The 56980-nt window shown below is 50.7% G+C and carries 55 protein-coding genes, 4 tRNA genes and 2 pseudogenes (2 of these 61 only partly in view); 52 read left to right on the plus strand and 9 right to left on the minus strand.

All coding sequences use genetic code 11. From position 1 onward, the window contains the following. From cysG to truD, 9 genes are all read left to right on the plus strand, one after another. A protein-coding gene (cysG, locus tag COO59_RS14145; protein WP_103060431.1) for a siroheme synthase CysG crosses the window boundary here: on the plus strand, positions 1-1076 show its 3' portion. Its footprint begins 340 nt before the window's first position; the window shows 1076 of its 1416 coding nt (coding positions 341-1416); its start codon lies off the left edge, out of view; it ends in the stop codon at positions 1074-1076. A gap of 9 nt (positions 1077-1085) precedes the next feature. After that, a complete protein-coding gene (gene cysD, locus COO59_RS14150; RefSeq protein WP_103060432.1) occupies positions 1086-1994 on the plus strand; it encodes a sulfate adenylyltransferase subunit CysD in 909 nt (302 codons plus the stop codon). 11 nt (positions 1995-2005) lie between these two features. Next, the gene (cysN, locus tag COO59_RS14155) at positions 2006-3439 is read left to right on the plus strand and encodes a sulfate adenylyltransferase subunit CysN (protein WP_103060433.1); all 1434 of its coding nucleotides are present in this window, start codon (positions 2006-2008) and stop codon (positions 3437-3439) included. 1 nt (position 3440) lies between these two features. Next, positions 3441-4046 carry an adenylyl-sulfate kinase gene (gene cysC / locus COO59_RS14160; protein ID WP_103060434.1) on the plus strand — a complete coding sequence of 202 codons (606 nt, stop codon included), beginning with the start codon at positions 3441-3443 and terminating at the stop codon, positions 4044-4046. Between the two features lie 56 nt (positions 4047-4102). Next, the gene (locus COO59_RS14165; RefSeq protein WP_103060435.1) at positions 4103-4423 is read left to right on the plus strand and encodes a DUF3561 family protein; all 321 of its coding nucleotides are present in this window, start codon (positions 4103-4105) and stop codon (positions 4421-4423) included. 221 nt (positions 4424-4644) lie between these two features. Further along, the gene (gene ftsB, locus COO59_RS14170; protein ID WP_103060436.1) at positions 4645-4962 is read left to right on the plus strand and encodes a cell division protein FtsB; all 318 of its coding nucleotides are present in this window, start codon (positions 4645-4647) and stop codon (positions 4960-4962) included. A 2-nt stretch (positions 4963-4964) separates the two neighbouring features. Then, the gene (gene ispD, locus COO59_RS14175; RefSeq protein ID WP_205960870.1) at positions 4965-5684 is read left to right on the plus strand and encodes a 2-C-methyl-D-erythritol 4-phosphate cytidylyltransferase; all 720 of its coding nucleotides are present in this window, start codon (positions 4965-4967) and stop codon (positions 5682-5684) included. Beyond that, the gene (ispF, locus tag COO59_RS14180) at positions 5684-6163 is read left to right on the plus strand and encodes a 2-C-methyl-D-erythritol 2,4-cyclodiphosphate synthase (RefSeq protein WP_103060437.1); all 480 of its coding nucleotides are present in this window, start codon (positions 5684-5686) and stop codon (positions 6161-6163) included. Before ispD ends, ispF begins: the two co-directional genes overlap by 1 nt. Next, entirely contained in the window at positions 6163-7212 is a 1050-nt protein-coding gene (truD, locus tag COO59_RS14185; RefSeq protein WP_103060438.1) for a tRNA pseudouridine(13) synthase TruD, read from the plus strand. Before ispF ends, truD begins: the two co-directional genes overlap by 1 nt. 221 nt (positions 7213-7433) lie before the next feature. Here the strand turns inward: truD and phnX are convergent, their stop codons facing one another. Together phnX and phnW are read right to left on the minus strand one after the other, a co-directional pair. Next, on the minus strand, positions 7434-8243 hold the full coding sequence (gene phnX / locus COO59_RS14190; RefSeq protein WP_103060439.1) for a phosphonoacetaldehyde hydrolase: 810 nt from the start codon (positions 8241-8243) through the stop codon (positions 7434-7436). 9 nt (positions 8244-8252) lie between these two features. Continuing rightward, positions 8253-9356 carry a 2-aminoethylphosphonate--pyruvate transaminase gene (gene phnW / locus COO59_RS14195; protein ID WP_103060440.1) on the minus strand — a complete coding sequence of 368 codons (1104 nt, stop codon included), beginning with the start codon at positions 9354-9356 and terminating at the stop codon, positions 8253-8255. Positions 9357-9492: 136 nt separating this feature from the next. On the opposite strand from phnW, the pseudogene phnR reads away from it, so the two are divergent. The 9 genes and pseudogenes from phnR (at position 9493) to rpoS (ending at position 18156) form a co-directional block, all read left to right on the plus strand. After that, positions 9493-10211: pseudogene (gene phnR, locus COO59_RS14200) on the plus strand (phosphonate utilization transcriptional regulator PhnR). Between the two features lie 143 nt (positions 10212-10354). Next, positions 10355-11368 (plus strand): 2-aminoethylphosphonate ABC transporter substrate-binding protein, encoded by a 1014-nt coding sequence (gene phnS, locus COO59_RS14205; RefSeq protein WP_103060441.1) that lies wholly within the window; start codon positions 10355-10357, stop codon positions 11366-11368. 5 nt (positions 11369-11373) lie between these two features. Further along, positions 11374-12492, plus strand: coding sequence for a 2-aminoethylphosphonate ABC transport system ATP-binding subunit PhnT (gene phnT / locus COO59_RS14210; RefSeq protein ID WP_103060442.1), 1119 nt, complete (start codon positions 11374-11376; stop codon positions 12490-12492). Beyond that, positions 12485-13372 carry a 2-aminoethylphosphonate ABC transporter permease subunit gene (locus COO59_RS14215; RefSeq protein ID WP_103060443.1) on the plus strand — a complete coding sequence of 296 codons (888 nt, stop codon included), beginning with the start codon at positions 12485-12487 and terminating at the stop codon, positions 13370-13372. Before phnT ends, COO59_RS14215 begins: the two co-directional genes overlap by 8 nt. After that, positions 13366-14163 carry a 2-aminoethylphosphonate ABC transport system, membrane component PhnV gene (gene phnV, locus COO59_RS14220; protein ID WP_103060444.1) on the plus strand — a complete coding sequence of 266 codons (798 nt, stop codon included), beginning with the start codon at positions 13366-13368 and terminating at the stop codon, positions 14161-14163. The genes COO59_RS14215 and phnV overlap by 7 nt, the downstream gene beginning before the upstream one ends. Before the next feature lie 330 nt (positions 14164-14493). Next, on the plus strand, positions 14494-15255 hold the full coding sequence (gene surE, locus COO59_RS14225) for a 5'/3'-nucleotidase SurE (RefSeq protein ID WP_103060445.1): 762 nt from the start codon (positions 14494-14496) through the stop codon (positions 15253-15255). Continuing rightward, the gene (locus tag COO59_RS14230; RefSeq protein WP_103060446.1) at positions 15249-15875 is read left to right on the plus strand and encodes a protein-L-isoaspartate(D-aspartate) O-methyltransferase; all 627 of its coding nucleotides are present in this window, start codon (positions 15249-15251) and stop codon (positions 15873-15875) included. Before surE ends, COO59_RS14230 begins: the two co-directional genes overlap by 7 nt. Before the next feature lie 164 nt (positions 15876-16039). Next, the gene (gene nlpD, locus COO59_RS14235) at positions 16040-17113 is read left to right on the plus strand and encodes a murein hydrolase activator NlpD (RefSeq protein WP_103060447.1); all 1074 of its coding nucleotides are present in this window, start codon (positions 16040-16042) and stop codon (positions 17111-17113) included. Positions 17114-17163: 50 nt separating this feature from the next. Next, positions 17164-18156, plus strand: a complete 993-nt coding sequence (gene rpoS / locus COO59_RS14240; RefSeq protein WP_085070446.1) for an RNA polymerase sigma factor RpoS — start codon at positions 17164-17166, stop codon at positions 18154-18156. Positions 18157-18244: 88 nt separating this feature from the next. On the opposite strand, the gene mutS is transcribed toward rpoS, so the two are convergent. Beyond that, a complete protein-coding gene (gene mutS, locus COO59_RS14245) occupies positions 18245-20764 on the minus strand; it encodes a DNA mismatch repair protein MutS (protein ID WP_103060448.1) in 2520 nt (839 codons plus the stop codon). Positions 20765-21850: 1086 nt separating this feature from the next. Next, complete coding sequence (locus COO59_RS14250) at positions 21851-22423, minus strand: acyl-homoserine-lactone synthase (protein ID WP_103060449.1); 573 nt, start codon at positions 22421-22423, stop codon at positions 21851-21853. A 410-nt stretch (positions 22424-22833) separates the two neighbouring features. Here COO59_RS14250 and COO59_RS14255 point away from each other — a divergent pair, with 410 nt between their 5' ends. The 15 genes and pseudogenes from COO59_RS14255 (at position 22834) to COO59_RS21655 (ending at position 37093) form a co-directional block, all read left to right on the plus strand. Beyond that, complete coding sequence (locus tag COO59_RS14255) at positions 22834-23634, plus strand: SDR family NAD(P)-dependent oxidoreductase (protein ID WP_103060450.1); 801 nt, start codon at positions 22834-22836, stop codon at positions 23632-23634. Positions 23635-23652: 18 nt separating this feature from the next. Beyond that, positions 23653-24309 carry a 4'-phosphopantetheinyl transferase family protein gene (locus COO59_RS14260; protein WP_103060451.1) on the plus strand — a complete coding sequence of 219 codons (657 nt, stop codon included), beginning with the start codon at positions 23653-23655 and terminating at the stop codon, positions 24307-24309. After that, positions 24302-25132: a cyclase family protein gene (locus tag COO59_RS14265; protein WP_205960871.1), complete on the plus strand. Its 831-nt coding sequence runs from the start codon at positions 24302-24304 to the stop codon at positions 25130-25132. Before COO59_RS14260 ends, COO59_RS14265 begins: the two co-directional genes overlap by 8 nt. Positions 25133-25194: 62 nt before the next feature. Next, positions 25195-26655 (plus strand): coproporphyrinogen-III oxidase family protein, encoded by a 1461-nt coding sequence (locus COO59_RS14270; RefSeq protein ID WP_133158609.1) that lies wholly within the window; start codon positions 25195-25197, stop codon positions 26653-26655. Further along, the gene (locus tag COO59_RS14275) at positions 26645-27082 is read left to right on the plus strand and encodes an SRPBCC family protein (RefSeq protein ID WP_103060454.1); all 438 of its coding nucleotides are present in this window, start codon (positions 26645-26647) and stop codon (positions 27080-27082) included. Before COO59_RS14270 ends, COO59_RS14275 begins: the two co-directional genes overlap by 11 nt. 64 nt (positions 27083-27146) lie before the next feature. Next, complete coding sequence (locus COO59_RS14280; protein ID WP_205960872.1) at positions 27147-27641, plus strand: EVE domain-containing protein; 495 nt, start codon at positions 27147-27149, stop codon at positions 27639-27641. 70 nt (positions 27642-27711) lie between these two features. Beyond that, positions 27712-28971 (plus strand): beta-ketoacyl-[acyl-carrier-protein] synthase family protein, encoded by a 1260-nt coding sequence (locus COO59_RS14285; protein ID WP_165786519.1) that lies wholly within the window; start codon positions 27712-27714, stop codon positions 28969-28971. A 3-nt stretch (positions 28972-28974) separates the two neighbouring features. Continuing rightward, the gene (locus tag COO59_RS14290) at positions 28975-29790 is read left to right on the plus strand and encodes a beta-ketoacyl synthase N-terminal-like domain-containing protein (protein WP_103060457.1); all 816 of its coding nucleotides are present in this window, start codon (positions 28975-28977) and stop codon (positions 29788-29790) included. 408 nt (positions 29791-30198) lie between these two features. Further along, complete coding sequence (locus COO59_RS14295) at positions 30199-30456, plus strand: acyl carrier protein (RefSeq protein WP_103060458.1); 258 nt, start codon at positions 30199-30201, stop codon at positions 30454-30456. Positions 30457-30486: 30 nt separating this feature from the next. Further along, positions 30487-32046: a long-chain fatty acid--CoA ligase gene (locus COO59_RS14300; RefSeq protein WP_103060459.1), complete on the plus strand. Its 1560-nt coding sequence runs from the start codon at positions 30487-30489 to the stop codon at positions 32044-32046. Further along, entirely contained in the window at positions 32046-33497 is a 1452-nt protein-coding gene (locus COO59_RS14305; protein WP_103060460.1) for an SRPBCC family protein, read from the plus strand. The genes COO59_RS14300 and COO59_RS14305 overlap by 1 nt, the downstream gene beginning before the upstream one ends. Then, complete coding sequence (locus COO59_RS14310; RefSeq protein ID WP_103060461.1) at positions 33494-34639, plus strand: alpha/beta hydrolase family protein; 1146 nt, start codon at positions 33494-33496, stop codon at positions 34637-34639. Before COO59_RS14305 ends, COO59_RS14310 begins: the two co-directional genes overlap by 4 nt. 110 nt (positions 34640-34749) lie before the next feature. Further along, a complete protein-coding gene (locus COO59_RS14315) occupies positions 34750-35934 on the plus strand; it encodes a 3-phenylpropionate MFS transporter (RefSeq protein WP_165786520.1) in 1185 nt (394 codons plus the stop codon). A gap of 33 nt (positions 35935-35967) precedes the next feature. Next, positions 35968-36711, plus strand: coding sequence for an SDR family oxidoreductase (locus tag COO59_RS14320; protein WP_205960873.1), 744 nt, complete (start codon positions 35968-35970; stop codon positions 36709-36711). Positions 36712-36787: 76 nt separating this feature from the next. Further along, positions 36788-37093: pseudogene (locus COO59_RS21655) on the plus strand (methionine adenosyltransferase domain-containing protein). A gap of 95 nt (positions 37094-37188) precedes the next feature. Here the strand turns inward: COO59_RS21655 and COO59_RS14330 are convergent. Further along, the gene (locus COO59_RS14330; protein ID WP_103060463.1) at positions 37189-37917 is read right to left on the minus strand and encodes a helix-turn-helix transcriptional regulator; all 729 of its coding nucleotides are present in this window, start codon (positions 37915-37917) and stop codon (positions 37189-37191) included. 1233 nt (positions 37918-39150) lie between these two features. Here COO59_RS14330 and COO59_RS14335 point away from each other — a divergent pair. Next, positions 39151-39492, plus strand: a complete 342-nt coding sequence (locus COO59_RS14335) for a zinc ribbon domain-containing protein YjdM (protein WP_103060464.1) — start codon at positions 39151-39153, stop codon at positions 39490-39492. Positions 39493-39549: 57 nt separating this feature from the next. Here COO59_RS14335 and COO59_RS14340 read toward each other — a convergent pair whose 3' ends face one another. Further along, the gene (locus tag COO59_RS14340) at positions 39550-40437 is read right to left on the minus strand and encodes a dihydrodipicolinate synthase family protein (protein ID WP_103060465.1); all 888 of its coding nucleotides are present in this window, start codon (positions 40435-40437) and stop codon (positions 39550-39552) included. A 393-nt stretch (positions 40438-40830) separates the two neighbouring features. Here COO59_RS14340 and pncC point away from each other — a divergent pair, with 393 nt between their 5' ends. From pncC to luxS, 13 genes are all read left to right on the plus strand, one after another. Beyond that, on the plus strand, positions 40831-41331 hold the full coding sequence (gene pncC, locus COO59_RS14345; RefSeq protein WP_103060494.1) for a nicotinamide-nucleotide amidase: 501 nt from the start codon (positions 40831-40833) through the stop codon (positions 41329-41331). A gap of 94 nt (positions 41332-41425) precedes the next feature. Then, entirely contained in the window at positions 41426-42496 is a 1071-nt protein-coding gene (recA, locus tag COO59_RS14350; protein ID WP_103060466.1) for a recombinase RecA, read from the plus strand. A 122-nt stretch (positions 42497-42618) separates the two neighbouring features. After that, on the plus strand, positions 42619-43128 hold the full coding sequence (locus tag COO59_RS14355) for a regulatory protein RecX (protein ID WP_103060467.1): 510 nt from the start codon (positions 42619-42621) through the stop codon (positions 43126-43128). A gap of 137 nt (positions 43129-43265) precedes the next feature. Then, positions 43266-45893 carry an alanine--tRNA ligase gene (alaS, locus tag COO59_RS14360; protein WP_103060468.1) on the plus strand — a complete coding sequence of 876 codons (2628 nt, stop codon included), beginning with the start codon at positions 43266-43268 and terminating at the stop codon, positions 45891-45893. 247 nt (positions 45894-46140) lie between these two features. After that, positions 46141-46320 carry a carbon storage regulator CsrA gene (gene csrA / locus COO59_RS14365; protein WP_038624529.1) on the plus strand — a complete coding sequence of 60 codons (180 nt, stop codon included), beginning with the start codon at positions 46141-46143 and terminating at the stop codon, positions 46318-46320. Positions 46321-46606: 286 nt separating this feature from the next. Further along, positions 46607-46699: transfer RNA gene (locus COO59_RS14375), tRNA-Ser, on the plus strand. 9 nt (positions 46700-46708) lie between these two features. Then, positions 46709-46785 (plus strand) — tRNA-Arg (locus tag COO59_RS14380). Between the two features lie 84 nt (positions 46786-46869). After that, positions 46870-46946: transfer RNA gene (locus tag COO59_RS14385), tRNA-Arg, on the plus strand. A gap of 72 nt (positions 46947-47018) precedes the next feature. After that, positions 47019-47095, plus strand: a tRNA-Arg gene (locus COO59_RS14390). 245 nt (positions 47096-47340) lie between these two features. Next, positions 47341-47907 carry a fructose-1-phosphate/6-phosphogluconate phosphatase gene (yqaB, locus tag COO59_RS14395; protein WP_103060470.1) on the plus strand — a complete coding sequence of 189 codons (567 nt, stop codon included), beginning with the start codon at positions 47341-47343 and terminating at the stop codon, positions 47905-47907. Next, the gene (locus COO59_RS14400; RefSeq protein ID WP_103060471.1) at positions 47904-48329 is read left to right on the plus strand and encodes a YqaA family protein; all 426 of its coding nucleotides are present in this window, start codon (positions 47904-47906) and stop codon (positions 48327-48329) included. Before yqaB ends, COO59_RS14400 begins: the two co-directional genes overlap by 4 nt. Positions 48330-48360: 31 nt before the next feature. Further along, positions 48361-49965: a glutamate--cysteine ligase gene (gshA, locus tag COO59_RS14405; RefSeq protein WP_103060472.1), complete on the plus strand. Its 1605-nt coding sequence runs from the start codon at positions 48361-48363 to the stop codon at positions 49963-49965. A 150-nt stretch (positions 49966-50115) separates the two neighbouring features. Further along, positions 50116-50634, plus strand: coding sequence for an S-ribosylhomocysteine lyase (gene luxS / locus COO59_RS14410; RefSeq protein WP_103060473.1), 519 nt, complete (start codon positions 50116-50118; stop codon positions 50632-50634). 48 nt (positions 50635-50682) lie between these two features. On the opposite strand, the gene COO59_RS14415 is transcribed toward luxS, so the two are convergent. Next, entirely contained in the window at positions 50683-51969 is a 1287-nt protein-coding gene (locus COO59_RS14415) for an HlyC/CorC family transporter (RefSeq protein WP_103060474.1), read from the minus strand. Between the two features lie 19 nt (positions 51970-51988). Further along, positions 51989-52777 carry a cytochrome C assembly family protein gene (locus COO59_RS14420; protein WP_103060475.1) on the minus strand — a complete coding sequence of 263 codons (789 nt, stop codon included), beginning with the start codon at positions 52775-52777 and terminating at the stop codon, positions 51989-51991. Positions 52778-52941: 164 nt separating this feature from the next. On the opposite strand from COO59_RS14420, the gene ffh reads away from it, so the two are divergent. The 5 genes from ffh (at position 52942) to rplS (ending at position 56454) form a co-directional block, all read left to right on the plus strand. Beyond that, positions 52942-54303, plus strand: coding sequence for a signal recognition particle protein (gene ffh, locus COO59_RS14425; RefSeq protein WP_103060476.1), 1362 nt, complete (start codon positions 52942-52944; stop codon positions 54301-54303). A gap of 145 nt (positions 54304-54448) precedes the next feature. Further along, complete coding sequence (gene rpsP / locus COO59_RS14430; protein WP_033739514.1) at positions 54449-54697, plus strand: 30S ribosomal protein S16; 249 nt, start codon at positions 54449-54451, stop codon at positions 54695-54697. Positions 54698-54715: 18 nt separating this feature from the next. Then, positions 54716-55264: a ribosome maturation factor RimM gene (gene rimM / locus COO59_RS14435; RefSeq protein WP_103060477.1), complete on the plus strand. Its 549-nt coding sequence runs from the start codon at positions 54716-54718 to the stop codon at positions 55262-55264. Between the two features lie 35 nt (positions 55265-55299). Next, positions 55300-56064, plus strand: a complete 765-nt coding sequence (gene trmD / locus COO59_RS14440; RefSeq protein ID WP_205960876.1) for a tRNA (guanosine(37)-N1)-methyltransferase TrmD — start codon at positions 55300-55302, stop codon at positions 56062-56064. 42 nt (positions 56065-56106) lie between these two features. Next, a complete protein-coding gene (rplS, locus tag COO59_RS14445) occupies positions 56107-56454 on the plus strand; it encodes a 50S ribosomal protein L19 (RefSeq protein ID WP_085070477.1) in 348 nt (115 codons plus the stop codon). A gap of 198 nt (positions 56455-56652) precedes the next feature. On the opposite strand, the gene COO59_RS14450 is transcribed toward rplS, so the two are convergent. Then, positions 56653-56980, minus strand: partial view of a type II toxin-antitoxin system HicB family antitoxin gene (locus COO59_RS14450; protein WP_103060479.1) — the 3' portion only. Its footprint extends 14 nt past the window's final position; the window shows 328 of its 342 coding nt (coding positions 15-342); the start codon falls outside the window, past its right edge; the stop codon is at positions 56653-56655.

Below are 56980 nucleotides of genomic sequence, written 5' to 3' on the forward strand. Positions count from 1 at the left end.
CCTCGATTGTTGACCGATCGCCGTTGGTGGTCGCTATCTCTTCCAGCGGCACCGCGCCGGTTCTGGCGCGTATGCTGCGTGAAAAACTCGAAGCCTTGCTGCCTGCCAACCTCGGTGCGATGGCGCAGGTAGCGGGCGAATGGCGCGATAAGGTCAAACAGCGCTTCAGCAAAATGTCCGATCGCCGTCGCTTTTGGGAGTGCGCCTTTAATGGCCTGTTTGCCAGCCAGATGGCGGCCGGCAACGTGCAGGGCGCGAAGCAAACGCTGGATGCGCAGCTAACGGACGAACCCTCCCATCAGGGCGAAATTATTTTAGTGGGCGCAGGACCGGGCGATGCCGGGCTGCTGACGCTGCGGGCGTTGCAGGTCATGCAGCAGGCGGACGTGGTGCTGTATGACCACCTGGTAAGCGATGAGATTCTGGATCTGGTGCGACGTGACGCCGATCGCCTGTGCGTGGGTAAACGCGCCGGGGCGCATTCAGTGGCGCAGGAAGAGACCAATCGCTTGCTGGTATCGCTGGCCAGTCAGGGAAAGCGCGTGGTGCGCCTGAAAGGCGGCGATCCCTTTATCTTCGGGCGCGGCGGCGAAGAGCTGCAGGCGGCGGCGGCGGCGGGTATCCCTTTTCAGGTCGTTCCTGGCGTCACCGCGGCCTCCGGCGCCACCGCCTATGCCGGGATCCCATTGACCCACCGGGATTATGCCCAGAGCGTGCTGTTTATTACCGGCCACTGCCGTGCCGATGGCCAGACGATCGACTGGTCGTCGCTGGCGCGTGCGCAACAGACGCTGGCGATTTATATGGGCACGGTAAAGGCGGCGGAAATAGCCGGACAGCTCATCGCTCATGGTCGCGCGGCGTCAACGCCGGTGGCCGTTATTGGCCGCGGCACGCGGCAGGATCAGCAGGTGCTGACCGGGACGTTGGCCGAGCTGGAGCAGCTGGCGCAGCAGGCTCCGACGCCTGCGCTGCTGGTCATTGGCGAAGTGGTTAATCTCCACGCGCAGCTGGCCTGGTTTCAACATTCAGCACAGCAGGCAGAACGCGATTCCGCCGTTGTGAATTTGGCTTGAGGAAAAATCATGGATCAAAAACGACTGACTCATCTGCGTCAACTGGAGGCGGAAAGTATCCATATTATCCGCGAAGTGGCGGCTGAATTTGGTAATCCGGTAATGCTTTACTCCATTGGTAAAGATTCATCGGTCATGCTGCATCTGGCGCGCAAAGCCTTTTATCCCGGCACGCTGCCGTTTCCGCTGCTGCACGTTGATACCGGCTGGAAATTCCGCGAAATGTATGAGTTCCGCGATCGCACGGTAAAAGAGATTGGCGCGGAGCTGATTGTCCATCGCAATCCGGAAGGCGTGGCGATGGGCATCAATCCCTTTGTTCACGGCAGCGCCAAACACACCGATATTATGAAAACCGAAGGGCTGAAGCAGGCGCTGAACAAATATGGTTTTGATGCCGCTTTTGGCGGTGCGCGTCGTGATGAAGAAAAATCGCGTGCTAAAGAGCGTATTTACTCTTTCCGCGACCGCTTTCACCGCTGGGACCCGAAAAACCAGCGCCCTGAACTGTGGCACAACTACAACGGGCAGATTAACAAAGGCGAAAGCATCCGCGTCTTCCCGCTCTCTAACTGGACCGAGCTGGATATTTGGCAGTATATCTTCCTGGAAAATATCGAAATCGTGCCGCTCTACCTGGCCGCAGAACGTCCGGTGCTGGAGCGTGACGGTATGTTGATGATGATTGATGACGACCGTATCGACCTGCAGCCGGGCGAAGAGGTAACGCCGCGCATGGTGCGTTTCCGTACCCTGGGCTGCTGGCCGCTGACCGGCGCGGTGGAATCGTCAGCGCAAACGCTGCCGGAAATTATCGAAGAGATGCTGGTTTCCACCACCAGCGAGCGACAGGGCCGCGTTATCGATCGCGACCAGGCTGGCTCAATGGAGCTGAAGAAACGTCAGGGTTATTTCTAAGGGGACGCCAGATGAATACCGTTATTGCACAACAGATCGCCGATAAGGGCGGGGTGGAAGCCTGGCTGCATGCGCAGCAGCATAAAAGCCTGCTGCGTTTTCTCACCTGCGGCAGCGTGGACGATGGTAAAAGTACGCTGATTGGCCGCCTGCTACACGATACGCGGCAAATTTATGAAGATCAGCTTACATCGCTGCATAACGACAGCAAGCGCCACGGCACCCAGGGCGAGAAACTCGATCTGGCGCTGCTGGTGGATGGCCTGCAGGCGGAGCGCGAGCAGGGCATTACCATTGATGTCGCTTACCGCTATTTCTCCACCGAAAAGCGTAAGTTTATTATTGCCGACACGCCGGGACATGAGCAGTACACGCGTAATATGGCTACCGGCGCATCGACCTGTGATTTGGCGATCCTGCTGATTGACGCGCGTAAAGGCGTCCTGGATCAGACGCGTCGTCACAGCTTTATCTCTACGCTGCTGGGAATTAAACATCTGGTGGTGGCGATCAATAAAATGGATCTGGTGGAGTACAGCCAGGATCGCTTTGAGCAGATCAAACAGGAGTATTTTGATTTCGCGGCGCAGCTGCCGGGCGATGTGGACATTCGCTTTGTTCCGATGTCGGCGCTGGAAGGCGATAACGTCGCGACGCAAAGCACCACTATGAACTGGTACAGCGGCCCAACGCTGCTGGACGTGCTGGAAACGGTGGAAGTTAATCGCGTGGTAGAAAGCCAGCCGATGCGTTTCCCGGTGCAGTACGTCAGTCGCCCCAACCTCGATTTCCGTGGCTATGCCGGTACGCTGGCATCCGGTATTCTGCGCGTGGGCCAGCGTGTGAAGGTGCTACCTTCCGGCGTTGAATCTACCGTAGCGCGCATTGTGACCTTTGATGGCGATTTGCCGGAGGCGGGTCCGGGCGAAGCGGTAACCATCGTATTAAACGATGAAATCGATATTAGCCGTGGCGATCTGCTGGTGGCGGCGGATGAGACGCTGAAAGCGGTGCAGGGCGCTTCCGTCGATGTCGTCTGGATGGCGGAGCAGGCATTGATGCCGGGTCAGAGCTTTGATGTAAAAATTGCCGGTAAGAAAACGCGCGCCCGCATCGAAAGCATCGAGTATCAGGTTAATATCAATAACCTGACCCATAACAATCAGGTGGATACGCTGCCGTTGAATGGCATCGGGCTGGTGAACGTGACCTTTGATGAGCCGATGGTACTGGATGCCTATCAGCAGAATCCGGTAACCGGCGGTATGATCTTTATCGATCGCCTCTCTAACGTCACCGTCGGTGCCGGAATGATCCGTCAGCCGCAGCAGCAGGCGACCGCCAGCCACGGTGAGTTCTCCGCCTTTGAGCTGGAGCTGAATGCGCTGATCCGTCGTCACTTCCCGCACTGGGAAGCGCGCGATCTGCAGGCGGGCAAGCAATAAGATGGCGACGCATAATGAAAATGTGGTCTGGCACGCGCACGCGGTAACGCGTGCCGATCGCCAGCGCCAGCATGGTCATCAGGGCGTGGTGCTCTGGTTTACCGGCCTGTCCGGATCCGGTAAGTCAACGGTAGCCGGGGCGCTGGAGCAGGCGCTGCATCAGCTGGGCGTCAGTACCTATCTGCTGGATGGTGATAATGTCCGCCACGGCCTGTGCCGTGATTTAGGCTTCAGCGACGCCGACCGCAAGGAAAACATCCGCCGCGTGGGCGAAGTGGCAAGGCTGATGGTAGATGCCGGGCTGGTGGTGCTGACCGCCTTTATTTCGCCTCACCGCGCAGAGCGGCAGATGGTGCGTGAAATGCTGGGCGCAGGGGAGTTTATCGAAGTGTTTGTCGATACGCCGCTGGCGATTTGCGAAGCGCGCGACCCCAAAGGGCTGTATAAAAAAGCGCGGGCGGGCGAGCTGCGTAACTTTACCGGCATCGACTCGGTTTATGAGGCGCCGGAACAGCCGGAAATCCACCTTGATGGCGAACAATTGGTAACAAAATTAACCGCGCAACTATTAGATCTGCTGCGCCGGCGCGATATTATCAATTCCTGAGATTGCAGCGGCAAACTGCCAGAGAGCGGGCCGCTATGCGCAACAACAGGATACCTATGCATAATGTTACACCCCTGCTGGCCCGTAAAAATAGCAGTGACCAGGACGACCGCGCCTGGTCCTTCCCCGGTGGCGTGATCGGTTTTGTTTCTTACTGGTGCGCGCTGGCGATCCCTTTTCTGCTGTATGGCTCCAATACGCTGTTTTTCCTGCTCTATACCTGGCCATTCTTCCTCGCTCTGCTGCCGGTCGCCGTCCTGATCGGTATCGCCTTTGGCCTGCTGCTGCGCGGCCAGCTTATCTGGACGCTGCTGCTGACGCTGGTCACCGTAACCTGTCTTTTCTGGCTGCTCTTTTCCTGGCTAACCGGCTGGTAAGGCGCGCGATGGCTTTTTGCGGCCACGGCAGAGAACGGTTATGGCCCGCTATCGCCTTTTTTAACTGCGTCAGCCGATGATCAAACGCGACGACGCGTTACAAAACTTTACCTGCTGCGCTATTTCCAGGCACACCGTGCAGAAAGCGGCGCAATTTCGCCGGTAGAGTGGAGTCCGGTGAAAAGTTATGGGATGATTGAGCCGTTTTTCAGGGGGCGGGGATGGGAAAACTGACGCTGCTGTTACTTGCATTGCTGGTTTGGCTGCAGTATTCGCTGTGGCTGGGCAAGAATGGTATTCATGATTACACCCGCGTCAGCGATGACGTAGTGGTACAACAGGCGAGTAATGCCAAATTAAAAGCGCGTAACGATCAGCTGTTTGCCGAAATCGACGACCTAAACGGCGGTTCGGAAGCAATTGAGGAGCGCGCGCGCAATGAGCTGGGGATGATTAGACCCGGAGAGACCTTCTATCGCCTGGTGCCGGATCAAAATAAACGTAACGGGCAGCAGGCTTTGCCAAATCAACAACGATAGCAATGACCACTATAACTGACGCCTGGCCAGATATTATCGCCGTGGTGCCCGCTGCCGGTATCGGTAGCCGTATGCAATCGGGGCGCCCTAAGCAGTACCTGACCATCGGTCAGTCCACCATTCTGGAGCACAGTATCGCCAGCCTGCTGGCTCATCCGGCCATTAACCGGGTGATTGTTGCGCTTAGTCCGGACGATAACTATTTTCAGCAGCTGCCGCTGGCCGGTGACAGCCGTATCCTGACGGTAACCGGCGGGAAACAGCGTGCCGATTCGGTGCTGGCGGGCCTGCAGGCGGCTGAACCGACTGAATGGGCGCTGGTGCATGATGCGGCGCGTCCCTGTCTGGCCGCTGAAGATTTAAGCCGCTTGTTAGCTGTTAGTCGCCACAGCCGCATCGGCGGCATTCTTGCCGCGCCGGTGCGCGATACCATGAAGCGCAGCGAGCCGGGCAAAGACGCAATCGCGCATACGGTTGAACGTGAAGCCTTATGGCATGCCCTGACGCCGCAGCTGTTTCCTCTGACGCTGCTGCGACAGTGCCTGGAGCGGGCGTTGAACGAAGGCGCTACCATTACCGATGAGGCCTCGGCGCTGGAATATTGTGGCTATCATCCTGAACTGATCGCTGGCCGCAGCGATAATATTAAAGTCACCCGCCCGGAAGATCTGGCGCTGGCGGCATTTTATCTTACTCAACGACATAACAAGGAGTGCGCATAATGCGTATTGGTCACGGTTTTGACGTCCATGCTTTCGGTGGCGAAGGCCCGTTGATTATCGGCGGCGTGCGGATTCCGTTTGAAAAAGGCTTTATTGCCCATTCCGATGGCGATGTGGCGCTGCATGCCCTGACCGATGCACTGCTGGGGGCCGCCGCAATGGGTGATATTGGCAAGCTTTTTCCCGATACCGATCCCGCTTTTAAAGGCGCGGACAGCCGTGGCCTGCTGCGTGAAGCCTGGCAACGCATTCAGGCTAAAGGCTACCGGCTGGTCAATGTCGATGTCACACTCATCGCTCAGGCACCGAAAATGCTGCCGCATGTACCGCAAATGCGCATCAATATCGCCGAGGATCTCGGCTGTCATATGGATGATGTCAATGTGAAAGCGACCACCACCGAGAAGCTTGGCTTTACCGGACGGGGCGAAGGCATCGCCTGTGAAGCCGTGGCGCTTATCGTGCGGGCGGAGGCATAATGGCGTTACCTGAATGGCAGTGGCTTTACGGTAAACCTGCAATCCGCGGGCAATTAAAGGCCAGCCCGGAAGATTTCGTGGTGATTGAAGATTTGGGCTACGAGGCTGACGGCGAGGGCGAGCATCTGCTGGTGCGCATCCGTAAGACCGGCTGTAATACCCGCTTCGTTGCCGATGCGCTGGCAAAGTTTGCCGGTATCCATCCGCGCGACGTCAGCTTTGCCGGCATGAAAGATCGCCATGCGGTGACTGAGCAAACGCTTTGTCTGCGTCTGCCGGGCAAAGAGACGCCGGATTTTTCCTCGTTTACGCTGGAAGGCTGCGAAATCCTGCATCTGGCGCGCCATAAACGTAAATTACGTACCGGCGCGCTGGCGGGTAATGCTTTCCGGCTGGTGCTGCGCCATATTAGCGATCGCGCGGCGCTGGAGGAAAGGCTGCTGCGCGTGCAAACCGGCGGCGCGCCTAACTATTTCGGTCAACAGCGTTTTGGTTTCCAGGGCAACAATCTGGAGCAGGCGAAACGCTGGGCCAACGATGAAATTCGCGTGCGTGAACGGAATAAGCGCAGCTTTCTGCTTTCAGCCGCGCGCAGCTGGATGTTTAATCAGGTGGTCAGCGATCGTCTGACGCAGCAGGGGAGCCTGACGCAGGCGATTCCCGGCGATGCGCTGCAGCTGACCGGGCGCGGCAGCTGGTTTGTCGCCGCGGCAGAAGAGCTGCCGCAGCTGCAGACGCGTATTGATAATAATGAGCTGCGCATCACCGCGCCGTTACCCGGCAGCGGGGAATGGGGAAGCCGTGACGCCGCGCTGGCTTTTGAACAGCAAAGCCTGGCCGACAGCCCGGCGTTTATCCAGCTGCTTGAGCGTGAGCGGGTAGAAGCCGCCCGACGGGCGATGTTGGTTATTCCCCGCGACCTGCGCTGGAACTGGGCCGATGATGCCACGCTGGAACTCAGTTTTTGGCTGCCGGCCGGCAGCTTCGCCACCAGCATCGTCAGGGAACTTTTCGAACTGGAAGGTAACGAGGCGGATATTACTGAATAATCAGCAACGTAGTTTTCTTCTGTAGCCGGTTGTTATGACACTCTCGTAATATTTCAGGGTCGCACGTTGTCGTAGGGTGTTTTTTAACCGCGCACCATAAACCGGACAATATGATCCCTGATAAATGTTATGGGTGGGCCAGAATTAGACAACCACTACAGAAGATGCCTGGTTTTATCATATTAATGTGTGGCGGAATCCGGCTCCGCCACGGTTAAAGATTACGGGCGCTCGCCCTGGTGTAAGCGCATGTTGATCTGCTCAATCACCGCCGGCAGATCCGCCAGCGTATCGATAACATAGTGTGCCCCGGCGGCGCTCAGCTTCTCCTCTGCGATCCTACGATGATGCGCAATTTCCGCCACATCCATCTGCTGAAATTGTTCCCATGTGGCGCCAAATTCATTACCGGATACAGAAAGGCCGACGCTCCACATGCCCGCACGCAAACCCTCTTCGATACCGGGAACCGCATCGTCTACTTTCACGCAGTTGAAAACCGCATCGACACCCAGCTCAATCACATTCTGCAACGCCATCCAGGGGCCTGGGCGCGCGCCTGCCGCGAGGTCGTCTGCTGCTACCCAGTAATCTGGCGCATAGCCCGCCGCAGCTGCCGCAGGAACTAATCGCTCCATCACCGGACGCGGGTAGCCGGAACAGGACCCAATTTTAATGCCTTGCGAGCGCAGACTGGCGATGACCTCCACCACACCCGCAATCGGCTGAGAAAAATCGACGACTTTCGCGATCTGCAGCGGCATGAAAGTTTTATAGATAGAGTCGATGTCTTCTTTGCTCATCGCACGGCCGAATCTGCTTTGCCAGCGCGCATCCACCGAAGGCAATTTACCCAGCGCTTCGATATGCTGCCATTTGCCCAATCCCATCGGTACACGGGCTTCTTCAAGGGTGATTTCTACGTCAAAAGCCAGGCGGAAGGCTTCGACAAAAATTTGCGTCGGCGCGAAAGAGCCAAAATCGACGGTGGTTCCGGCCCAGTCCAGAATCACGGCGCTAATACCTTGCATGAGTTTTCCTTATTTTTTCCAGTACATGGCGGATTCGACGGCAGCGAGCAGACCGGTGATGTCGGAGGGGTAGACCTCACCGATATTGCCGATACGGAAGCAGTCGCTTTTCGATACTTTGCCAGGATAAATTACGAAGCCCTGTGCTTTCAGCCGCTGATAAAAGTCGGCGAAGCGCCAGGTTGGATCTTGCGGTGAATAAAACGCGGTAATGATGGGCGAGTGCAGCGTATCGTCCAGCAGCGTTTCAAAGCCCAGCATACGCATGCCCGTTACCAGCGCGCGCTGATTGCTGCGGTAACGCGCGTAACGCGCCTCGACGCCGCCTTCTTCCGCCAGCTCTCTCAGCGCCTGAGCGAAGGCCAGCACGGTGTGCGTCGGCGAGGTGAATCGCCATTTGCCCTGGTGATCCTCCATGCAGCGCCACTGTGCATAAAGATCAAGCGACAGCGAACGCGAACGGCCTTTGCATTTTTCCAGCTCGTGTTGACGGGCAATCACAAAAGCAAAACCCGGCACCCCCTGAAGGCATTTGTTGGCGGAGCTGATGAGAAAATCAATCTTTAAAGCCGCGACATCCAGCGGAATGCCACCGAAGCTGCTCATCGCATCGACGATGTAAATTTTGCCATAGCGCTGCGCCAGCTCCGCGACTTCGGCTATGGGATTCAACATGCCGGTCGTGGTTTCGCAATGCACCATCGCGATATGGGTGATACTGCGATCTTCATCCAGAATACGGTCAATTTCACTGGCATCCGGGCGATTAATTTCGCCGCAGTCGTAGGCGCGATGCGCAATGCCCATCAGCGACGCCATCTCAATCATGCGCGCGCCGTAAGCGCCGTTGCTGACGATCAGTACCTTGTCCGTTTCGCCGATCGCACTGCCAAGTACCGCTTCCACCGCGTAGCTGCCGCTGCCCTGCAGCAGAACTGACGTATAGTCTTCCGCCTGCGTCGCCAGGGAAACCAGCTGCTGCCGAATGGCCTGTACCGTATCCAGGTTATAATCCTCATCCCAGGTACAACTGTCGAACAGCATCGCTTCTTTGACGGTGCGGGACGTGGTAAGCGGGCCCGGCGTCAGCAAAAGGTAATTACGAGAACTCATTTTTCCACCATTGGTCTGTACCAGATGCGTTTTATTATTAGGGGATCGGTTTTGGCGGAACAAGGGAAAATCGTCGCTGCAACAAAAAATTCATCTCGGTATGTATAATGACGCCTAAAAACAGCAGCGAGCCAGCATGAGATCCTTAACCAGTGATATTCCGCAGTATCTGCTTATCAAGGCTGAACTTCAGGCACGTATTCAGAGCGGCGCCTTGAAAACTGGCGATAAATTGCCGTCGGAGCGCGAGCTTTGCTCCATTTTCTCGACCACGCGCACCACCATTCGGGAGAGCCTGGCGCAGCTGGAAGCCAGCGGCGTGATATACCGTTCCGATCGCCGCGGCTGGTTTGTCACCCCCGCGCGCTCTGGCTCGACCCCACGCAAAACACCAATTTCCACAAGCTTTGTCTTGAACAGGGGCGCGAACCAAAAACGGTGTTGCTGAGCGGATGCCTGACCACGGTGCCGATTGAGTTAATGAAGCCGCTTGAACTGCAGCCCTTTGACCAGATTTATTTGCTGGCGCGTCTGCGCTACGCCGACGGCCGCGCCATTTGCTACTGCGAAAATCATTGTTTGCCGGCGCGCGTACCGGAGCTGCTGAGCCACGATCTTAACGGCAGCCTCACCGAGGTTTATCAAACGCAATACAACCTGATTTACACCAGTATGCATCTGACCTTTTTCCCGACCTCAGTGCCGGCGCACGCCGCAGCGGCGCTGGGAATTATGGAAGGTTTGCCCGCGCTTCAGCTAAGCCGCCTCAACTACGATCAACATGGCCGCGTGCTTGATTACGACATCGAATTCTGGCGCCACGACAGCCTGCGTATCGAAGTTGATACGCACTGAATCCGGCTTCCTGGCATGTCCCGTTCAGCAATGAGCAGGGCCTTTTTTTGTCTGTTTCATTTTTCTGTCACAAAAGCCCCTTAGCGTGAACCGTAAATCTGGTGTAGTCCAGATACTGTTTTCCCACCTGATGAGGCTTATGAATGAAACTTTCCCGACTTGCCCTGCTCTCTGCTGTTGTCCTTGCTTCAAGCCCGGTCTGGGCGAGTTCCGTCGTCACCGTCTACTCCGCCGACGGGCTGCACAGCGGAGATAACAGCTGGTATAAGGCGGAGTTCGATGCCTTCACCAAAGCCACCGGCATTAAAGTGCAGTATGTGGAAGGCGGCTCCGGCGCGATTGTCGAACGTCTGGCAAAAGAGCGCAGCAACCCGCAGGCCGATGTGCTGGTCACCGTACCACCATTTATCCAGCGCGCCGCGAGCGATAACCTGCTGGCGGAGTTCAGGCCAGACGCCGCCGCGCAGATCCCCGGCGTCACCGAGCGGTATTCGCCGCTGGTGAACAATTACATCAGCTTTATTTACAACGCTAAGCTGCTGAAAACCGCACCGGCCCGCTGGAGCGATCTGCTCGACAGCCGCTACAAAAACAAACTGCAGTATTCCACGCCAGGTCAGGCCGGCGACGGCACCGCGGTGATGCTGCAAACCTTCCACAGCTTCGGCAGCAAGGAGGCCGGTTTCGATTACCTCGGCAAGCTGCAGGCCAACAACGTCGGCCCTTCGGCTTCCACCGGTAAGCTGACCGCACTGGTGAATAAAGGCGAACTGTTCGTAGCGAACGGCGATCTGCAAATGAACCTGGCGCAGATGGCGCAGAACCCGAACGTGAAAGTGTTCTGGCCCGCCGATGAGAAGGGCGAACGCAGCGCGCTGGCGTTGCCGTACGTTATTGGCCTGGTACAGAACGCGCCGCAGAACGAGAACGGCAAAAAGCTGATCAACTTCCTGCTGGATAAAGCGGCGCAGACGCAGGTCAGCTCTCTGGCATGGGGCATGCCGGTACGCAACGATGTCACGCCGTCCGACAGCCACTATCAGCAGGCGAAATCGGCAATGGAAGGCGTAAACGTCTGGCAGCCGGAGTGGAACGAGGTGGCGAAAACCCTTTCGGCGGATATTGCCCGCTGGCATCAGGTCACCGACAGCGAGTAAGCGTCATGCTGATGAAAACCTATACAGCCGCGCCCGGAACCGCGACGAACACCTCGGGGATTGTGCTGGATAATCTGCGGGTCGCCTACCACGATCGGGTGGTGCTGAAACCGCTGTCGCTAACCATCGAACCGGGCGAAGTACTGGCGCTGATCGGCCCGTCCGGTTCGGGAAAAACCACCGTGCTGCGCGCCATCGCCGGATTTGTCCCGCCGGCCAGCGGGCGCATTTTTATGGGGGATCGCGATATTACCCGCCTTCCGCCTTACAAACGCGGCCTTGGCATGGTGGTGCAAAACTATGCCCTGTTCCCGCACCTTAAGGTGGAGGACAATGTCGCCTTTGGCCTGCGCGCGCGGAAACTGCCAAAAGCGCTGACGAACGAGCGCGTGCAGCAGGCGCTGAAAAGCGTCGGCATGGTGGATTTCGCCACCCGCTATCCGCATCAGCTCTCCGGCGGTCAGCAGCAGCGCGTGGCGATTGCCCGCGCTCTGGCCACCAAACCTCAGGTATTGCTGCTCGATGAACCGCTCTCTGCGCTCGACGCGCAGATTCGGCACAATATGGTGGAAGAGATTGCACGCCTGCATCGCGAGTTGCCGGAGATGACCATCCTTTACGTCACGCACGATCAGACCGAAGCGCTGACGCTGGCGGACAAAATCGGCATCATGAAGGATGGTTCAATGGTGGCGTACGGCGAAACGCATGCGCTCTACAGGCAGCCGCCTAACCGCTTTGCCGCTGAGTTTCTTGGGCGCGCCAATATTCTGGGCGCAACGGTGCTGGAGCTGAAGTCGCAGGCAGGTGAAACCCTGGTCAGCTGCGGCGGCACGCTGGTAAACGTTGTGACGCCGGGTATTCTGCACAGCCGCAATAAGCTGCTGTGCGTGCGTCCGCAACATATTACGCTGCATAAACGCTCTGAACGCAGCAACCGCCTCGACGCCACGCTGAAATCGCTGCACTGGCAAGGCGATTTGACCCATCTGCTATGCGATGTGGCGGGCGAAACGGTGCGTGTCGTGTTAACCCAGCTTAATCCGTTGCCGCAGGCGGGCGATCGTCTGGCGCTGTGGTTTGAGCCGGATGATGCCGTGCTGCTTGAGGTGGGCCATGTCTGAAAACATCGCTCTTACGCGCCCGGCGTCGTCGGGCATGGCGCTCAAACGCCTCAGAAGTTACGGCTGGCTGCTGTTGCCGTTGCTGGTGTTGACGACGCTGTTCTTTTATCCGCTGCTGCTGATCGTGCAGCAGGCGCTGCACGACGAAAGCGGGCAGATCGGCTTTAGCTCTTTCTGGCAGGTGCTGGAGTCCCGACGCTTTGTCAGCGCGCTGCTCGATACCGTGCAAATTGCCCTTTTTACCACGCTCGGCTGCCTGACGCTGGGCAGCGTGATGTCGCTGATTCTGGTGTTTATTCCCTTCACCGGCAGCCGCCTTATCGGCCTGGTAATCGACACTTTTATCGCCCTGCCGACCTTTCTCATTACGCTGGCGTTCACCTTTATTTATGGCTCAGCGGGCCTAATCAACGGCGGCCTGATGACCTTTTTCGATTTTGATTTGCCGCCGGTGAATTTTCTTTATTCGATGTGGGGCGTGATTCTGGCGGAAATTACCGTTTTCACGCCGCTGGTAATGCGTCCGCTGATGGCAGCGCTGCGCCAGATCGACCGCAGCCAGCTGGAAGCCGCCAGCGTGCTGGGCGCTCGTCCGCTGCGGGTTATCGCGCAGGTGATCTTTCCGGCAGCGCTGCCTGCACTATTAGCGGGCGGTAGTTTGTGTCTGCTGCTGTCAACGAATGAGTTTGGCATCGTGCTGTTTATTGGCGCTAAGGGCGTGAATACGCTACCGATGATGGTTTACAGCAAGGCGATCCTTGAATCGGATTACATCGCCGCCTGCGCCATCGCGGTGGTCAACATTCTGCTGTCCATCGGCCTGTTCATGCTGTATCGCCTCGTCGTCTCTCGCGCCGGGGTAAGGAGCTCATCATGTTAGTCTGGTCGCCGGTCGCTCGCAGGATGACCAGCATTGTCGCGGTCACGCTGTTTACGGTTTTCTTCCTGTTGCCGTTGCTGGTGATTTTATTCTCCAGCCTGAGCCAGCAGTGGAACGACTTTTTGCCGTCAGGCTTCACCTTCGATCATTTCATCAACGCCTTTCGCGGCGCAGCCTGGGATTCGCTGCTTGCCAGCCTGATCGTGGGCTTTGTCGCCAGCATATTCGCCTTGTTCTGCGGAAGCTGGGCGGCGCTGGCGCTGCGTCAGTACGGCCCCCGACTGCAAAAAAGCCTCTCTATCCTCTTCTTTCTGCCGAGCGCGGTGCCCTCGGTGTCGGTGGGCTTAGGGTTGCTGGTGGCGTTCAGCCAGGGGCCGCTGCAGATGAACGGCACCTTGTGGATGGTGCTGACGGCGCACTTCGTGTTGATTTCCGCGTTCAGCTTCAGCAACATCTCAACCGGCCTGGTGCGTATTTCAGCCGATATCGAAAACATGGCGTCGAGCCTTGGCGCGTCGCCCTGGTATCGCCTGCGCCGCGTTACGCTGCCGCTGCTGATGCCGTGGATGCTCTCCGCACTGGCGCTCAGTTTGTCGCTGTCGATGGGGGAGTTGGGCGCAACCGTGATGATCTACCCGCCAGGCTGGATAACCTTGCCGGTCACTATCTTCAGCCTGACCGATCGCGGCAGTATTGCGGATGGTTCCGCACTGACCATTTTGCTGGTGGCGGTGATTTTGTGGCTGACGGTGAAGCTGGAAAGGCTGGCAAAACGGCTGGCTTCGCCCTGAATAAAAGCGCTCGCCTTGCGGTGAGCGCTTTACGCTGAACAGGGTATTCAACAAGCCTGAGCGGGGCGGCGGTAATAATTCAGGTTCATCGCTGGCGCATTTATTGACGACCTTTGTCAGAGCGTTGCGTGCATCATGTTCGCCAGATCATTCGCAGGCGTCTCAAAAATTCCTTCTACCTTCCTTTATATAGTCGCGATAGAATGCTGCCGTCTAAAAACCGTTTTGCTGTATAAAAAGAGACCAGCAAAATTAAAACAGGATAAGCAGCAGGATAATAAATCCGGTGATAATGGTAATGGTCTTTATAAAACAGAAGGTTAAGGATTAATGCGGATATTACTGAGTAACGATGATGGGATCCATGCGCCAGGTATTCAGACGTTGGCAAAAGCCCTGCGTGAAATTGCCGAGGTGCAGGTGGTCGCGCCCGATCGTAACCGCAGCGGCGCCTCCAACTCGCTGACGCTGGAAACCCCGTTACGTACTTTTACTTATCCCAATGGCGATATTGCCGTGCAGATGGGCACGCCTACCGACTGCGTATTCCTTGGCGTCAATGCGCTGATGCGCCCAAAGCCGGATATTGTGGTTTCCGGGATTAATGCCGGGCCTAATTTAGGCGATGACGTGATCTATTCCGGAACGGTAGCGGCAGCGATGGAAGGGCGGCATTTAGGATTGCCTGCGCTGGCGGTATCGCTGGACGGACAGCATCACTATGAAACCGCCGCCGCGGTAACCTGCGCTATCTTGCAAGGGTTGCTGCGTGAGCCGCTGCGCACCGGACGTATTCTGAATATTAACGTTCCCGATCTGCCGTTGGATCAAATCAAAGGTATTCGTGTCACTCGCTGCGGCAGCCGTCATCCCGCCGATAAAGTCATTCCTCAGCAAGATCCGCGCGGCAATACGCTTTACTGGATCGGCCCGCCGGGCGATAAACATGATGCCGGCCCGGATACCGATTTTGCCGCCGTTGATGAAGGCTATGTTTCCGTTACGGCGTTGCATGTCGATCTGACCGCTCATCAGGCGCAGGAGGTGGTGGCGAGTTGGCTAACGAAAGCCGGGGTCGAGGCGTTATGGTAAGCAGACGCATCGAGGCTTTGCTGGATCAGTTACGTCAGCAGGGCATTGAAGATGAGCTTTTGCTGAAAGCGATTGGCGACGTGCCGCGCGAGCGCTTTGTTGATGAAGCGCTGGAACATCAGGCATGGGAAAACATGTCGCTGCCTATTGGCTCCGGGCAAACCATTTCGCAACCTTATATGGTGGCGAAAATGACCTCTCTGCTGGAGCTGAAGCCGGATTCACGCGTGCTGGAGATCGGCACCGGTTCGGGTTATCAAACGGCCATTCTGGCCCATCTGGTCGATCATGTTTGTTCCGTTGAGCGTATTAAAGGGCTGCAATGGCAGGCGAAGCGCCGGTTGAAACAGTTGGATCTGCATAATGTCTCGACGCGCCACGGCGATGGCTGGCAGGGTTGGGCGGCGCGCGCGCCGTTTGATGCCATCATTGTCACCGCCGCGCCGCCGGAAATTCCTGAAGCTCTGCTGGCTCAGCTTGATGAAGGCGGCATTATGGTTTTGCCGGTTGGAGAAGAGATACAGCTGCTGAAACGCATTCGGCGTAAGGGCGGCGAGTTTATTGTCGATATTATTGAACCGGTACGCTTTGTGCCGCTCGTACAGGGCGATCTCGCCTGATATATCCAGCGCCGGACTACGCATTTCTTCACAACTGTTTAATGGCACAGAAATTGGGTTGTTGCTAGTATCAGCCATTCCATTCATCAGCAATGGATAGCGGACGTGACCTATTACGTTCGTCGTTTCAAGGCTCGTCACAGGTTTGTTATCACGGGGGATAAATGAGCACAGGAAGCCCACTTTTTACTTTGAGCCGTCTTGCGGCTGTTTCATTAATTGGATTTTGGCTGACGGGTTGTACTTCTAATGATAACGCTCAGGCTCCTATTAGTACGGTTGGTAGTCGGTCACAGCCGATGGGCGATAATGCCACCTCTGGCGGCATGCTAAACGGCGCGCCATCCTCCAGACCCGTATTTGCGTCCGGTTCGAATAGTAGCAATGCTAATGTAATAACGCAGAATGGTCGTATCGTTTATAACCGCAGTTATGAGAATATTCCGAAAGGTAGCTATAGCGGTGAGACATATACCGTTAAACGAGGCGATACATTGTTCTATATTGCCTGGATTACCGGCAATGATTTTCGCGATTTAGCCCAGCGCAATAATATCGCTGCGCCTTACAACCTCAACGTGGGTCAGGCTTTGCAGGTTGGTAACGGCTCAGGTTCGCCGATTACCGGTGGAAATGCGATTACGGTAGCGGATGCTACGCAGGGAGGTGTACCGACTCCTCCAGGCTCGACACAAATCAAATCTCCTACGGTTGCGCAGCAACCGGTTATTACGTATTCTGATGATTCAGGAAAATCAGGTGGGGGCAAAATGTTGCCTTCAGCGGGGAATACAACTGTTGCAACGACAACAGCCCCGGTTACCGCACCGCCGACGGTGAGCAGTACAACGTCCAGTTCAACCCCTGTGGCTGGTTGGCGTTGGCCTACCGACGGTAAGATTATCGATAACTTCTCTGCTGCAGAAGGTGGCAATAAAGGTATCGATATCGCAGGATCGCGAGGACAGCCAGTGGTTGCCACCGCATCCGGTCGTGTAGTGTATGCAGGTAATGCGCTGCGCGGTTACGGTAATCTGATTATCATCAAACATAATGATGATTACTTGAGTGCCTACGCCCATAACGACACTATGCTGGTCCGGGAACAACAAGAAGTTAAGGCGGGGCAGAAAATAGCTACTATGGGTAGCACCGGAACCAGTTCAGTTAGATTACATTTTGAAATTCGTTACAAGGGGAAATCCGTCAACCCGTTGCGTTATTTACCGCAGCGATAAACGGGCAGAGCCTTGAAGTTCTGCCCAGAGATCACGGGTAGGAGCCGCTTATGAGCCAGAATACGCTGAAAGTTAACGAGTTACATGAAGATGCGGAATTCGACGAGAACGGAGCTGAGATTTTCGACGAGAAGGCTCTTGTTGAAAATGAACCTGGTGATAATGAACTAGCTGAAGAAGAGTTGTTGTCACAGGGTGCGACGCAACGTGTTTTAGATGCGACGCAGCTTTACCTCGGTGAGATTGGTTATTCGCCACTTTTAACGGCAGAGGAAGAGGTTTTCTTCGCTCGCCGCGCATTGAAAGGCGACATACCTTCTCGTCGTCGCATGATTGAAAGTAACTTACGACTGGTGGTAAAGATTGCTCGTCGTTACAGCAATCGTGGTCTGGCGCTGTTGGACCTGATTGAAGAGGGCAACCTTGGCTTGATTCGTGCTGTTGAGAAGTTTGACCCGGAGCGTGGGTTCCGTTTCTCAACATACGCCACCTGGTGGATTCGTCAAACGATTGAACGGGCAATTATGAACCAAACCCGTACCATTCGTCTGCCGATTCACATCGTCAAGGAGTTGAACGTTTATCTGCGCACCGCGCGTGAACTGTCGCACAAGCTGGATCATGAGCCGAGTGCGGAAGAGATCGCCGAGCAGCTGGATAAACCGGTTGATGACGTAAGCCGTATGTTGCGTCTCAACGAACGCATTACCTCAGTTGATACGCCGTTAGGCGGTGATTCTGAGAAAGCGCTGCTGGACATTCTGGCCGATGAGAAAGATAACGGCCCGGAAGACACCACGCAGGACGATGACATGAAACAGAGCATCGTTAAGTGGCTGTTTGAATTGAATGCTAAGCAGCGTGAAGTACTGGCGCGTCGTTTCGGCCTGTTAGGCTACGAAGCGGCAACGCTTGAGGATGTGGGCCGTGAAATCGGTCTGACCCGCGAGCGTGTACGTCAGATTCAGGTTGAAGGTCTGCGTCGTCTGCGTGAAATTCTGCAGGCGCAGGGCCTGAGCATTGAAGCTCTGTTCCGCGAGTAACAATGTTCCTGCAATAAGGTAATGCGAAAGCGGTGGTCTCAGACCACCGCTTTTTTATTGCCTGTATGCAGCGTGAAGGCCGGGCTGTTTACAGCAGCGATTTGAGCCGATAAATCCATTCCAGCGCCTGACGCGGCGAAAGCGTATCGGGATCTAACGCTGCCAGCGCCTCAACCGCGGGCGAAGTCTCTTCGACCAGCAGCGGCAGCTGTGGGCCATCAGCGTTCGTTGCCGCAGCCGTGCCCGATAACGCCTCCAGCTCTTTCAGTTTTTGCCGTGCGCGCTTAATTACCTCTTTCGGTACGCCCGCCAGCGCGGCAACCGCCAGGCCATAGCTTTTACTGGCCGCGCCTTCCTGTACGCTGTGCATAAAAGCGATGGTATCCCCATGCTCCACGGCATCCAGATGGACGTTGGCTACGCCTTCCATTTTTTCAGCCAGGGTTGTCAGCTCAAAATAGTGGGTAGCGAACAGCGTCATGGCCTTAATACGGCTGGCAAGGCTCTCGGCACAGGCCCAGGCAAGGGAAAGACCGTCATAGGTTGAGGTTCCCCGACCAATCTCATCCATCAACACCAGGCTGTGTTCGGTTGCGTTATGCAGAATATTCGCGGTTTCGGTCATCTCCACCATAAAGGTTGAGCGGCCTGAAGCGAGATCGTCCGCCGCACCGACGCGCGTAAAGATACGATCGACCGGGCCGATAGTCGCCTGCTCTGCCGGAACAAAGCTGCCGATACAGGCCATCAGCACGATCAGCGCCGTTTGCCGCATATAGGTACTTTTACCGCCCATATTCGGACCGGTAATCACCAGCATACGGCGCTGCGGCGAAAGCGAAAGCGGATTGGCAATAAAGGGCTCTTTCAGCACCTGTTCTACCACCGGATGACGGCCACCGGAGAGTTTGATTCCGGGCTTATCGCTTAATATCGGGCGCGTATAGTTTAGCGTCCAGGCGCGTTCGGCCAGGTTGGTTAACACATCCATCTCGGCCAGCGCGGCGGCGCTTTGCAGCAGCGCATCCAGGTGCGGCAACAGCAGATCGAAGAGTTCATCGTAGAGCGCTTTTTCCAGCGCCAGCGCCTTACCCTTAGAGGTAAGCACTTTATCTTCGTACTCTTTCAGCTCTGGAATAATGTAACGTTCGGCATTTTTCAACGTCTGGCGGCGCACGTAGTGTATCGGCACCAGATGGCTCTGTCCGCGGCTGACCTGGATGTAATAACCATGTACCGCATTAAAGCCGACCTTCAACGTGTCCAGCCCCAGCTTTTCACGCTCGCGGATTTCAAGACGATCGAGATAATCGGTCGCGCCATCGGCCAGCGCGCGCCATTCATCCAGCTCGGCGTGGTAACCCGGCGCAATCACGCCGCCGTCACGCACCAGTACCGGCGGCGCTTCGATAACGGCGTGCTCCAGCAGCTCGCGAAGTTCGCTAAACTCACCCATCTGCTGGCGCAGCACGGGAAGATGTCCGGCATCCACGTTGGCTAATAAAATGTTCAGTTCCGGCAGCTGTTGGAAGGCGTGACGCATACGTGCCAAATCGCGCGGACGCGCGGTACGTAATGCCAGACGCGCCAGAATTCGTTCTAAATCGCCAACCTGACGCAGTATCGGCTGAAGATCGCCGCTGAGATCCTGCAAGGCGGCAATGCTTTCCTGACGTTGCGTAATGACGCGGCTATCCCTGACGGGCGTATGCAGCCAGCGTTTCAGCATGCGGCTGCCCATCGGCGTGACCGTTTTATCCAGCACGGCGGCCAGCGTGTTATCAACGCCGCCCGCCAGATTCTGGGTAATTTCCAGGTTACGCCGCGTGGCGGCATCCATGATGATGCTGTCCTGCTGGCGCTCCATAGTCAGCGAGCGGATATGCGGCAGCGAGGTGCGCTGCGTATCTTTTACATACTGCAGCAGGCAACCGGCGGCGCGCAGCGCGACATGCGCATTTTCAACGCCGAAACCGATGAGATCGCGCGTGCCGAACTGCAGGTTAAGCTGCTGACGAGCGGTATCCAGTTCATATTCCCAGAGCGGACGACGGCGCATACCGCGGCGATTTTCAATCAGATCCATCGCGGCAAAATTTTCAGGGTAGAGCAGCTCGGCAGGGTTAGTGCGCTGCAGCTCGGCGGCCATCGCTTCGTGGTCTGCCGGTTCGGTCAGCAGGAAGCGGCCCGAACTAATATCCAGCGTGGCATAGCCGAAACCGCGCGCGTCCTGCCAGATAGCCGCCAGTAAATTGTCCTGGCGTTCGTTAAGCAGGGCTTCATCGCTAATGGTACCCGGCGTGACGATGCGCACCACTTTGCGCTCTACCGGCCCTTTGCTCAGCGCCGGATCGCCAATCTGTTCGCAAATAGCCACCGACTCGCCCAGCTGCACCAGCCTGGCCAGATAGTTTTCCACGGCGTGATAAGGCACGCCCGCCATGGGGATCGGCTCACCGGCGGAGGCACCGCGCTTAGTCAGGGAAATATCCAACAGTTGAGACGCGCGTTTGGCATCGTCATAAAACAGTTCATAGAAATCACCCATGCGATAAAACAGCAGGATGTCGGGATGCTGTGCCTTCAGACGAAGATACTGCTGCATCATGGGAGTATGGGCGTCAATGCCATTTGGTTCTTTACTTTTCAATGTATTAAGCTCTCTTCTTTATTTCCTGGGGCGCTATTGGGGCTTTTTTATCATGTCCCATTGCTTCCAGCGATTCCCAAATCCGTAAATTTTCTGCGGCACTTTCATTTTCCATTCAGCGGCCATACACATGGATCAACATCAAATAGTCAGCGTGACCCATCTGTTTCGCGATGAATGCAATGTTACCGTGGGCCATCAGATTCCAGCACGCAAATGGAGCCGGAGTTGGGAGACTGTCCTGTAGCGGATCCCTGAGCGCCGTACTATGTTTTGCTATAACACCCGTATGCTAGTGGTTCGATACAGAATATTAAACTGATTCTTTCTGCATGTGGTCGCCGGTAAGAATACAGGGTGAATATCAATATCCTCTGGTTTTTTATGCAATTCTTTCATTTTTATCCGCAATGCGGGAAGCATCGCAGTAAATTTTCTCTGCTCTGAAAGGGCAGCCACTGTTGATAGGGAAAGCTGAATAGTTCGGATTTCATCAGCCCTGGCTTTGTCATCCGGCTATCTGAGTATTCTATTGAAATGCTTATCTTTTTTTAACAGGAACGACATCCTCTCTGGCCAGGATGCTGACTTCACCGGGGCGGATGCCGGTATAGGAGAGTATTATATTTCTGTGGGATTGATGAATATATGCAGGCTGGGTTCTTCTGTCGTCTTCGCGAGTGAGCGGATCCGGGGGGATGTTGACTTTTTGGCCGGACGAAGCTCATCAGATAAATTATTTCTGGTATACCCGTTTTGTTCAGCAAAATGCAAAAAAGTCATTGCTGCCATGTAGTAGTGTGGCATTTACTGCACGCGTATTAAGTAACTCAGAACGCAGGCGCATAGGGAATATTGCAGCATTCGGGCATTACAATGACAACCATCCCACAGCGTGCTGGGATGCCTCTCGCCGAGAGAATATCGACGCCAGCGGGTAAACTTAACTTAGAGACAAAAGCTGTCTGGAGATGGCGGGTTAAGATCGGTTTCATTACGCTTTCATGCTGATGGATCTGAATTTCAGCTTTTTACTATGTCAGTTTACTGAAATAGTGCAGATCGGGTTTTTTCCTCCAGGTGTATTTCCAGGGCGATGGCCCGCTCTTTGCCTATATTAAGCGGCTTACCAAATCTTGTTATATCAATACCTGCATGGCGGAGTAATCGTTCGATAGCAACCGTTGTTACGGTGACATATTTATCTATACCTTTCTCATCAGCGAACGTAACAATCTTTCTCATTGCTTCCATCGCGCGTTGAGCAAAACCAAAGTTACAATCGCTCTCAGTTTCAATAGCAAATCGGCTCAACTCCCAGACACGTTCACTGACCGGAGCCCGTTCACCATGCAGTAGTTCTGGAAAGGTATCCTTCAGCATATATGGGCCTTCTGTTGGTAATAAACGCCAGCAGCCGCAAACATCATCTGTTTTATTACGGATGACCATGTAATAAGGGTCAAGAGCATCATAGCCATCAATCTCCATGCCGCTTAATATGGGTACTTCCCAGCCCATACGATCTTTAAACACTTTGGCTCGTAATTTATGAATGTCACACAGTTCGACTTTATTTAATTTATTACGTGGTTCAATTATGATGCTGGATTCCATATGAATCATTTCCTTATATAATGCGAGAGCTTTCTGGTGTTGGTTAATTTATTTTATTTTTTAAATTCGGGTTACTAGCAGTCCTGATAGGGCAAGGGCTTTTGATGGGGTAATTCCTGCCAAAAGTTAATTAAAACAAGAGGTTATTTTTTGTTCCTTTTCAATGGATCATTTTAGCTATCGCTTTTTAGTTTGATTAATATACTTAACGCGTTGAAATAAATATTTTTATTCTGCTTTGCTATTTGTTACCTATCAACTTTGCTAGGTTTCATCTGTAGAAGATCATGCTTTAATACCAGCATCAACTTTTCAGCTTATATCCTGAATTTTGTTAAGCATGGATACGGGTCCTGGATATAAATGGATTTAAATATTCCAAAGTGGGAAATATTGTCAGGAATTTAAAAATGATTACGTTAGAGCATCAAGAATATAAAAGAGTATTAATAACCGGTGCCACTGGTGGGATTGGCAAATCAATTGCGCAAAGGCTCTGCCAGGACGGCTTTTCACCCATTTTAGTTGCGCGCTCTGCAGAGCGGCTGATGCAACTGGCTCGGGATCTGAGCCTGCAGCACCCGCATCTTGATGTTATTAGTGAAGTTTGTGATGTCTCAGTTTCGGCTGATGTGCGGGATCTTTTTAAGCGCTTAGAGAAGCGTGAAATCATGATTAACGTGTTAGTTAATGGTGCTGGCATATCGGGTGGCGGTATTACGTCTATGATTAGCGACGAACTATGGCTAAATGTCATTAATACTAATATGAACGGTATGTTCTACTTCACGCGTGAATTGCTGCGTTTAGCCATGATGCCTTACGGTGGACGCATTATTAACATCGCATCAACGGGCGGGAAACAAGGGGTAATTCACGGTGCGCCTTATTGCGCATCCAAACACGGTATGGTGGGGTTTAGTAAATCCCTGGGGCTTGAACTGGCACGTAATAATTCAGGTATTACCGTTAATGCCATTTGTCCGGGATTTGTTGAAACGGATATGGCAGAAAGGGTCAGAGAACATTATGCCGCTATCTGGGGAGTAGAGAAGGAAGTGGCAAAGCGGCGGGTGGAAGAAAGAATTCCGCTTGGAAGATATATCACAGCGGATGAAGTAGCTGCCATGGTTTCATATATTGCTTCACCAGTATCCAGCGGCATTACCGCACAGGCAATAAATGTTTGCGGCGGACTTGGTAATTACTGATTTTACCAAGGGAATAGTATGTGCAGCTGGACTGATATATGGATTGCGAAAATAAAAGAAACAGATGAAATTTCTATATTAGCACTGCTGAGGAAAGAAGACCGTAAACGTTACGAGCAAATAATTCCGCCCGACAGAAAACGTAATTTTGCATTTAGAAGAGCAGTGTTAGATTTTGTACTGCATCATTATGTTAATTCATACACGATTATTCATGATGCAAAGGGTAAGCCATATATTGTTTCTGCAGAAGATAGCGAAAAAATTTTCTTTAGCAGCAGCTCTTCGGCTGAATTATGTGTGGTGGCAGTTTCAGGCGAGATGATTGGTGTCGATCTTGAAAGAAAACGACAAACAGTTAATCTGGTTAGCATTTGTGATGAATATTTAGCAGCATTTCGCGATACAGATGATATATGGAAAAAAAGCCGGGTCGTTAAGCAATTAGCAGCATGTGCATGGTGCCGGATGGAGTCATTCATTAAGCTTAATGGTTTAACCTTGCATGCGATGCTATTTGGTAAACAGAATAAATTATCTGACAAGCACGCAGAAATAATCAGCGCAGATACTATTATTACTGGTGATGACTATGTCTGTGCAATATCGCAATTAGAACATGTTGAGTCGAAAAATATTTATCACATCAGTTTTGAGAAAATCCATCGTGAATGAGAAAAAAAGAATTGTTGATTTAAGTGTGGATATAGACCCGGATTTTTGGGAGCCGCAAAAAATAACGCGAAAAATTGTTAATCACAAGTCTGGGGCAGATAAATTAGGTAAAAGCTATTTATATTTCCAGTCAGTAAGCTTTTTACGTCGCCTCTGGATGAAAATAGTAAAACCTAAGAAATACTATATTGATCACAGAGACTTTCCGGATGGTATGGGGCTTTCTTTAATGACTTATAGTCTGACAACGCATACGGGAACACATATTGATGCTCCTTATCATTACGGCTGGCGGTCAGATAAAAACGGGTTACAAAAGACAGTAACGGATATTCCTCTTTCCTGGTGTTATGGTCGCGGTGTCTTGCTCGATTTTTCTGATGGGAATACGGTTATTGATTCAGATAATGTGCAAAAAAAACTGGCTGAAACAGGCCATGAACTGATGAGTGGCGATATTGTTCTGATCAACACTGGCGCTTATAAAAAACTGGGTAAACGTGAATATTTTACAGATTATCAGGCAGTTAATATTAGCGCCCTGGCCTGGCTTATCGAACGAGGCGTTCGTGTTATTGGTACTGATGCTTTTAGCTTTGATCGACCTTTTTGCGACATGATCGCTGATTATAAACGTTCGGGAAATAAAGATGTGCTATGGCCTGCTCATTTTTTTGGCAGAGACCATGAATACCTACAGATTGAGCGATTAGGTAATCTTGAGGGATTGCCAAACGCTACCGGTTTTAAGGTTTGTTGTTTTCCTGTTAAGTTAAAAAATGCGGATGCTGCGTGGAGCAGAGTGGTCGCTATTATTGATTAGTTAAGTTTTTTCTAATTATCATCTTTTTCAAAAAATAGAGTTTACTTGCGGAGATATTAGTGGTGAATAAAGAGTTGACGAAGCCTTATCCGAACAAATGCTATTTGCCATTTGTTCTGTATCCACCCGGTATGCATAAAAATATGGAAGGTAGCGATTTTGTTACCAATCACGTTAATATGGAACAGGATGGCGTTGATTTTACTTTATATATTGGTATTCCTTTTTGCCGGAAGCGTTGTAAGTCTTGCCCTTATTTCATTAAATTACTACCAGAAAATGATAAGCGAAATCGGGAGGATGAGTTTGTCGATGCTTTGCTTAAAGATATGAAAAAGTGGTCCCGGTTTAAAAAATTTGGGGAAGGGAATCTGAAAAGCATTTTCATCGGTGGAGGGACCGGGAGTATTTTAAAAACAGAAAATATTAAGCGTATAGTTGATGCTGTTTTTGATAATTTTCAGGTTGATAAAGAGTATGAATTTACCCTGGAAGGTAATGCCCGGGATTTTGATGATGAAAAAATAAATTATGTTGCAGGTTCACATATTAACCGTTTAAGCCTTGGGGTGCAGTCCTTCCATCCGGAGATTCTGGAAATTGTAGGATCACCCCATGCCGCTGAGGATAGCATAAGGGTTATTCGTGATTTTCAGGAGAAAGGCCTTACTAATATCCAGATGGATTTGATGTATAACATGCCAGGGCATACTCTGAGTATCTGGAAAAGTGATTTGAGGAAACTCAATGAATTAGGTGTGAAACATTTTACCATTTATCTTTACCGAATTCATAACGAGACTCCGCAAAGCCAGCTTATAAATCGTGGAAAGGTACAGAAACCAGAAAACCCTGAAAATTCCATGGTCAAGGCTATGTATCGTGAAGCAAAAGAGATGGCAGAAAATATGGGATATAAGATGTATATGATGGACCATTTTTGCAAGCCTGGTTATGAAAATAAATACAACCATTCCAACTGGAAGATTGATAACGATACCCTGGCAATTGGACCCGGCTCATATAGCTATTTTGATGGTTATCGTCTTGGGACTGAAGCTGATGTTGAAAAATACATTGAGTATGTTAACCGTGATGAGTTTTTAATTAGTTCTGTCACAGAGTATATGCCTGCCCGCGTGCAGCGGGAACGCCATGTTGTTTTTTCTCTGGTATATTTTAAAATAGAATATAAGTTTTATTACAATAAATTTGGCACGCAATTCCTTGATGACTTCGCTGAAGAAGTTGAACGTTTAGAGCGTAAAGGGCTGGTAGAACTTAACGATGATTGCATGCAGCTAACTGAGCTCGGTTTAATTTGGCATGCAAACGTTATTCTGGAATTTTTTAATTCTGCATTTTGGGGAGATACTGATTCTCTTAATGAGAAAAACTGGTCCCTGAATGGCGTGATGGTGGAGGTTGGGGCGCGAGAGCGTTCATATTGGCTGGGAGATAAGAACGATACTTCTCCTTTATTAAACATCAACAGTAAAAAGGAATTAGACTATGTCTCATAATGTGAAATTTATTGCCTCTTACCAGGTAACAACGCATGCAACTGCTGAAACTATCTGGGCGCTGTGGGCTGATGTCAACAATTGGGATAAATGGGATTCAGGAATAAATAATGCTGAACTGCATGATGAATTCAAGGCAGGAAATAAATTTTCACTGACTCCGCAAGGTGGAGAACCCATTTTAGTTACACTAAAAACGGTAACCCCACAGAAAGAATTTTCAGATGAAACTATATTGCCGTTCGGTGTGCTGAGAAACATTCATTATATAGAGGAAATTGGTCAGCAGATTACGGTTACACATGAAGTTCAGGCCGAAATTTCACAGGAGGCATATGGATTTTTCAGCAAAGAAATTTGGCCACATATGCAAGGCGGTTTACCTGAATCAGTAAATAATATTCTTTCTCTGGCTGTAAAAAAATAAATAAAAACCGGCTTGATTGATGAAGAAATTAATCAGGCTGGATTCATTTAACAGGAGGAGCACGATGGCAAGATACTGGTGTGGCGTTGTGTCGCGAGAACATATTAAGTTCGGTGAACAGGGAGGCTTTTGTCAGGTATGCCATGGAAAACGCGCACCGCTGGCTAGAATGGCCGTAGGCGATGGTATTGTGTTTTATTCCCCCGTTGTGCAGTTTCGTGGAAAAGAAAAATGCCAGAGTTTTACCGCTATTGGTACTGTCATTGGTGAAGAAACCTATCAGTTTCAGATGACGCCGACTTTTGTGCCGTACCGGCGCGATGTCGCCTATCAACCCTGCATTGATGCTCCAATTCATCCCCTTCTTGACAGACTCAGTTTTACTAAAGGGCTAAGTAGCTGGGGGTATAAATTTCGCTTCGGTCATTTTGAAATTACTGACGATGATTTTTCAATGATAGCGCAGGCTATGTTGCCGGATAGCGCTCAGACCGTTCTTAATCCAGCCATTCAGGCACAAACGAGCCAAAATTTGGATCTGTTTTACGATCAAGATTAAGGCGCAAATGAAATCAGGATAAACAAAGCCTTGATGAATGCTTTGTAATAATTTTAATTCTGGAAATATTATGCAGGAAAAAAAAGTTGTCATTACCGGTCTCGGGGTCATTGCACCTAATGGGATCGGCATTGAAAAATTCTGGAGCAATACGCTCAAGGGAATATCTGGGATAAAACCCTATGAATGGGGAAAACGCTTTGGCTTTAAAAGTACGGCAATTGGCCGGATAGATGATTTCTCACCGTTTTTATATGACATCTCTGAACGACAAATTCAAAACAGCGGTCGTTACCTGCAATTTGCACTGGCCGCAGCGCATATGGCGATTTCAGATTCAGGGCTGAGAATAAATGAGATAGAGCGTTTCCGTTTTGGTGTGATGGTCGCCAGTGCGATTGCTGATGCTGCCACTATGGAACAGAACTTGTTACTGATGACCGACAATGGCACCGAAGAAAATGATGCAGACTGGGCTGGGCGACATTTCTACGACAATCTGGATTTTGGCAGCGCGGCCTTCTCAATTGCCAGAAAATACGGTGCTATGGGCCCTGTTTCCAATTTGTCGACAGGATGTACGGCAGGGCTGGACGCATTGGGATTTGCTTTCGAACAAATTCGCAGTGGTAAAGTTGATGTCATGATTGCAGGAGCCAGTGAAGCCCCCCTGTGCCCGCTGTCTGTTGGCTCATTCGAAGCGCTTGGCGCTCTGTCAACCCGCGACTGTGCTGATAAGACACAGACTTCTTGCCCTTTTTCCGCTGAACGTGATGGATTTGTGATCGCTGAGGGGTGCGGCATTTTTGTGCTGGAAGAATATACGCATGCGGTTCAGCGCGGCGCAAAAATTTATGCCGAAGTTGCCGGATACGCGTCGGTTAATAATGCCTGGCATATGACCGACTTGCCATCTGATGGTGAGGCGCTGGCCAGTTGCATATTTGCTGCTTTAAAGGATGCGAAGTGTGGCACTGATGATATTGACCATATCGGCGCACACGGCAGTTCGACGACCCAGAATGATGCGAATGAGACCGGGGCAATTAAGCGTGTATTTGGTGAACGGGCTTACCACATTCCCGTCAATTCGTTAAAAGCTATGACAGGGCACGCTCTGGCCGCCGCGAATGCTATTGAACTGGTCGCTATGTGTCTGGAAATAGAACATCAGACGATTTTCCCAACGATCAACTATCAACAACCCGATGGGCAATGCGACCTTGACTACGTGCCAAATGAAGCAAGGGCGGCATCGATTCGATCGGCTATCAAATTAAGCAGCGGATTCTCAGGGATCCACAGCGCTGTTGTTTTGCAGGCGGGATAATTCATGAAAAAACGTGTTGTTATCACTGGCGTAGGTGCTTTAAGCGCGCTTGGATCCAGTATTGAAGAGATTTGTCTTAATTCTCCTGAACAAAATTGCTCTGGCCCGCATGAGCCTCTTACCTTTTTACGGGTTACGGAATTTGATGGCACAGAAGTTGTGAGTAATCGCCTGAAACGCAAACTGGACAATTTCTCGTTCCATGGCCTGTGTGCAGCAGATATGGCGCTTAAGGCAAGCGGAATACTGGATAGCGATATTGATTTATCCCGAGTTGGAATTTTTGTCGGCAATTGTCTGGGCGGCTGGGGATATGCAGAGCCGAAAATTAAAGCATTGCATACTGAAGGTATGGAGGCTATGGGGCCTTATGTCGCTACCGCCTGGTTTCCTGCCGCGCTGCAGGGACAAATTTCTCTGCAGCATGGCTTGAAAGGCTATTCCAAGACCTTCTCAGCCAGCAGTGTGGCAGGTTTACAAGCTATTGGTTACGGTGTTGAAGCTATCCAGTGCGGGCGTGCCGATATTATTCTCTGCGGTGCATCTGAAGATCTTTCGAGCCCATATGTACGCTCAATGCTGGCTCGCGCTTTTACTCCTGGCGAGGCGAAATCTGGGGTATTTGGCACAGAAACATCAACCGCGTTTGGTGATGGTGCCGCATTCCTGGTACTGGAAGAATATGAAAATGCGATAAAAAGAGGCGCGACAATTTATTGCGAAATTAGCGGATTTGCAGACAGTTTCTGTGCGGAACGCAATTATGCTACTTCCGTTTCGAAATCAATAGACATTTACCGCCATCAGTCATCCGGATGAACCTTACCTGTTTTTAACGGATAGTGTCTTTGAAGTTGAAAATAGCAGTATGAGTAGCCTCCACAATGATATTCGGGCTCCGCTATATATTGGCTCTGGTCGAGAGCATTTTGGCAATATGTTTGCCGTTTCTGGCGTAATGGAAACGGCGTGTGCTGCCCAGGATCTCCGCCATGGTTCCACTCATCCTAAGCGTTTTGATGCCAGCGGGGATTCATCATTACCTTTTAGCAAAGTCATGGTTCGCCGGCTTAGCAAGCAGGGAAGTATTTCAACGCTGAGTTTAAGTTCGGTGTAAAACAATTCAGAAGTAATAGCTATATTTACGATATTTAAGATAGCCAGTATTACTGGTTTTAGCCTGAATTTTTTCGGGGTGTTTAATGATTAATAACAGGAGATTTAATAATGAATGACAATGTTTTTTTAGCAGTCAGAGCGCTACTTGCCAACTATATCGACATTATGGAAGATGAATTAGATATGAATGCCGATCTCGATCTGGTATATGACATGGATTCAACCGAAATGACAGAATTTGCCAAAGAAATTGAAAAGGAATTTGGTATTCCCGCGTCAAAATCCGAACGCGAATCCTGGGAGAGCGGCCAGACCATTTACGCATTTATTCTGGCAAAGCAGCCAGATAACTATCTATGTGCTTAAGGATAATATTATCCTGCATGGAGGCTGTTAATGAAACTTATTTGGCTGTTCCAGTGTGCCGATGATGTCATGAGTAATAAGGTATCAATGGTGACGCCAGCTTGTTCTTACACTTATGCTGATATATGTAAGGCAGTGGCGAAAACTATTTATATGCTTGGAACCCTGGGAGTGAAACGCGGGCAGCAGGTCGTATTAATTCCTGAGCATGATGAAAGTGCTGTAGTATTTATGGCGGCTGCCAGTGCGATCGGTATCCAGATAGTCATGCCCTATAACCTGCAAAATGCAGCGATAGAAGAGTGGGTAAATATTATTCAGACGGTGTCCCCTGACAAGGTGGTTTATCTGCGACGGGATGCGGCTGTTGAAGAACTGAGACGTGCAACGGGTGAAAACACCCGTATTATCGAGTTAGATATATTCGCCGGGAATAATGTAGAAAACGACGCTGAAATTATCGATATTGTGGTGGAAAACCCGGATCCTGTTGAGAACTTTTTAGTTCTGTTTACCAGCGGAACTACCGGTAAAGCCAAAGCAGTCAGTATTTCAGAGTCGCTGGTGTGCAAGCGTGTAGCTTCCGTATCAAGTCAATTAAAATTCAGTCCGGACGCGCGTATTTTTATGTCTGGTCTGATGAACAACACGACTGGCATTATTTTTTCTTTTGGAGCGTTACTGCATGACGCTACGTTGGTTTTTCCCTCTAACCGGGTGATAGAGGATTGGCCACGGCAGGTTGTACTGCATCAGATTACCCATATGATGCTACGACCGGTTGCGCTTCGTCGGTTTGTTGCAGGCATTGGTGAATACGGTGCTGAACTGAGTTGCCTGCGTGTAATAGCTTATGGTGCGGCGGCTCTTTCTAAAGAACTGCTTGAGGAAGCTCGGGTACGTATACCCTGTGAGTGGACTCAGGGATATGGGTTAAGTGAAACGTTTGGCCCATTTTGCTGGCTGAATGAGGAGGATCATCGTCGTAAACTTTATGAGGAGTACATCTATTGCGTGGGAAAACCGGATGATACACTGGATGTCTCCCTGCATTTTACTCACGATGATAAAAATAATGTAGGCGAGGTTGTACTAAGAGGAACGGGCCTGATGGAAGGCTATTATGATATAGCTTCCGGAAAGGTAAAACCAGTCGATGAATATTTTCACACCGGTGATTATGGTCATTTCACAAACAATGGAGAACTGATCCTAAAGGGACGGATTAGCAATACGCTCCTGAGTGAGAATGGTCACAGAATATATCCAGAGGAAGTTGAAAATATTATTGCCGATATTATTGGTATCCATGAGGTACTGCTGGTAAGTCTTCCGGCAGATAATAATCTGGGTAATGTTGCTGTTATTTGTATTTATGGTCCACTGACACAAAAGAGTGATGATGAAATCAGTCAGGCTATTTTGGCACAACTTAGTTCACGCCTCAGTGAAGAAAAATGGCCGGATTATGTTTACCCAAGCCGTACCCCGTTCCCACGGAATAGCAACGATAAGATAATTAAGGGAGTAGTGTTGAAAGGTATCAATGCCGATGCACTTATTAAGCTTTCAATTATGGAGGTAATATAATGGATTATGCTCAGTCGAATTCTATAGTTTGTAATGCAACGCAAGAGGCTGTTTACGCTTTGATTTGTAATTCTCAGCAGTGGCCTCAAGTTTTCGATCCTTGTATCTCGGTGGAAAATCTTGGTTGTAATGAAAACGAAGAATTTATTCGTGTAAAGGCTATGGTTGGCGATGAGCCTATGGTCTGGGAATCAAAACGAGTATTTCGTAAGGAAATATTCGGTATTGACGCTACAATTATTAAACCCATGATGTTTGTTAAAAACATGGTTACCACATGGCGCGTAGTTAAAATGAATCACGCGCAGAGCCTGATTATTCTGGAACACGACTATACGCTGCTGGATGATATTCCTGACTATTCAGCTAAAGTAACCACGCGCGAACAGGCACAGATATTTATCGCTGACGCAATCAACAGAAATTCTACCAGAGAGCTGAAAAATATCAGAGATGCCGTAAAGAAAACGTTTCCCAGGGCGGGAGCTGGAAAACGTCGTTCCACGTCTCATACCATCGTCTGCGATGTTCCTGCCAAAGAAGTTTATAGCACAATTGCTAATGTGAATAATTGGCCAAAAATTTTTGATGCGTGCACATCGGCCGTAGTCAGGGAAAAGAAAGGAAATACCGAACGCGTGCGTATTGAAGCCTGGCAAGATGATCGTGTGGTTGGATGGGATACGCAGCGTAGCTATTTCGATAAGATATACAGAATCGATTTTTCCCTACCGGTACCGATGCCATTTTTAAAAGAAATGAGTGGGCAGTGGCGAGTTATTCCTCTTGATGAACATCGTTGTGTTCTTAACGTGACACGTGAATTTTCATTGCTTGATGATATTACTGCCATTCGTGAGAATATCACTACGCATGAGGAAGCCAGTGAATTTATTAATCAGTTTATTGATAATAATGCGGGCTCGGAGATGCTGGCAATAAAAGAGTTCGTAGAGAAAAAAGATATCACACTATCGTCTTTTACCACTCGCTACTCGTTGCCATTTGCAGCGAAAGAAGTTTACGATCTGCTCTGTAATGTTCATCAATGGCAGGATATTTTACCGCACTGTGAAGGCGTGAAGATGATTTATGAAGATGATAAATATCAGGAATTTATAATGAATGTTATGGGGGGCGCGGGCGAGGAATGTTTTCGTAGTATTCGACAATGCGATAAAGACGCTATGGAAATAACTTATTTCCAGCCTGAACCTCCTGCGGTATTAAAAAATCATAATGGGCGCTGGCTGGTGCGTTCCAGTGGAAATGGTTGTGAGATTATTTCTGAACATTCATTGCATATTGAATCCGAATACTGCAGTACGCTGTTTTCTGATGACGACATCCTGCGTAATAAGCAACGTATCAAAGAACTGATTATGAAAAATAGCAAGGCAACGGTTGAGGCGTGCGGTTATTGGTTGAAAAAACAAAGGATGGCGGCATGAAATCGCCTCTTAAACCCGCTCACCTGCCAGAACATTTGTACCGGCTTTGCTCATATTTTTTACCACGGTTGATGTTTTTGCGGTCAGTGCATGGCGCCCAGATTTCGTGGGGGGATATTACTATCGCACTGCAAGATTTCCCCGCCGGGTTACAGGACCTCAGCTCGGCTGAATTCTGGGAAGAATGGATGCAACGCTGGAACCAACAGGGCTATGAGTATAGCAGGCTTGCCGGAGAGAGTGGTTCGACAGCTGGCGCCAAAGCGGCCTGGCGTAGCGCAGCGGCATGTTTCCACTGGGCTGAATTTATGTACTTTTCCGATCCAGTGCAGAAAACGCAGATGCGTCAGGCAGTAAAAGAGTGTTTTATGAAAAGTCTGGAACATACGAAGCTGCCTCTGAGCACGGGTGAATTTATGTATGGTGACGTGCGTGTTCCTTATTATCTGGTGCTGCCCGATGTGAGTTCGGATAGTAAAAAGAGATGGCCATGCGTAATTTTGTCGAATGGTCTTGATTCCGTTACTGAGGTCGAAGTTTTCGCCTTTGCCGAACAGTTTCTTGCACGTGGTATTGCGGTTTTTATGTTTGATGGGCCGGGACAAGGGATCAACCTGGGCTGTAATTCCATTGATATGCAATTTGAAAATGTAGTTCAAAAGATTATTGCACGTTTGCGATTTGAATCTGCCGTGGATAGTAGCCGGCTCGGTTTTTTTGGCATTAGCTTTGGGGGCTATCTTGCGCTACGCGTTGCCCGTTATTTGGGGACTGAGTTCCGGGCGGTAGTCAATTTATCGGGCGGGCCGAGTCTGTCACCCTATGCAACGCTGCCCCGCCGACTCAAGGAGGATTTCCGCTATGCCTTTATGGGAGGGGATGATGCAGATATGCAGCGTCTTTTTGACCAGCTGAGGCTTACCGAACCGGAACAGAATACGGTAGATACTCTGTCAGTTCATGGTGCATTGGATGATATCTTTCCATTGAAGGAACTACAGCATTTTCATCAGTATTTGGGAATAAATCATCCTCTGAAAATTTATCCAACCGAGGCGCATGTTTGTCTGAATTATATTAGCCAGTACAGCATAGAAGTTTCTGACTGGCTGGAAACGAAATTAGTGAAATCCGCTGATTAACTGAAATAACTCTATTCTAAACCTTAGTGTGGCTTTGTTTTTATATTGATTTATATTATCAGTGGTCGGGCTGCACTTCGCATTATTGAGTGATTAAAATGAATCATTTCATGAAAACAAGATTTGGTTTTGTTTATTTTAGTATGTTTGCATTTATTGGAATACACATGCCATTTTGGCCGGTGTGGCTGGAATATAAAGGCATTTCTCCGTCAGGAATTGCGGCGTTAACTGCACTGTCATTTTCTTTGAAAATTATTTTTACGCCAGTCGTGTCAAATATTGTTGACCGCAGCGGCCAGCGAAGAAAAGCAGCTATTATACTGTCACTGGGTTTGTTTGTTAGTCTATTGGTTTTCTCTAAAACGAACGAATTTATTCCTATTTTCTTGTTGACAATTTTTAGCTTTGCCTGCTGGTCACCCATTATGTCACTGGCCGAAAGCCTGGCAACGGTAACGGCCAGAGAGCAGAAGTTTGATTATGGAAAAGTACGGCTTTGGGGCTCTGTTGGTTTCATGGTGGTGGCGGTTTCTTCCGGCAAGCTATTAGCGATTTTTGGCGAGTCCGCATTGTTATGGTCTATTTGTGGAGCGGCTGGATTGCTATTTGTTTCCTCTTGCTTATTGCCGAAAACAAAGGTGTCCTTAATAAAGAGTGAGGAAGTCACTATTTTAGCATTCTTCAAAAGCAAATGGTTCGTCAGCTTTTTAATCGCGACGACCCTGATTCAGGGTAGCCATGCCGGGTATTATACTTTTGGTTCTATTCACTGGCGTGCTGAAGGATTATCGGATCAAATTATCGGGATACTGTGGGGAAGTAGCGTCGTGGGGGAGGTAATAGTCTTTGCCTTTGGCCGGGTTCTGCTGTCCCGATTGGGACCGGTAAATGTACTGATTATTGGTGGAATCGCGGCAGCATTACGCTGGTTAATGATCGGCAGCACTGACAGTATCTTTCTACTGTTAGTTGCACAATGTTTGCATGCGCTCTCCTTTGGCGCTTGCCACTTTGCAGCAATGCAAATTATTACCAATAAGGTTGATGCTTCTTTGTCATCTACGGCACAGGGGATCTATTCCGCATTTTCAATGGGGCTTGGGATGGGTATATTTGTATTGCTTTCCGGCCCGTTTTACTCCCTTCTGTCAGGCGGCACATTCTTTGTGATGTCTGCCGTTTCGCTTGCAGGAACCCTCTGTTTGCTGCTCCTAAAATCGATAGAAATGAACAAAATTTCTCACAGTAATACTCTCAAGGATATGGGGCGGGCAATGCCTGAGGGTACCTGATTTTTCAACGCTAGTTAACTAAGGATTAAGGTTATGACATTAGTCAACAAGGATAAAAAAATAGCACTTGTCACGGGGGGCTCGGGTGGCATTGGCAGCGAAATAGCTCGTCGTCTGGCTCTGAGCGGTATGGCTGTTGTATTTACCTATGCGACAGCAGAAAAGGAGGCCGAAAATATTGTTTCCGCGATAAGAGACAGCGGAGGTGAGGTTTACGCCGTACGTGCCGATATTAGCAAGCCTGATGATATTAAAGCGCTGTTCCGATTTGTCCAGAAGCAATATGGGCAGCTCGATTATCTTATCAATAATGCAGGTGTTATCGCGCCTGGTCCGATATCGGCAGTCACCAGTGCACTTTATGACAAGGTGTTTGATGTCAATGTCCGTGGCGCTTTTTTTGTACTACAGGAAGCGGCAAATTTGCTGCGCAATAATGGTCGTATTATCAATATCTCATCGACAATGGTGGATGTCCCGATTGCCGGCTCTGCGCTTTATGCAGCAAGCAAGGCGGCATTAGAACTATTCAGCCAGGTTCTGGCAAAAGAAATTGGTAGCAGAGAAATTACTGTTAATAGTTTAAGACTTGGTGCCACCATACCGGGGATGTTTGCCAAAGCTCCACCGGAGCGACAGGCGACCTTTGCCGCAGCGTCACCGTTTAAACGTCTGGGAACACCAAAGGATGTCGCTGAAGTTGTTGCCTTTTTGTTGAGTGAGGCAGGGAGCTGGATCACCGGGCAGACGATCACCGTTGATGGTGGCGCGACCTGATACTTTTCAGCTTTTGTTAGTGCAGTAACTCTGCGTTGCTGCACATCAAGCCTCTATTAACTAACAGAAATTTACTATGAATAATGACTGCTTATTTACTTCATCGGGTGAAGATCCCTCACAGGTGGATCGTTCTGCAGCCTATGCTGCGCGTTATGTTGCAAAGAATATCGCGCTGACGGATATAGCGCGGCAGTGTCAGCTATAAATTAGCTACGCTATCGGCATGGCCCGCCTCATCAATATCAGGATAAATACTAAGGGGACTGGCACGACCCCAGATGCGCAAATAGCCTCGTTGGATATGGAGTGTTTTGATTTGCGGCCAAAAGGCATTGTGAAATGCTCAATTTATTGCATCCGATTTATCAACAGACGGTAGCCTATGGCCATTTTGCTCGCCCAGGAAATAATTTTCCCTGGGAACAAACGGATACTCAGTGCCAAGCCAACGGTTGCCAGTCGTTATGCTGGCAATTAAGGAAGAGTAATAATCCCCAATTTTATTGCCTTGATGACCACATCGTTACGTCGGTTTACGCCAAATTTATTGCGTAAATTTGAAATATGGAAATTAACACCCGCTTCGCTGATATTTAATATACGGCTGATTTCCCATGTGGTTTTTCCGAGGGCTATCCAACGCAGGCAATCTAATTCTCGTATGGTGAGTTGTGGACCAGTTTCAAGGGTATCCTCAACGGTAATATACGCGTTCATTGCATCACAGATAATATCACGCAATAAAGTGAGGCTGCTTAAATTATGTTTAAAGTCCTGCTGGAATTTTTTACCCGGTATTTCATCCCGGACGCATGTCAGCATCCCTACTTCCCCGGAGATTCCATGAATAGGCAGAGTCACGCCAGTGCGCAAGCCAAAAGATGAGGCCTCTTCATAAAGATTTTTCTGTTCAATTGTCTGAAATGACTCCGGCTGCCAGATGAAAGGACTCATTGCCTTAAAACAATGGGCTACCGTTGGATCGTTGGAGCTGAGACTATGCCGGTCATAATAATTGCGCCACTCTTCCGGGTAGGTGCTGTGCAGAAAGAGGCCCGGATCCTCAGTCTTGGGCTTAGGCACAACTGCAAATAAGAATCGCTCAAATTCCAGAAATTTTATAGCCTGAGAAACATGAAGCATGACTTCATCTTTGGTGGTGGCCTCCATTAAAGGTTCAAACTGGGGTAAAATAGTATGCATAATATTATCCTGTAAAACCGTGAAATCCCTTAAATTCAATAAGTTATATGATTATGAAACTGAATGATGTTCATCATACGTCTATTATGCCAGGTTGATAACATTACATTTTTCTGTAGCAGTCTCGGCGGCTATCAGACCTGGATCATAAGTAGATTTAGTGGTTGCTTCCAAAATATTCAAATTAGGCTTTATCATGCTTCGCACCGTTGTTTGGGGTTTCATCTATCAGCTAAAACTTACACCGAACTAATGGATAACATCAGTAGACTGATTTCTTACGCTGAGTAGTAATGAGCTTCGTTGCCTAAGGTTGGATATAACGTAAGCGTATACCCGCTTGATCATATGAAGTGCATCATCAGCTGTGACAGAATGTTTATTTCGAATAGCAAAGGCCAGTAACTAAATATTTTTTACCCGCGTATCAATGGTTTTTACAATGATTTCATTAACTGATGTATGCAATGGTTCCTTCCAGGTGAGGGCGTGCTTTGACAGTTGATTGTTCCAGAATCTTAATGATTTTTAGTAGCACCAGCCCATGACCAGAATGGTATATGCCGAAACTGTCCTGGCAGGTGGTTAGCTTGATGATGATGTGTCAGATGCTACGTTTCTTTACATGCGACAATAGACTAACCTTAATATTAAGGTCAAGTTATTGCATCTGTATGGCGTATAAATTAATTTCTTAGAAATGTTATTTCAATAAATAATGAGTGAAATTGTCAGGAAGTTAATTATATATACAATGCCTGACTCAGTCTCAAGCAGATGGTGGGATGGAGATTTTCATCGCGAAGAGCTTTATATATATTGTTTAACTGAATAAGTTTTAATTATTAGTTTATGTCAATATCACCTCTTGAATATATATCCTGAATAATTCGAGTTGCAGGGAGACGGCAAGACCAGGGGCCTTGGGAGCATCAATAGCCAGGTGACTGACGCGCATGGGTGCAGACAATGCACATGCAACCTGAAATATGACGGGTAAAAGCCTCTATATCTGGGGAGTAGCCTTTACCGAAAGAGCCGTTATATCTTCTTGCTGATCCTTTCACGGTCATGTCACCGGTTAACAGCTTCTTCGGCACGGCTCGCAAAGTATAAGAAGCTTGTGCTACGTCAAGGGCGCGTCGTGAATAACGCTATCCACAGCAAAGCTAAGGTTATAGAATGAACGCCGTTTTTTCGTTACCCGTTGGGTCGTAACTTTATGAGGTTGTAATGCAGACTTTACCTTCTTGTCCTGAATGCCATTCTGAATATACCTGGCAGGACGGCGATGCGCTGAACTGTCCTGAATGTGGACATATCTGGTCGCAGCAGGATGCGGGAACGCTACAGGATGAAGGGCTTGTAGTGCGCGACGCCAATGGTACGCTGCTGGCGGACGGCGATAGCGTTACGGTAATTAAGGATCTGAAGGTTAAGGGCAGCTCTTCAGCGCTGAAGATCGGAACCAAAGTCAAAGGGATCCGTCTGGTGGAAGGGGATCATAACATCGATTGTAAGATCGATGGTTTTGGCCCGATGAAGCTTAAATCCGAGTTTGTTAAAAAGATCTAAGGTTACTGAACCATCAGGCAAAGCAGCTAAGCATGTGCTTCGCTGCCGCCTTGCTCTTTAACTGAACAGCAGATCGATTGCGTCGCACTGCGCCTCGCTCAACGTCCCGCCGCTGTTACGCGAGAGCGGCGTCATATAGCCATATTTGCGTGCGACCGCCGTTTTAATCGTGGTCACAAAGTCATCGCCGACCGTATAAATCGCCATCAGTTTTCCAATGCGCTGCTGAAACTGCGTAAGCGCTGCCAGATCACCGGCCTGCCAGCTGTGCATCGCTTCGGCAAACATCGCAGGGACCAGGTTATTTAAGCCGCTGATCACACCCGCGCCGCCAGCTAACAGGTTAGGCAACAGATATTCATCATAGCCGGACAGCACGGCAAAATCGCTGCGCACTTTTTTGGTTTCTTCTATTAATGAACGGTTATGCGACAGGCAATCCGTGGTGTCTTTTATACCGATAAAATTCGGTAGCTCTGCGGCCAGTTCTGCCACCAGCGCCGCATCCAGATCGCAACCGGTGCGCGCCGGGAAGTTATAAGCGAACCATTTGCCTTCCAGCTCACGGTCAAGTTGTCGATAGTAACTTAACAGTTGTTGCCGGGTCTGCCCGTAATACCAGGGCGGCAGCACCATAACGGCATCGTAACCGCATTCCCAGGCGAGATGGGCCAGATCCAGCATATCGGTTTTGCAGGTGCTGGAAATATTGACCACCATGCTAAGCCGCGACATGCGGCGTGCTTCACGTATCAGTAATTTGCGTTCTGCGTGCGTCAGCGAAACAAACTCGCCGATGCTGCCCATAAGTAATAAGGTATCGATGCCGGAGGCGTCCAGGTGCGCAAAATGCTGCGCCAGTGCGTTAAGATCCAGCTGGTTGGCTTGCGTAAACGGGGTCACCGAGGGGCACCAAACGCCGGAAAAAGCAGGCTGTGTTTCCATATTGTTCTCCGCAGGCGAGAATTGAAACGTTGTTTTAAATTAATCCTTTTTGTAGCTGAGTGTCACAGCATGCAGCACAATAATCTAACCGCGATCGCAATTTTCATCTTTACTTAGCGCGCGTTTCTGAAAAAACGCGGTGTGATTTATCAATCGCGCCGTTTCAGCCGGTTTAATCAACGTTGAAATAGCATTCATAGTAAGACTTGCTGACTATTTCCTGCGGCGGTGATATGTCGGGTAGCTACCTTGCTATGTCATGTCTCCGCCCGCATATAATGCAGGAACCTGCCTCGCAAAATAACCATGCTGTCCAGGCTAAACGGCAAAAACGGTACGCCTCGCGCCCGCTTTATTGCTAACGTTGATGGTACAGCCACCAGGGATGAGACGATGACCGACGAACAACTGAAACAGTTAAGCGCTATTAACGGGCAGCTGTTGCTACAGCGGCAGGCAACAGTAACTACTGCCGAATCCTGTACCGGCGGATGGATTGCTAAAGTCTTAACCGATATGGCGGGCAGCTCCGCCTGGTTTGAACGCGCTTTTATCACTTACAGTAATGATGCCAAGCAGCAGATGGTTGGCGTATCTGAAGAGAGTTTGCAGCAGTGGGGCGCGGTAAGCGAACAGGTAGTAAAAGAGATGGCCGCCGGAGCGCTAAAAGAGGCCGGAGCCGACTTCGCCATTGCGGTTAGCGGCATTGCCGGACCCGACGGCGGCACGGCGGAAAAACCGGTCGGCACCGTCTGGTTCGGCTTTGCTACGGCAGCAGGCGAAACGCTACAAAAACGCTTTGTATTTCAGGGAGATCGCGAAGCTGTGCGGCGGCAAACCGTAGCGACGGCGCTGCAGGTTTTGCATGATGATTTTCTCAAAAATTTGACTTGATACTGTATGATTATACAGTATAATTACCATCCAATGAACGAGAGCACTGCCCACAGCCGTGGCGTGCTTTACCCCGGCATGATTAGGAGTAAAAATGGCTATTGACGAAAACAAGCAAAAGGCTCTGGCAGCAGCGCTGGGCCAAATTGAGAAGCAATTTGGTAAAGGCTCCATCATGCGCCTGGGTGAAGACCGCTCAATGGATGTGGAAACCATCTCAACCGGTTCACTTTCGCTTGATATCGCTCTTGGTGCTGGCGGCCTGCCAATGGGCCGTATTGTAGAAATTTACGGTCCGGAATCTTCCGGTAAAACCACGCTGACGCTGCAGGTAATCGCCGCGGCGCAGCGTAAGGGCAAAACCTGCGCCTTTATTGACGCTGAACATGCGCTGGATCCGGTTTATGCGAAAAAGCTGGGCGTTGATATTGATAACCTGCTCTGTTCGCAGCCGGATACGGGCGAACAGGCGCTGGAAATCTGTGATGCGCTGGCGCGTTCCGGCGCGGTAGACGTTATCATCGTCGACTCCGTTGCGGCGCTGACGCCGAAAGCAGAAATCGAAGGTGAAATCGGTGACTCACACATGGGTCTGGCCGCGCGTATGATGAGCCAGGCGATGCGTAAGCTGGCCGGTAACCTGAAGCAGTCCAATACGCTGCTGATCTTTATCAACCAGATCCGTATGAAAATCGGCGTGATGTTCGGTAACCCGGAAACCACTACCGGTGGTAACGCGCTGAAGTTCTACGCTTCTGTCCGTCTTGATATTCGTCGTATCGGCGCGATCAAAGAGGGCGATAACGTCGTCGGCAGCGAAACGCGGGTAAAAGTGGTTAAAAACAAGATTGCCGCACCGTTTAAACAGGCTGAGTTCCAGATCATGTACGGTGAAGGGATTAACATCTACGGCGAGCTGGTGGATCTTGGCGTGAAGCACAAGCTGATCGAGAAGGCGGGCGCATGGTATAGCTACAATGGCGATAAAATCGGCCAGGGTAAAGCAAATGCCGGCAACTACCTGAAAGAAAACAGTGCGGTAGCTAATGAAATCGAGCAGAAACTGCGTGATACGCTGCTGAACAATCCTGTCGAGGAAGATAAAGCGGCTGTCCCAGCGGAGAATTTCGAAGATACCGCTAGCGAAACTAACGAAGATTTCTAATTACCACCCCGGTCAGCTCCGCTGGCCGGGTTTTTTTGTTCTAATACTTTGTATCCTGCCTCGATTCTCGCTACCCTCGCTTTTTACCGCTTATCGCAAACTTCAAACCTGACGGAAGCGTAATGACTGACAAGCCCGCAACTCCGGTCACTTTTGCACGCCTGCTGGACCGTGCCACTCGTATTCTTGCCATGCGCGATCATAGCGAAGCAGAGTTCCGTCGTAAGATGGCCCAGTCAGCCGCGCGTGCGGCTATGCGCCATGATGAACCGGCGGAAGAGATCCCAGAAGAGCTGCTGGAACAGGTTGTGGCCTGGTGTTATGAGCATAGCTGGCTGGACGACGTCCGTTTTGCCCAGCGTTTTGTCATCAGCCGCGGCCGCAAAGGCTATGGCCCACAGCGTATCCGTATGGAACTGGCGCAAAAAGGGATAGATCGTGAGCTGGCAGAAGCCGCCCTGGGAGAGGCGCAGATCGATTGGGCCGCTCAGGCTTTAGACGCGGCCGAGCGTAAATTCGGCCTGCCGCTGCCGCAGGAGTGGAAACAAAAATCCAAAGTGCTGCGTTATCTTCAGGCTAAAGGGTTTTTTATGGAAGATATCCAGTCGATTTATCGAAATAATGATGATTGAGTCGAGATGGGATTTTACTTCCCTCGGAAGAAAATTTATCTTATTCCCACTTTTTGTTGGTAACTCTTCACGCAGCCGTGTGGAATGCCCGCCCGGTGCCAAGGGAAGAACCTTCGTTAGCGTATTCCAGGATATTTATGAGCAAGAGTACTGCTGAGATCCGTCAAACGTTTCTCGATTTTTTCCATAGCAAGGGACACCAGGTTGTTGCCAGCAGCTCCCTCGTACCCCATAACGATCCGACGTTGTTGTTTACTAACGCCGGGATGAACCAGTTTAAAGACGTTTTCCTTGGACAAGACAAGCGCAGCTACTCGCGTGCCACCACTTCGCAGCGCTGCGTGCGCGCCGGTGGTAAGCATAACGATCTGGAAAACGTAGGTTATACCGCGCGTCACCATACTTTCTTTGAAATGCTGGGTAATTTCAGCTTCGGTGATTATTTCAAAAAAGAAGCGATTGCCTTTGCATGGGAGCTGCTGACCTCGGCGCAGTGGTTCAACCTGCCGAAAGAGCGCCTGTGGGTGACCGTTTACGAAACCGATAACGAAGCCTGGGACATCTGGGCGAATGATATTGGCGTGCCGTCTGAGCGTATTATCCGTATCGGCGATAATAAAGGCGGCGCTTACGCTTCAGATAACTTCTGGCAAATGGGCGATACCGGCCCGTGCGGTCCGTGCAGTGAAATTTTCTACGATCACGGCGATCATATCTATGGCGGCCCGCCGGGCAGCCCGGAAGAAGATGGCGATCGCTATATTGAGATCTGGAATATCGTCTTTATGCAGTTTAACCGTCAGCCTGACGGTACGATGCTGCCGCTGCCAAAACCCTCCGTTGATACCGGTATGGGTCTGGAACGTATTTCTGCGGTGCTGCAGCACGTTAACTCCAACTATGAAATCGATCTGTTCCAAAAGCTTATCGCCTCCGTGGCAAACGTTACGGGCAGCACCGACCTCAGCAATAAATCTCTGCGGGTCATCGCCGATCATATTCGTTCCTGTGCCTTCCTGATTGCCGATGGCGTTATCCCTTCGAATGAAAACCGTGGCTACGTGCTGCGTCGTATCATTCGTCGTGCGGTGCGTCACGGCAATATGCTGGGCGCCAAAGGCAGCTTCTTCTATAAGCTGGTGGGCCCGCTGATTGAAGTGATGGGCAGCGCCGGTGAAGATCTGCAACGTCAGCAGACGCAGGTAGAGCAGATACTTAAAACCGAAGAAGAACAGTTTGCTAAAACGCTGGAGCGTGGCCTGGCGCTGCTGGATGAAGAGCTCGCGAGTTTGCAGGGAGATACGCTGGATGGCGAAACCGTCTTCCGCCTGTACGATACCTTCGGCTTCCCGGCAGACCTGACGGCCGATGTGTGCCGTGAGCGTAATCTGAAAATTGATGAGGCAGGCTTTGAGCAGGCGATGGAGCGTCAGCGTCAGCGCGCTCGTGAGGCCAGCGGTTTTGGTGCTGACTACAGTAACGTTATCAGTATCGATTCAGCGTCAACCTTCAAAGGTTACGACAACCTTGCGCTAAAAGCCGCCATAACCGCGATCTATGTTAACGGCCAGCCGGCTGATGAAATCACCGCCGGACAGGAAGGGGTGATCGTACTGGATGAGACGCCGTTCTATGGCGAATCAGGCGGACAGGTCGGCGATACCGGCGTGCTGAAAGGGCTTAACGCTGAGTTTAGCGTAAGCGATACGCAGAAATATGGTCAGGCTATTGGCCACACCGGCAAACTGACCGCTGGACACCTGCGTATTGGCGATCGACTGGACGCACAGGTTGACGAGGCGCGTCGTGCGCGCATTCGCCTGAACCACTCGGCGACGCATCTGCTACATGCTGCGCTGCGCCAGGTTCTGGGCACTCACGTGGCGCAGAAAGGCTCGCTGGTTAACGATAAATACCTGCGTTTCGATTTCTCGCACGCCGAGGCGATGAAGCCGCAGGAGATCCGCCAGGTTGAGAATATTGTTAACGCACAGATCCGTCGTAACCTGCCGGTTGAGACCAACGTCATGGATCTCGAAGATGCCAAAGCAAAAGGCGCGATGGCCTTATTCGGCGAGAAATATGATGCGCGCGTACGCGTACTGTCGATGGGTGACTTCTCTACCGAACTGTGTGGCGGCACGCATGCCAGCCGCACAGGCGATATTGGCCTGTTCCGTATTACGTCTGAATCAGGCACTGCCGCCGGTATTCGTCGTATTGAGGCGATAACGGGTGAGGCTGCGCTGGCGCAGGTTAACGCTCAGGCCGAACAGCTGCACGACATCGCGCAGCTGATTAAAGCTAACAGCAGTAATCTGAATGAAAAAGTGCGTGCTATGATCGATCATGCACGCGCGCTGGAAAAAGAGTTGCAGCAGTTAAAAGACCAGCAGGCGGCTCAGGAGAGCGCTTCGTTGAGCAGCAAAGCTAAAAATATCAACGGAGTAAAACTGTTGGTCAATGAGCTGAGCAATGTAGATCCTAAGCTGTTGCGTACCATGGTTGATGAGTTAAAAAATCAGCTGGGCTCGGCAGTGATCGTGCTGGCGACGGTAGCAGACGGGAAAGTTTCTCTGATTGCTGGCGTAACAAAAGATCTTACCGACCGTGTTAAAGCGGGCGAGCTGATTGGTACAGTAGCACAGCAGGTTGGCGGTAAAGGCGGTGGACGTCCGGATATGGCGCAGGCGGGTGGTACGGATGCACAGGCGCTGCCTGCTGCGCTGGCCAGCGTTGAGTCCTGGGTGTCTGCTAAACTGTAAGAGATAAAAAAGCAGTGCGGAAAGCGCCGTGGATACTCTCCACTGGCGCATTTTTAATGCAATCCGTACTCTGTAATAACAAAGTCAGGTTGAGGGTAATGATTTCGGCTAAACTAACTATCAGCAGAATGTATTAGCGTGACAAGGTACTTTGCTGTATTTGTCATTATCTACGTTTAGCGCTATATGATGGATAATGCCGGGGATCCGACAGGCCCGACTCTTTTAATCTTTCAAGGAGCAAAGAATGCTTATTCTAACTCGTCGAGTTGGTGAAACCCTCATGATTGGCGATGAGGTGACGGTAACGGTACTGGGAGTTAAAGGTAATCAGGTTCGTATTGGTGTGAACGCACCAAAAGAAGTTTCAGTACACCGTGAAGAAATATATCAGCGCATCCAGGCTGAAAAGAGCCAACCGCAATAAAAGCTATACCGAATCCCGCGCCTCGCTCTCATTACAGCGAGGCGCAACGTTTTTCCCCGCCTTATTTTTCTCTGCTGTTTTCCCCTGATTGTGAACTGCCTCCTGTTTCGCTGTTGATAAATCACTCTTTTTGTCGGCAAAATATGCGGATTGAGTGGCTTTTGTGCAAACAAACATTTGTTGGGAAAAATTGTTTGACTTATAAGTGCGGGAAAGTAATATGTGCGCCACGCAGTGCCGATGAGCGGAAACAAAGTTCAGCAGCACAGTTCGCAAGAACGCGTAAGGTGAGATGGCCGAGAGGCTGAAGGCGCTCCCCTGCTAAGGGAGTATGCGGTCAAAAGCTGCATCGAGGGTTCGAATCCCTCTCTCACCGCCATTTAATGATGCATCCGTAGCTCAGCTGGATAGAGTACTCGGCTACGAACCGAGCGGTCGGAGGTTCGAATCCTCCCGGATGCACCATCTCTAAGAAGTAAATCGATACGGTGTTAGCAGCCTGTGTCACGGTGAGTTGTCAGCGCCCTGCGTTATACAAGAATGTGTTATGCATCCGTAGCTCAGCTGGATAGAGTACTCGGCTACGAACCGAGCGGTCGGAGGTTCGAATCCTCCCGGATGCACCATCTTCTCTGAAGAAGTTAACTTCTTCTCTGGTATTGCTTCAGGTTAGTTGCAGTTCCCTCTGCTTTTCCGATGCATCCGTAGCTCAGCTGGATAGAGTACTCGGCTACGAACCGAGCGGTCGGAGGTTCGAATCCTCCCGGATGCACCATCTTTTGATTTTCCTGTCGATTTATCAACTCGCGTTACTTTCTGAATTTTCCCTGCTTAACTTTTTCACATTCTCTTCTTTACTGACTCCCGCATTGCGTCATTCAGGTTCCTGAACTCTCTGACCTTTTTCTGATTCCTAAATTCCTCAATATATTCAAAGCATTTGCTGTTCATTGCTACCGGCGACAACCTGCATACTTTACGTTAAAGTAAAGGGGCGTTTATTTACTGCCGGGAGAGGATATGTACGATAGCTATGATGGACTGATTTTCGATATGGACGGTACTATCCTTGATACCGAAACGACCCATCGTCAGGCCTGGGATCGGGTGCTGACGCGCTATGGTTTATCGTTTGATGAACAGGCTATGATCGGGCTGAACGGCTCGCCAACGTGGCGTGTGGCACAGTTTATTATCGCCAGCCATCAGACCGACCTTGATCCTTTCCAGCTGGCAGCTGAAAAAACGGCGGCCGTTAAGGCCATGCTGTTTGACAGCGTCCAGCCGTTGCCGCTTGTCGAGGTGGTCAAGGCGTATCACGGGCGCAAGCCTATGGCGGTCGGCACCGGTAGCGAATATGCAATGGCCGATGCTTTATTGCAGCATTTGCATCTGCGTCATTACTTTGACGTTATCGTCGGCGCCGATAATGTAACGCGCCACAAACCCGAACCCGACACTTTTTTGCGCTGCGCTGCGTTAATGGGCGTGGATCCTGAAAAATGCGTGGTATTTGAGGATGCTGACTTTGGTCTGGAGGCAGCGCGTGCCGCCGGTATGGCTGCGGTAGACGTTCGCTTATTGTGAACGACATTCTGAGTTATGGTGCGTTATTTGCCAGCAGTTTTTTGAGCGCCACGCTGCTTCCCGGTAGCTCTGAAGTACTGCTGGTTACGTTATTACTGGCAGGGAAAACGCCGGCATCAGGTTTGATTTTTGTCGCAGCCGTAGGGAACACGCTCGGCGGATTAACAAATGTTGTTATTGGTCGCCTACTGCCGCCAAAGCAGGGGCGATGGCATGACACAGCAATGGCGTGGTTGCGCCGGTTTGGTCCTGCAGTACTGTTATTCAGTTGGTTACCGCTGATTGGCGATCTGCTGTGTGTACTGGCTGGATGGTTGCGTTTCTCATGGCTACCGGTAGCGCTGTTTTTGGCTATTGGCAAGATTCTGCGTTACGTAGTGGTCGCGACCGCAACTTTACAGGGCATGGCGTGGTGGCATTGATTCATTCAGGATCGGGGCTACGGTAAACATTATGCTAAACAAAAATAAATTATTCTCTGAGCGGGAGGTCATTTTGATCCCGGACGTATCACAGGCGCTTTCCTGGCTGGAAGCACATCCTGACGCCCTGAAAGGTATTGGTCGCGGCATTGAGCGTGAAACGCTGCGTGTCCGGCCAGACGGTAAACTAGCGACAACCGGCCATCCGGCGGATCTTGGCGCAGCGTTGACCCATAAATGGGTTACTACCGATTTCGCTGAATCGCTGCTTGAATTTATTACTCCCGTCGATCGTGATATTGATCACCTGCTGGCATTTTTACGCGATATACATCGTCATGTCGCCCGCGAGTTAGGCGAAGAGCGTATGTGGCCCTTCAGTATGCCTTGCATGATTAAAAACGGCGATGTTATCCAGCTGGCCCAGTATGGCAGTTCGAACATCGGGCGCATGAAAACGCTCTATCGCGAGGGTTTAAAAAACCGCTATGGCGCGCTGATGCAGACCATTTCCGGCGTGCATTATAACTTCTCGCTGCCGCTCTCTTTCTGGCAGGCCTGGGCCGGCGTTAAAGATATGGAAAGCGGTAAAGAGGCTATTTCTGCCGGCTATTTACGCTTAATCCGCAACTACTATCGCTTTGGCTGGGTTATTCCCTATCTGTTTGGCGCCTCGCCGGCGGTTTGTTCTACCTTCCTGCAGGGAAAGGAGAGCAGCCTGCCTTTTGAACGGAGCGAGCGCGGTATGCTCTGGCTGCCGTACGCCACGTCGCTGCGCTTAAGCGATTTGGGTTATACTAATAAATCGCAAAGCAATCTGGGCATTACGTTTAATACGCTGGCGGGCTATGTCGAGGCGTTGAAAAAGGCGATCAAAACCCCTTCTGAAGAATATGCGCGTATGGGCGTAAAAGATGAAGAAGGGCGCTGGTTACAGCTTAACACCAATGTATTGCAGATTGAGAACGAGCTGTATGCGCCGATTCGTCCTAAACGTGTTACGCGTTCTGGCGAAGCGCCGTCTGATGCGCTGGCGCGCGGCGGTATTGAATACATTGAAGTCCGTTCGCTTGATATTAACCCTTTCTCACCGGTTGGCGTTGATGAAACTCAGGTGCGCTTCCTCGATCTGTTCCTGATCTGGTGTACCCTGGCGGACGCACCGGAAATGAGCAGCGCCGAACTACAGTGCGCACGGCAAAACTGGAATCGCGTTATCCTCGAAGGCCGTAAGCCGGGCCAGACGATCGGTATCGGCTGTGAAGATACCCGGCAGCCGTTGACGATGGTTGGCAAAGCGCTTTTTGCCGACCTGAAACGCGTAGCGGAAGTGCTTGATAGTCAGTCCGGTACGCCTGATTACCAACAGGTTTGCGATCAACTGGTCGCCTCTTTTGACGATCCTGAGCTAACCTATTCTGCTCGTATCCTGCAGACGATGTTAGATAACGGCATCAGCGGAACCGGATTGGCGCTGGCCGAGCAGTATCGACAGATGCTGACGGAAGAGCCGCTGCAGGTGCTAACCGAGGAAGATTTCACTCAGGAAGCGATACGTTCGCGTAATGCGCAGCAGGAGCTGGAAGCGGCAGATAGCCTGAGTTTCGCTGAGTTTTTGGCGAGCAAGAAAGGGTAAAAAGAAAATGGCCACATCACTGTGGCCAAATTAACATCTCTGTTGTCAGGGATGATGATGATAACAAATGCGCGTCTTTCACTTATTCAGACGCATGGCGAACAGAAAAGTTTCATCGTTCACAAAAAAAATTTTAGCTGAGGTAACAATATGCCATTACTGGACAGTTTTACCGTTGATCATACTCGTATGGCCGCACCGGCAGTACGTGTAGCCAAAACCATGAATACCCCTCATGGCGATACCATCACGGTATTTGACCTGCGTTTCTGCGTGCCAAATAAAGAAGTGATGCCGGAACGCGGTATCCATACGCTTGAGCATCTGTTCGCAGGGTTTATGCGTAACCATCTGAACGGTGACGGCGTAGAAATTATTGATATCTCTCCGATGGGATGCCGCACCGGCTTTTATATGAGCCTGCTCGGTACGCCTTCCGAGCAGCGCGTTGCCGATTCATGGAAAGCGGCGATGAATGATGTGCTGAAGGTCAACGATCAGAATCAGATCCCGGAACTGAACGAATATCAGTGCGGTACTTATCAGATGCACTCGCTGGATGAGGCCAAAGATATTGCTCGTCATATCATTGAGCATGACGTACGCGTTAACCATAACGATGAGCTGGTGCTGCCGAAAGATAAGCTGAAAGAGCTGGAAATTCACTAAGTATGCAGCATAAAAAAGGCCGCAAATGCGGCCTTTTTTTACGGCTGATTAAGAGCCGATACTGGATTTCAGTGGCTGTTGCGGCGTTACCCTTACCTGCTTCACCATATTATCCTGCACGTCAAGAATATCGATAGCGTAGTTCTGTATCTGGATGCGCGTGCCTGCCTGGGGGATCTCTTCGAGTTCTTCCAGCAACATGCCGTTGACCGTACGCGCTTCTTCCTGCGGTAAATGCCAGTTAAACGCTTTATTGATTTCCCGCACGTTAGCGGTGCCTTCAATCAATACCGAGCCATCGCTCTGCGGCATGACTTCTTCAGCCAGCGAAGGAGACATTGAGGTTGTAAAATCACCAACAATTTCCTCCAGAATATCTTCAATGGTAACCAGCCCTTTAATATCGCCATACTCATTCACCACCAGCCCAACTTTTTTCTTATTGCGCTGAAACTTAACCAGCTGCACGTTAAGCGGCGTATCTTCCGGCACGTAGTAGATTTCATCGGCAGCGCGCAGCAGGTTCTCTTTAGTAAATTCTTTTTTCTCGGAGACCATGCGCCACGCTTCGCGTACGCGCAGCATGGCAACGGCATCATCCAGCGAGTCGCGGAATAATACGATACGTCCATGAGGAGAGTGTGAAACCTGACGTTCGATGGATTTCCAGTCATCGTTGATATTGATACCGACGATTTCATTACGCGGCACCATGATGTCATCAACGTTTACCTTTTCCAGATCCAGTACCGACAACAGCATCTCCTGATGACGGCGCGACATCAGCGAACGGGACTCATAAACGATGGTGCGCAGCTCATCTTTATTCAACGCTGAGCTAATTGAACCGTCGGCTTTGATGCCAACCATACGCATCAGTAGGCGGGTAATGGTATTTAACAGCCATACCAGCGGCATCATGATGATCTGCAGCGGGCCAAGGAGCAGGCTGCTGGGATAAGCGACTTTTTCCGGATAAAGGGCGGCAATGGTTTTCGGCAAAACTTCAGCGAAAATCAATACCGCAAACGTCAGCACGCCGGTAGCAATGGCTACACCTGCGTTGCCGTACAGGCGCATCCCAACGATAGTCGCCAGCGACGAGGCGAGAATGTTGACCAGGTTATTGCCGATCAACACCAGGCTTATCAAACGGTCCGGTCGCCGCAGCAATTTTTCGACGCGACGTGCGCTGCGGTTGCCGCTTTTCGCTTTATGACGCAGCCGATAGCGGTTAAGAGTCATCATGCCGGTCTCGGAGCCGGAAAAGTAGGCCGAGACCAGAATCATCACAACCAGCGTAATAATCAGTGTGGTGGTTGAAACGTGTTCCAACGCGAAATCCTTGTATAAATCAGTGGGTAAGCAGGTGCTGTAGTATGCGGCTGCCGAAGTAAGACATGGTCAACAGCAACGCACCGCCACAGTTAAACCAGACGACGCGGCGTCCACGCCAGCCTTCATGATAGTGTCCCCAGAGCAAAACGATATAAACAAACCAGGCCAAAACCGACAGTACGGCTTTGTCTATGTTCTCTGGCGAGAAGAGATCTTTCATATAAAACAGGCCGGTACAGAGAACCAGCGTCAGCAGCACGACGCCAACCTGCGTAATATGAAACATTTTGCGTTCAATCGTCATCAGCGGCGGAACGTCGTTACTAAAGGCTAACCGCTTATTTTTCAGCTGATAATCGATCCACGCCAGCTGCAGCGCATATAACGCGGCGATAATCAGCGTGGCGTAGGCAAAGAGCGCCAGTCCGATATGGATCATCATGCCGGGCGTGGTTTCCAGGTGCGTAATAAACGTATTCGGCACAAAGGTCGCAAAGGCAAGATTGATGAGCGCAAAGCTATACACAATCGGCAGCAGCAGCCAGCCACGGTTACGTGAGGCGACAATGGTCATAATAATGCAGATCAGCAAGCTTACCAGCGAACCGATGTTCAGCAGGCTAAGGTTTTGCGCCCCATTGACGAAGATGCGCTGCTGTAGCGCCACCATATGCGCCACCAGCGCCAGCGTTGCCGACAGCACGGCCATGCGTCGCCAGGCGTCGTTATTCCGCAGCAGGCTGGGAATGATCAGGGCAAGGCTAAATGAGTAGGCAAAGAGCGCCAGAATCGCAAAAGCAGACATAGAATGGTCAGATATCGAAAAGATGAAGAAAAACGCAGTATAGCGCCAGCCAGAGTTTGCTCCAAACGTTCTCATTGTCGATAGCAGAGATCGCCAATGCTTCGTGTTATAATCCGCCACATTGTGTCGCCCAGGCGGCTCTGTTTTATCTTGAGCGAGAGACAATGTTTGATAATTTAACCGATCGATTGTCGCAAACCCTGCGCAATATCAGCGGCCGCGGAAGGCTGACCGAAGAGAACGTCAAAGAAACCCTGCGCGAAGTGCGCATGGCTCTGCTGGAGGCGGACGTTGCGCTGCCGGTAGTACGTGAATTTATTAACCGCGTAAAAGAGCGCGCGGTTGGGCACGAAGTGAATAAAAGCCTGACGCCGGGTCAGGAATTTATCAAGATTGTGCGCAATGAGCTGATTGAGGCGATGGGTTCTGAAAACCATGCGCTTAACCTGGCCGCGCAGCCGCCGGCCGTCGTGCTGATGGCTGGCCTGCAGGGTGCGGGTAAAACGACCAGCGTCGGTAAGCTCGGTAAATTCCTGCGTGAGAAGCATAAGAAAAAAGTGCTGGTTGTTTCTGCCGACGTCTATCGTCCGGCGGCGATCAGGCAGCTGGAAACGCTGGCGCAGCAGGTGGGCGTAGATTTTTGTCCGTCCGACCTGAGCCAGAAGCCGGTTGATATTGTTAACAACGCGCTAAAAGAAGCAAAGCTTAAATTCTACGACGTGCTGCTGGTGGATACCGCCGGTCGTCTGCATGTTGATGAAGCGATGATGGACGAGATCAAACAGGTGCACGCCGCGATTAATCCGGTGGAAACGCTGTTTGTGGTCGATGCTATGACCGGTCAGGATGCGGCGAATACGGCAAAGGCGTTTAATGAGGCGCTGCCGTTAACCGGCGTAATTTTAACCAAGGTTGACGGCGACGCACGTGGCGGCGCCGCGCTTTCAATTCGTCATATCACCGGCAAGCCGATTAAGTTTATGGGCGTCGGTGAAAAGACCGACGCGCTGGAGCCGTTTTATCCCGATCGTCTGGCGTCACGTATTCTCGGCATGGGCGACGTGCTGTCGCTTATCGAAGATATTGAAAGTAAGGTTGACCGCGCCCAGGCTGAAAAGCTGGCGAATAAGCTGAAGAAAGGCGACGGCTTTGACCTGAATGATTTTCTGGAACAGCTGAAGCAGATGCGCAATATGGGCGGTATGGCCAGCCTGATGGGAAAACTTCCCGGAATGGGGCAGCTGCCGGATAACGTTAAGTCGCAGATGGATGACAAAGTGCTGGTGCGCATGGAGGCGATGATCAATTCCATGACGCGCAAAGAGCGTGAAAAACCTGAGATTATCAAAGGTTCACGTAAACGCCGTATCGCCGCTGGCTCTGGTATGCAGGTGCAGGATGTTAACCGTCTGCTGAAGCAATTCGACGATATGCAGCGCATGATGAAAAAGATGAAAAAGGGCGGCATGGCGAAAATGCTGCGCGGTATGAAAGGCATGATGCCACCGGGCTTTCCGGGGCGTTAAGCCGTTTCATTGTAAAGTCCCGACGGCTTGCTCAGTTTAGATTGCTTTTTGCGCCAAAATGAGTAAAATTTTCGGGCTTTTTATACGACACCCGGGCCCCGTTCCTCGATGGGGCCCGGTTGTTTTATTAACTGAAGAGGATGTTATGGTAACAATTCGTTTGGCACGTCACGGCGCGAAAAAGCGTCCGTTCTATCAGGTTGTCGTTACTGACAGCCGCAACGCACGCAATGGTCGTTTCATTGAGCGTGTAGGCTTCTTCAACCCGATCGCATCTGGTCAGGCTGAAGCACTGCGTCTGGACCTGGACCGTATTGAGCACTGGGTTGGCCAGGGCGCTACGCTGTCCGATCGCGTTAACGCGCTGATCAAAGAAGCTAAGAAAGCAGCTTAATCTGTCACGGTGGTTAGCATGAGCAAACAACTCGCCACACAGCCTCCCGTTAATCCCGTTACCCTGGGAAAAATGGGAGCGGCCTACGGCATTCGGGGTTGGCTCAAAGTGTTTTCTTCCACCGAAGATGCCGACAGCATCTTTAACTATCAGCCCTGGTTCATTCAGCGCGCCGGTAAATGGCAGCAGGTTGAGCTGGAAAGCTGGAAGCACCACAATCAGGACATCATCATCAAGGTCAAAGGCATTGACGATCGTGATGCGGCGGCCCAGTTGACTAACTGTGAAATTTTAGTCGACTCCACGCAGTTGCCGGAGCTGGGAGAAGGTGATTACTACTGGAAAGACCTGATGGGTTGCAAGGTAGTTACCGTTGACGGCTACGAAATGGGTAAAGTCATTGATTTGATGGAAACCGGTTCAAACGACGTACTGGTCGTTAAGGCAAACCTGAAAGATGCGTTCGGTGTGAAAGAACGGTTAATTCCGTTTCTTGATGAACAGGTTATCAAGAAAGTCGATCTCACTACCGGCACCATTGAAGTAGATTGGGATCCTGGTTTTTGACCTCCGAACAAAACGGTAATTCAACGGCGCACTCTATGTGGATTGGTGTAATCAGCCTGTTTCCAGAGATGTTTCGCGCTATTACCGACTACGGGGTAACTGGCCGGGCAGTAAAAAATGGCCTGCTCAGCGTCCAAAGCTGGAGTCCGCGTGACTTCACGCACGACCGGCATCGCACCGTGGACGATCGTCCTTATGGCGGCGGTCCGGGGATGCTGATGATGGTACAACCTTTACGGGATGCCATCCACGCAGCGAAAGCGGCGGCGGGAGAGGGTGCTAAGGTGATTTATCTGTCGCCTCAGGGGCGCAAACTCGATCAAGATGGGGTTTGCGAACTGGCGACGCAGCAGAAGCTAATTCTGGTCTGCGGACGCTATGAAGGGATCGATGAGCGCGTGATCCAGACTGAGATCGATGAAGAATGGTCGATTGGGGATTACGTACTCAGCGGTGGAGAGCTACCAGCCATGACGTTGATTGACTCTGTCGCCCGGTTTATACCTGGTGTGCTGGGCAAGCAGGCGTCAGCTGAAGAAGATTCGTTTTCTGAGGGCTTGCTGGACTGTCCACATTATACCCGCCCTGAAGTGTTGGAAGGGCTGGAGGTTCCGTCAGTATTACTGTCGGGCAACCATGCTGATATTCGCCGCTGGCGCCTGAAACAGTCGCTTGGCCGTACCTGGCTTAGAAGACCTGAACTTCTGGAAAACCTGGCTCTGACTGAAGAGCAAGCAAAGTTGCTTAGCGAGTTCCAGCAGGAATTCAATGCGCAACAAAACTATGATGCGGAAGGCTAGCCTTCCGATAAGATCAGTTTACCCAGGATAAGAGATTTAATTATGAGCAACATTATCAAGCAAATCGAACAAGAGCAGATGAAGCAGGACGTACCTTCTTTCCGTCCGGGTGATTCCGTGGAAGTGAAAGTATGGGTCGTTGAAGGTTCTAAAAAGCGTCTGCAGGCATTCGAGGGCGTGGTTATCGCTATTCGTAACCGCGGTCTGCACTCTGCATTCACTGTTCGCAAAATTTCCAATGGCGAAGGTGTTGAGCGTGTATTCCAGACTCACTCACCGGTCATTGACAGCATCACCGTGAAACGTCGTGGTGCCGTGCGTAAAGCGAAACTGTACTACCTGCGTGAGCGTACTGGTAAAGCAGCTCGTATCAAAGAGCGTCTTAACTGATAAACGGCTCGCGTCGTCCATAAAAGTTAATAAAGAACAAGGGGTTAGCGTAATGCTGGCCCCTTTTTTTGTTATTGAGCCCACATATTGCCCACGCAGAATCGTACCAGTGTCCACGGATGCCCACTTAAAAATAAAAAAACCGTTTTCGCGGGCTAGCGGCCTGTTAAGGCCGCTTGTTATCAACGCTGTCGAATATCACGAATGCTTTTCAATGACGAGATCAACCCCTTCATTAAGCAGCTCATTGATAGACACGCCGTGCGCTTGTGCGGTCACTGCAAGAGCCTGATGGCGTTCAGGTGTCAAGCGAGTAGTAACTTTGCCGCTGAAGGTTTTATAAGGTTCAATCCCATCGTTACGGCATTCATCAAGAAAAACTGCCAGGGAGATCGCCCCCTCTTTTTTCAAGTCTTCCACGCTGTAAGCATAAAAATCAGCCCCACCATTCAGGCCGACAAATTCCCCGCGAAACATTTCGATCTCAGGGTCAAAAGTGATGACGGCCACGTGGCCGTCGATTTTA

This window comes from Mixta theicola, from assembly GCF_002895925.1.
Classification (GTDB): Bacteria; Pseudomonadota; Gammaproteobacteria; order Enterobacterales; family Enterobacteriaceae; genus Mixta; species Mixta theicola.

Excerpts from the sequence above, each read along its gene's own strand:
- cysD (WP_103060432.1), top strand. The coding sequence starts at position 1,086 with ATGGATCAAAAACGACTGACTCATCTGCGTCAACTGGAGGCGGAAAGT.
- cysN (WP_103060433.1), top strand. The coding sequence starts at position 2,006 with ATGAATACCGTTATTGCACAACAGATCGCCGATAAGGGCGGGGTGGAA.
- cysC (WP_103060434.1), top strand. The coding sequence starts at position 3,441 with ATGGCGACGCATAATGAAAATGTGGTCTGGCACGCGCACGCGGTAACG.
- COO59_RS14165 (WP_103060435.1), top strand. The coding sequence starts at position 4,103 with ATGCATAATGTTACACCCCTGCTGGCCCGTAAAAATAGCAGTGACCAG.
- ftsB (WP_103060436.1), top strand. The coding sequence starts at position 4,645 with ATGGGAAAACTGACGCTGCTGTTACTTGCATTGCTGGTTTGGCTGCAG.
- ispD (WP_205960870.1), top strand. The coding sequence starts at position 4,965 with ATGACCACTATAACTGACGCCTGGCCAGATATTATCGCCGTGGTGCCC.
- ispF (WP_103060437.1), top strand. The coding sequence starts at position 5,684 with ATGCGTATTGGTCACGGTTTTGACGTCCATGCTTTCGGTGGCGAAGGC.
- truD (WP_103060438.1), top strand. The coding sequence starts at position 6,163 with ATGGCGTTACCTGAATGGCAGTGGCTTTACGGTAAACCTGCAATCCGC.
- phnX (WP_103060439.1), bottom strand. The coding sequence starts at position 8,243 with ATGCAAGGTATTAGCGCCGTGATTCTGGACTGGGCCGGAACCACCGTC.
- phnW (WP_103060440.1), bottom strand. The coding sequence starts at position 9,356 with ATGAGTTCTCGTAATTACCTTTTGCTGACGCCGGGCCCGCTTACCACG.
- phnS (WP_103060441.1), top strand. The coding sequence starts at position 10,355 with ATGAAACTTTCCCGACTTGCCCTGCTCTCTGCTGTTGTCCTTGCTTCA.
- phnT (WP_103060442.1), top strand. The coding sequence starts at position 11,374 with ATGCTGATGAAAACCTATACAGCCGCGCCCGGAACCGCGACGAACACC.
- COO59_RS14215 (WP_103060443.1), top strand. The coding sequence starts at position 12,485 with ATGTCTGAAAACATCGCTCTTACGCGCCCGGCGTCGTCGGGCATGGCG.
- phnV (WP_103060444.1), top strand. The coding sequence starts at position 13,366 with ATGTTAGTCTGGTCGCCGGTCGCTCGCAGGATGACCAGCATTGTCGCG.
- surE (WP_103060445.1), top strand. The coding sequence starts at position 14,494 with ATGCGGATATTACTGAGTAACGATGATGGGATCCATGCGCCAGGTATT.
- COO59_RS14230 (WP_103060446.1), top strand. The coding sequence starts at position 15,249 with ATGGTAAGCAGACGCATCGAGGCTTTGCTGGATCAGTTACGTCAGCAG.
- nlpD (WP_103060447.1), top strand. The coding sequence starts at position 16,040 with ATGAGCACAGGAAGCCCACTTTTTACTTTGAGCCGTCTTGCGGCTGTT.
- rpoS (WP_085070446.1), top strand. The coding sequence starts at position 17,164 with ATGAGCCAGAATACGCTGAAAGTTAACGAGTTACATGAAGATGCGGAA.
- mutS (WP_103060448.1), bottom strand. The coding sequence starts at position 20,764 with ATGATGCAGCAGTATCTTCGTCTGAAGGCACAGCATCCCGACATCCTG.
- COO59_RS14250 (WP_103060449.1), bottom strand. The coding sequence starts at position 22,423 with ATGGAATCCAGCATCATAATTGAACCACGTAATAAATTAAATAAAGTC.
- COO59_RS14255 (WP_103060450.1), top strand. The coding sequence starts at position 22,834 with ATGATTACGTTAGAGCATCAAGAATATAAAAGAGTATTAATAACCGGT.
- COO59_RS14260 (WP_103060451.1), top strand. The coding sequence starts at position 23,653 with ATGTGCAGCTGGACTGATATATGGATTGCGAAAATAAAAGAAACAGAT.
- COO59_RS14275 (WP_103060454.1), top strand. The coding sequence starts at position 26,645 with ATGTCTCATAATGTGAAATTTATTGCCTCTTACCAGGTAACAACGCAT.
- COO59_RS14280 (WP_205960872.1), top strand. The coding sequence starts at position 27,147 with ATGGCAAGATACTGGTGTGGCGTTGTGTCGCGAGAACATATTAAGTTC.
- COO59_RS14285 (WP_165786519.1), top strand. The coding sequence starts at position 27,712 with ATGCAGGAAAAAAAAGTTGTCATTACCGGTCTCGGGGTCATTGCACCT.
- COO59_RS14290 (WP_103060457.1), top strand. The coding sequence starts at position 28,975 with ATGAAAAAACGTGTTGTTATCACTGGCGTAGGTGCTTTAAGCGCGCTT.
- COO59_RS14295 (WP_103060458.1), top strand. The coding sequence starts at position 30,199 with ATGAATGACAATGTTTTTTTAGCAGTCAGAGCGCTACTTGCCAACTAT.
- COO59_RS14300 (WP_103060459.1), top strand. The coding sequence starts at position 30,487 with ATGAAACTTATTTGGCTGTTCCAGTGTGCCGATGATGTCATGAGTAAT.
- COO59_RS14305 (WP_103060460.1), top strand. The coding sequence starts at position 32,046 with ATGGATTATGCTCAGTCGAATTCTATAGTTTGTAATGCAACGCAAGAG.
- COO59_RS14310 (WP_103060461.1), top strand. The coding sequence starts at position 33,494 with ATGAAATCGCCTCTTAAACCCGCTCACCTGCCAGAACATTTGTACCGG.
- COO59_RS14315 (WP_165786520.1), top strand. The coding sequence starts at position 34,750 with ATGAAAACAAGATTTGGTTTTGTTTATTTTAGTATGTTTGCATTTATT.
- COO59_RS14320 (WP_205960873.1), top strand. The coding sequence starts at position 35,968 with ATGACATTAGTCAACAAGGATAAAAAAATAGCACTTGTCACGGGGGGC.
- COO59_RS14330 (WP_103060463.1), bottom strand. The coding sequence starts at position 37,917 with ATGCATACTATTTTACCCCAGTTTGAACCTTTAATGGAGGCCACCACC.
- COO59_RS14335 (WP_103060464.1), top strand. The coding sequence starts at position 39,151 with ATGCAGACTTTACCTTCTTGTCCTGAATGCCATTCTGAATATACCTGG.
- COO59_RS14340 (WP_103060465.1), bottom strand. The coding sequence starts at position 40,437 with ATGGAAACACAGCCTGCTTTTTCCGGCGTTTGGTGCCCCTCGGTGACC.
- pncC (WP_103060494.1), top strand. The coding sequence starts at position 40,831 with ATGACCGACGAACAACTGAAACAGTTAAGCGCTATTAACGGGCAGCTG.
- recA (WP_103060466.1), top strand. The coding sequence starts at position 41,426 with ATGGCTATTGACGAAAACAAGCAAAAGGCTCTGGCAGCAGCGCTGGGC.
- COO59_RS14355 (WP_103060467.1), top strand. The coding sequence starts at position 42,619 with ATGACTGACAAGCCCGCAACTCCGGTCACTTTTGCACGCCTGCTGGAC.
- alaS (WP_103060468.1), top strand. The coding sequence starts at position 43,266 with ATGAGCAAGAGTACTGCTGAGATCCGTCAAACGTTTCTCGATTTTTTC.
- csrA (WP_038624529.1), top strand. The coding sequence starts at position 46,141 with ATGCTTATTCTAACTCGTCGAGTTGGTGAAACCCTCATGATTGGCGAT.
- yqaB (WP_103060470.1), top strand. The coding sequence starts at position 47,341 with ATGTACGATAGCTATGATGGACTGATTTTCGATATGGACGGTACTATC.
- gshA (WP_103060472.1), top strand. The coding sequence starts at position 48,361 with ATGCTAAACAAAAATAAATTATTCTCTGAGCGGGAGGTCATTTTGATC.
- luxS (WP_103060473.1), top strand. The coding sequence starts at position 50,116 with ATGCCATTACTGGACAGTTTTACCGTTGATCATACTCGTATGGCCGCA.
- COO59_RS14420 (WP_103060475.1), bottom strand. The coding sequence starts at position 52,777 with ATGTCTGCTTTTGCGATTCTGGCGCTCTTTGCCTACTCATTTAGCCTT.
- ffh (WP_103060476.1), top strand. The coding sequence starts at position 52,942 with ATGTTTGATAATTTAACCGATCGATTGTCGCAAACCCTGCGCAATATC.
- rpsP (WP_033739514.1), top strand. The coding sequence starts at position 54,449 with ATGGTAACAATTCGTTTGGCACGTCACGGCGCGAAAAAGCGTCCGTTC.
- rimM (WP_103060477.1), top strand. The coding sequence starts at position 54,716 with ATGAGCAAACAACTCGCCACACAGCCTCCCGTTAATCCCGTTACCCTG.
- trmD (WP_205960876.1), top strand. The coding sequence starts at position 55,300 with ATGTGGATTGGTGTAATCAGCCTGTTTCCAGAGATGTTTCGCGCTATT.
- rplS (WP_085070477.1), top strand. The coding sequence starts at position 56,107 with ATGAGCAACATTATCAAGCAAATCGAACAAGAGCAGATGAAGCAGGAC.